Source organism: Corallincola luteus, from assembly GCF_004336975.1.
Lineage (GTDB): Bacteria > Pseudomonadota > Gammaproteobacteria > Enterobacterales > Neiellaceae > Corallincola > Corallincola holothuriorum.
Map to the genome: position 1 here is coordinate 57,672 of NZ_SJXE01000005.1, position 57,671 is coordinate 115,342.

Sequence of the window (57,671 nt, forward strand, 5' to 3'; positions counted from 1 at the left end):
AAAGTGTGCCTGAGTCAGATCGCCTGCGTTATCAATTAGCGGGGGGGGATGATTATGAGCTGCTGTTTGCGGTGCCAGAAGAGAATCGGGGCTCGGTCGAAACTGCTTTGAAGCACTTTGCGGTACCCTTTGCTTGTATTGGTCGTTTTAAACCTGGACGGGGCGAAGTGATAGTGACACGCGGCGGTGAACCTATGTCTGAGCTTTGGCAGGGCTGGGATCCGTTCCGGGATGCTACTCATGACTGAGCAACAGCCTGAAGGACGCTTTAATCTTAAAGATCCTGTGCATGTTCTTGCCTGTGGCTTTGGGTTGGGTTTAGCCAAAAAAGCGCCGGGTACTTGGGGCACTTTAGCTGCGTTTCCTTTTTACTTTGTGTTGTTGCAGTTCCCTGATTGGGTTTATCTTTTAGCCACAATGGTCATGGCGGTTGTTGGTATCTGGATCTGTGGCAAGACCAGTGAGGATATGGGCGTACATGATCACGGTGGGATCGTGTGGGACGAGGTGGTGGGTATGTTGATCACCTTGTTCTGGGTGCCGGTTGAATGGCCATGGATATTGGCTGCTTTTGTTGCTTTTCGCTTTTTCGATATTCTTAAACCTTGGCCTATTCGTTGGCTAGATAAGCAGGTCGATGGCGGCTTTGGCATCATGATTGATGATGTGATCGCGGGGCTATTTGGTCTTGCGGTGATGCATTTGGCTCTCTATTACTGGTATTGATATACCCATGTATGGGAACGGCAACAGATAAAAAAATAGAGGCGAAAGCGCCTCTATTTTTTTATCTGTTGCCGACAGCTTGATTTGGCACGTTACTTTGCCGAGAAAGACTCCAGTGCTGCAGCATAGGCTTCGTGTATTTCCTGTTCGAGAGAGCGCAGTGCTTCTCTAAGCTCGGGGATATCACGGGCTTGGGCGAAACGTTCTATCATCGCTGCCGTGAGGTGTGAATTCTTTTCACAGGCATCCGTAATGGCGTCTTCTATCCGCTTTTCAATAGCCGATTCTGGCGTGGGGCGGTCTATTACTTCCATACACATCTCCTACGTGACATCCTTAATGTATAGCATTGTTCGCTATTGAGGGAAGTCTAAATGCTGTGCTTGGGTGAGAAGTTTTTTAATTGTTGTTTATTCGGTCATAAAAAAACCGCAGACTAGCTGCGGTTTTTTTATGAATGGTAATGACGTTAGCGTTGCCAATAATCCCGGATGCTGGCTTCAATACCGGCACTATCTAAGCCTAAATCAGCAAGGATCTCTTCTTGGCCACCATGCCTTATAATTTCGTCCGGCAGACCGAGGTTTAGTACCGGCTTGCACTGCTTAGTCGCCATCAGGTATTCATTGACTGCAGAGCCTGCACCGCCCATCACCACATTGTCTTCAATGGTTACCAGCGTTGTATGATCCACGCATACCTGATCGATCACCGCGGTATCCAGTGGCTTCACGAAGCGCATATCAACTAGCGTGGCATCCAGCGCGTCAGCTACTGCTTTACAACGTTCAAGTAAGGTACCAAAACTAAGAATAGCGACTTTGTTTTCTGTAGCCTGGCTCGTTCTTATGGTGCGGGACTGGCCTACAGGTAGGGCCACCATATCCTCTTCCAGCGCAACTCCTGGTCCTTGACCCCGTGGGTAGCGCACTGCAGCAGGTTGTTGCAACTGATGGCCGGTATAGAGCATCTGGCGGCACTCATTTTCATCGGCTGGTACCATGATCACCATGTTGGGGATGCAGCGCATAAAGCTAATGTCATAAGCGCCCTGGTGCGTTGGGCCATCGGAGCCAACAACACCGGCACGATCGATGGCAAACAGTACTGGCAAGTCCTGGATCGCCACATCGTGGATCAGTTGGTCGTAACCCCGTTGCAGAAACGTAGAATAGATAGCGACCACAGGCTTATATTCTTCGCAGGCGAAACCCGCAGCGAGGGTGACAGCATGTTGCTCGGCGATAGCGACATCAAAATACTTATCGGGGTGTTCCTGACTGAAACGCACCATACCTGAACCTTCGCGCATGGCAGGAGTGATAGCCAGGAGTTTGTCGTCCTGTTTTGCCATATCACACAGCCAATCACCGAAAACTTTTGAATAGGTAGGGTGACTTGGTGTTGATTTGGGCAGCTGCGCCTCATCTGGATTAAATTTCGGCACCGCGTGATAACCGATAGGGTCATTTTCAGCTGGAGCGTACCCTTTACCCTTCTTGGTCATTACGTGCAGTAACTGCGGACCATTTAGCTGACGCATGTTATGCAGGGTTTCTACCAAAGCATCGACATCGTGGCCATCAATGGGGCCAATATAGTTAAAACCGAGCTCTTCAAAAAATGTGCCGGGTACGACCATACCTTTGAGGTGCTCTTCAGTGCGACGCGCTAACTCTTTAATGGGGGGAAGGCCGGACAGGACTTTCTTACCGCCTTCGCGAATACTGGTATAAAGACTACCTGACAGTACGCGGGCTAAATGGTTGTTTAGTGCGCCAACGTTTTCTGAAATCGACATCTCGTTGTCATTCAGAATAACCAACATGTTGGGATCAATATCGCCTGCATGGTTCATCGCTTCGAACGCCATGCCTGCGGTTACCGCGCCATCCCCGATCACCGCGACAACTTTACGCCCTTGTTGCTCTCGTTCAGCCGCTACCGCCATTGCCAGCGCGGCACTGATTGAAGTAGATGAATGACCGACACCCAAAGTGTCGTATTCGCTTTCCTCACGCCAAGGGAAGGGGTGCAATCCGTCCTTCTTCTTGATGGTTTCCATCTGATCGCGACGACCAGTGAGAATTTTGTGAGGATAGGCCTGATGACCCACATCCCAAAGGAGACGGTCAAAGGGAGTGTTATAGACATAATGCAGGGCGACGGTGAGTTCCACCGTCCCCAACCCAGAAGCCAGGTGTCCAGCACTTTGACTAACAGAAGCAAGTAAAAAACGACGCAGTTCGTCGCAAAGCTGCGGCAACTGATCTTGGGGAAGTTCTCTTAGGTTAGGCGGTAGTGGCGCCTTGGCCAGCAACGGATAGTCGTTTATATCCACACTCATCTTATTGTTCTTATTCGTTCTATTAGCGAGACCGTTGCACAACGAAGCGTGCAAACTCGGCCAGATTGTCTGAATTGTACGGTAATCCCTGCAAAGCGTGTAGTGCTTCGTCGAGTAAGCTTGAAGCATGCTGCTGTGCCCCTTCAAGCCCTAACAGTACAGGATAGGTACTTTTGTTTAATTCGCTATCGGAGCCCTGAGGTTTACCTAGGGTCTTGGTGTCACTAGTGACATCAAGGATATCGTCCTGAACCTGAAAAGCGAGACCAATGGCCTTGGCATAGTTGTCTAACTTGCCTGTTACTTCAGCTGATGCGTTGCCAATAATTGCTCCCATACGAACAGCTGCTCTGATCAAGGCGCCAGTCTTGGCACTATGGATCGCTTTCAGTTGCGGTAAGCTTATCTGCTGGTCGGTGGCGGCAATGTCCATCGCCTGCCCCCCACACATGCCCAGATAACCACTGGCTCGTGATAACTGCTGGATTAAGGCGATTCGGCATTCAGCGCTTAGCTGGTCAGCCTGGCTGAGTACTTCAAAAGCTAAGGTCTGCAGCGCATCACCAGCTAGGATAGCGGTTGCCTCATCAAAGGCGACGTGACAGGTGGGCTGGCCACGGCGCAATGCATCGTTGTCCATCGCTGGCAGATCATCGTGGGTTAGTGAGTATGCGTGGACATACTCAATCGCTGCTGCCGCTGGTGTTAATTGTTGATCTGTCGCACCCAGCATACGGCCTGTTTCATACACCAAAAACGGCCTTATACGCTTGCCGCCAAGCAGTGCTGCATGGTGCATCGCATCCCTTAATCGGGGCGCATCTTGGGGTAATGCCGCCAGCTGTTGCTGGATCACTTGGTCAACAGTTGCTTGCCGACTTATCAATTGTTGTTTGATAGTCACGACCGCTGTTCATCCTGAGACATATCGATCAGCTGTTCTTCACCTTGCTCTTGCAACAACACTTTTACTTGTTGCTCAGCTTGCTGCAATTTTTGTTGCCCTGCCCGTGACAGGCCAACACCGCGTTCAAACTGGCGTAGCGCGTCTTCCAGAGGAAGATCGCCCTGCTCTAAGGTTGTCACGATACTCTCGAGTTCGTCGAGGGTCGCTTCAAAGGTCATATTTTCCGGTTTTTTTGCTGCCATACCGGCTCCTGTCAAAGTGTCGCGGCAAAGGTACCCCAGTGCTGGAAAAGGGTCAATTTGTTAACAAACATTCAAGTGACGTTAATCATTATAGAGTTGCTATGATTTGAGTATCGCAGTAATCGAGTGATCTGACGCAGGCATTTCGAATAAAACAGCTAACGCTTACAGATTATCCGACGATAATGAAAATGTGGGTCAAAACAGATGCTTGCTGGAGCTCATTTTTGTCGAGTTGCGCTTTGCGATGGCGCAACGGCAAAGCTATGATAGCGAGCAATATGCGTAATACCAAATCGTTGATGACTTTGGTGCTGTATACGCAACTTAGAACAAACAGGAGTATTGAGTGGATCTGGCAACGCTAATAGGCCTGGTTGGCGCATTCGGTTTCGTCGTCATGGCAATGATACTGGGTGGCGACCTCACTATGTTTTTCGATGTGCCATCGGTGCTGATCGTACTGATTGGTTCAATGTTTGTGGTGATGATGCAGTTTTCTATTGGCCAGTTTTTCGCTGCGCTAAAGATCACGGCAAAAGCTTTTATGTTCAAACTTGAGCGCCCAGAAGACTTGATTGAGAAAGCGGTCGAGATGGCTGACGCTGCGCGTAAGGGCGGCTTCCTAGCATTGGAGGAGGCTGAGATTGGTAACTCCTTTATGCAGAAAGGCGTGGACATGCTGGTCGACGGCCATGATGCCGAAGTGGTTCGCGACACCTTGCAAAAAGATATTCAGATGACGGCAAGTCGTCACGAGTTTGGTGCCAGCTTCTTTAAAGCGCTAGGGGATGTGGCTCCTGCCATGGGGATGATTGGTACCCTGATCGGCTTGGTGGCTATGTTGTCGAACATGGATGATCCCAAATCGATTGGCCCGGCGATGGCGGTAGCGTTGCTGACAACATTGTATGGTGCCATTCTGGCAAACATGGTGGCGATCCCTATTACGGCTAAATTGAACCTGCGCGCAGAAGAGGAGAAGCTTAATCGCAAGTTAATTCTGGATTCTATTCTGGGTATTCAGGATGGTCAGAACCCTCGGGTGATCGAAGCATTGCTGAAAAATTATCTGGCCGAAAGTAAGCGCCAGGTTGATACCACCGGCGAATAGGCGAGTTGAACCATGGCTGAAGTCGATGAAGACCACAAATGTCCCCCCCCTGGGCTACCTGCCTACATGGGGACTTTTGCGGACTTGATGTCATTGCTGATGTGCTTTTTCGTGCTGTTGCTGGCATTTTCAGAAATGGATGTGATGAAGTTTAAGCAGATCGCTGGTTCTATGAAGTATGCCTTCGGTGTACAGAATCAGATTGAAGTGAAAGATATCCCCAAAGGCACCAGTGTCATTGCTCAGGAGTTTCGTCCCGGCCGCCCTGATCCTACACCGATTGAGAATATCCAACAGCAAACTGTCGAAGTTACCCAGCAGACCCTGGAGTTTCAGGCGGGTGATGAAGACTCTGCGGGGGGGCGCTTGAAGCAACGGGGCGATGCCCGTGGTGGTGCGGCAGACTCGACCTCTACCGATGCCACTCCAGCAACGCCGTCAGAAGCTGAAGCGGCTAACCAAGAGCAGCTTGAAGAGTTAATGAAACGGTTGGCTGAGCAGCTGGAAGAGCAGATTGAAGATGGTGCGTTGGAGCTTGAAGCGTTAGGTCAACAGATCACCATCCGTGTGCGTGAAAAAGGCTCTTTCCCCTCTGGTTCGGCTTTTTTGCAGCCGCAGTTTAAGCCTATTATTCAGAATATTGCCAAGTTACTGAACGAGGTGCCAGGGGTGATCACTGTGTCAGGTCATACTGATAACCAGCGTATCAGTTCCGAGTTGTACCGTTCGAACTGGGATTTGAGTGCCCAGCGTGCGGTGGCGGTAGCTCATGAGATGGTGAAAGTTTCAGGTTTCGATGAACATCGTTTGGCGGTGGAAGGGCGAGCGGATACGCAACCTTTGGAACCCAATAAAACAGTGGATAGCCGACGTCGCAATCGCCGTGTTGAGATCTCCATCATGCAAGGTAAGAGTATGCAGTCGGATGAAATAGGCGTGGCTGAATAGCGCCTGTTTTATCGTTGAAGGCGATTATCTTCTCCATGATTGGCGAGCCCTCCGGCTCGCCAATCATATCCCCCTTGCGCTATACTCCGCGCACTTAATCGCCGTTAACACAGGCTTGTCTTATCCATGCGTTTTATCGTTAAGTTGTTCCCTGAAATCACCATCAAAAGTCGTTCTGTTCGTCTGCGTTTTTCGAAGATCTTACAGTCCAATATTCGTAACGTGTTGAAGCGTATTTACGAAGATACGCGGGTGCGAATGGAATGGGACAAGCTCGAGGTTAAATGTGATGGCGCGACGCCTGAGCAGGCCGAACAACTTATCGAAGCGCTGAAATGCACTCCCGGTATTGCGCACTTTCTTGAAGTGCAAGAATCGAAATTTACCGATATTCACAATATCTACGAGCAGGTGCAGCCGATCTGGGGGCCACTGCTGGCGGGACAGACTTTCTGTGTGCGTGTGCGCCGTATTGGTGAACATGATTTCAGCTCGTTAGATGTTGAACGCTACGTAGGCGGAGGTCTTAACCAGCACAATGAGACCGCAGGGGTGAAACTAAAAAATCCCGATGTCACAGTGCGTATGGAGCTGGATAAGGACAAGCTGTTTATCGTTAAGGCCACGCACCCTGGTATGGGGGGATACCCCATTGCCACGCAAGAAGATCTTTTGTCCCTGATCTCTGGTGGATTCGATTCGGCAGTTTCCAGCTATATGATGATTAACCGAGGTAGCCGGGTTCATTATTGTTTCTTCAATCTGGGGGGCGCAGCCCATGAGATTGGTGTGAAGCAGATGGCTTATTACTTGTGGGACAAGTTCGGCTCTTCCCATCGCGTGAAGTTCGTTAGTATCCCATTTGAACCTGTGGTTGGCGAACTGCTAGAGCGGGTGGCTGATGGCATGATGGGCGTTATTTTAAAGCGCTTAATGATGCGTGCGGCCAGCCAGGTAGCGGGAAAAATGCGGATCCAGGCGTTGGTCACAGGTGAAGCGTTGGGACAAGTATCCAGCCAGACACTGACCAACCTGCGTGTCATTGATGGCTGTACCGATCACCTCATTGTTCGGCCTCTGACTGCTTTTGACAAGCAAACCATTATTGATATTGCGCGTAAAATAGGCACTGAGCAGATATCTATCACCATGCCGGAATACTGCGGCGTGATATCTAAAAGCCCGACAGTGAAAGCTGTACTGAGTAAGGTGGAAGCTGAAGAAGCTAAGTTGTCTCCGGATCTGATTGAACAGGTGCTGGCGGCCGCTAAAGTTGAAGATATTCGCGATATAGGTCGTGCTGCTTCTGAAGAGGTTGCCGAGGTTGAGCTTGCCGGTGAGTTAGATAGTCATGCTGTGATACTGGATATTCGCGCACCGGATGAAGAGGAAGAAGCACCATTAGAAGTCAAAGGTGTGGAAGTGAGCGTGATGCCTTTTTATAAGTTGGCTACACAGTTTGGTGATCTTGACCAATCAAAAACCTATCATCTGTATTGTGCCAAGGGCGTGATGAGCAAACTGCAGGCGCTCTATCTGCATGAGCAAGGTTTTGTTAATGTGAAAGTTTATCATCCGTAACAGCTCATTTAGGGCGTCGTGCACGCTCTCATCGTCGATATGGGGGTTTAAGCTTGGGGAATATGGTCTATGACCGAAGTCGATAGCTTTATTCTGGGATAACAGTCTGCCGATGTATGTTGAGAATCGTCAATTTCAATCGTTACCACAGCTGCTGGATAGCCTACCCGACTGGCATCCAGCAGGGGGCGATGAGCAGACCGGCTGTTTTCTTATCCAAGTTTTTGCTGCGCTAACGTTAGAGGAAGCGAAAGCGTTAGCGAAGCAGTTAAAGCTGCGTTTTCCTAACAGTGCTGTTATTGGCATGAGCCTCAATAATGGATTGATTGGCGGCCGTCATGTTGAAACGCCCATCATTGTTTCTTTGGCTCATCTGCAACAGAGTCACATAGAAACAAGCTGGCATACAGTAATCCCTGAAACCTGTGAACAGGATGGTCGCGCACTTTTCTCGCAGTTGGATGCCGCTGACAACCGAGCGTTTATCTGTTTTGCCCACGGCATTGACGCGTCCTGTCAGCAACTATTTGGTCAGGTTGGAAAGCTTAATAACGATGTGCCCATCGTGGGCGGGATCGTTGATCACTCCGCTGAGGCCAAAGGCCCATGGGTAATGGTTGATGAGCATTGTGCTCCTGGGATCATTGGCGCTGTTGCGTTACGTTCCCATCGCTTGAAAGTATGGCAATCAGCTTTTCTGGAATGGATGCCGGTAGGGCGACGAATGGTGGTGACTCGAGCAGAGGGACATCGTCTGTATGAAGTGGATGGTGAGACGATCGCTGACGCTTACGCTCGCTATTTTAGTATCAATGGCCAGTGTCAGTTCGAGGTGTGTCAGGATTTTCCGTTACTGTTTCGCCAAGGAAACCAAGAGTTCTACACTGCTGCTATTAAGGCTTTCGATGATGGCAGCATGGAGATGACAGAAGCAATACCTGAGGGCGTTCAGGTTCAGTTTAGTTATTTTCATCCTAAGCTTTCGCAAAGCCGTATTCGGCAAAAACTGCATGAGATCCAGACGGAAGCACCAGAGGCGGTATTTCTCTATAACTGCGCTTCGCGAATATTCAATGATGACGGTTGTATTGAGGAGGAGCTGGCAGTTTTTGAGGAGCTTGCTCCCAGCGTTGGAGGCTACTGTTTCGGTGAGTTTGCCGCTGTGCCTAGCCAGCGTATTGCGCATCATAGCGTGACCTATCTTTCCCTTTCTGAAAAGGGGGATGTCGTGGCACCGTCTCCAGACACCTTTGTAAAAAATGAGCGCGTCGATCGTACGCTTAGCCCAGTCTTTACTCTAATTAATCAAGCGTTTACCGATTTAGAGCAACTAAACGAATCTTTAGAAGATGAGGTTGCTCAGAAAACCAGTGCCTTACTGGCTTCAGCTCAACAACACCCGCTGACGAAACTACCGAACCGCGGTCAATTGGTAACCCGTTTACAGCAATATCAACGGCTATCAGGCATGGCAGTGATTAAGCTGTGTAACTTGGGTTGGATCAACCATGGGGTTGGTGATAAGCAAGGTGACCAAGCTGTCATTTGGCTGGCGGCGCAGTTGGCAGCACATACAGAGCAAGTGTGGCCGTCTGCTGCCGAGCTTTTTCAGCTCAGTGGTAGTGAGTGGTTGTTAGCTGTATGCACCGATGTCAGCGAAGTAAACCTGTTAAGGCAATTGGAGAAGATGCTTCGGGATATCGACGTGATTGAGTATCCGGTTTCTTCATTGCAATTAGATACACCACTTAACTTTGTGTTGAAAGCGGGTGTCGTGGCGCAGCCTGGTGGCAAGATGCCGGTATCAGATATCAAGCTTAATCGTATGGTGCATAGGGCGAAACAGGCTCGGCGAGAAGCGCTAGCGAATAATAAGTTGGTTTCGCTTTTTCAGCCCCATGAGCACTCGACGATTGATCCTGTCGATGCTATCGCGGCTATGGCCACGGTTAAATCTGCTTTGTCAGAGAATAGAGTGGTTGTTTTTGGCCATCCTATTTTGGCTTCAGGAGAGCGTCGACTGGCTTCAATCGAATGCCTGGTGCGCATTCGTCTTGGTAATGAATACATTTCACCGGCGCAGTTTTTACCTGCGGTCAGTCACAGTGAACTCTACAGCCAGCTGAGTCGAGAAGTGATCCGCCAAAGCATAGAAATGCTGGATGGCCAGGCTGTACGTTATAGTATCAATCTTGCTCCACAGGACTTTTTTAATCACACCACCTATGAGTGTTTGCTGCAGCATATTCGAGCGGCGCAGACACCGCAGCATATAGGCTTAGAGATCCTGGAAACGGAGCAGATAGTTGACTATGCCGCCTTTGCAGAGCGCTTGCAGCCATTGCGCGAAGCTGGGGCTAGGTTAATTATTGACGACTTTGGTTCCGGCTATTCCAATATGAATGAGATCCTTAAGCTCAGTCCAGAAGTGGTTAAGTTCGATGGCTCATTGGTTAGCGACATGGATACCAATCCACAACAGCGGTTGATGGTGGAGCATCTCAACAATTTGTGTCAGTCATTAGGTATTCAAACGACGGCGGAATTTGTTCGCAACCAGGCGATTTGTGAATTGGTTGAATCGATCGGTGTTGATTATCTGCAAGGGTTTTATCTTGCCCAGCCGCAACCACTGGACCTGTTGTTATCTGAGTATCTTTCTAGACATTAACTGTTAGGAGGGGAGCTCAATTTTGAAGTTGTATTGACGAGCGTTACCTTGTATTTGAGTTTGGGTATATTGTCTGCGGGATATCGGTCTTATCCTCAGAGCAATTGTACTGCAGGGGCATGCCTATGCCCATGGAATTTTCCGGCAACGACGATGTTACTGAATGGGCTGAACTTGAGCGGGTGAATGATTGTCACTAGCCAGATATCCATCACTTGTTTTATTCGAAAAAAGCTATGACTCAATAAGTAATTTGAAATATATGCTTTGGTTTCGTTAGTATAACGGTATGAGTTAACCTCTGGTTAACATGAGGAGCCGATTACACGGAAGTGTTGTATGAAATTCAGTTGTAGTTATTTGTTAAAAACCCTACTTTTTTCTTTTGTTATATCCACTCCAACACTAGCCTCAGCGACAGTTTATCAATGCTCTATTGATGGCAAAACTATCTTTCAGTCAACGCCTTGCGTTAAAGGAGAACAAAAGACACTGATGCAGGAAAAGCCAGTACATGGCATGCATGGGTCTTGGTTTACGCGCCCCAAATTTTCCTTGGAGTTAAGGTGTAACGAGAAAGGTTGCAGCTGCGATAAAGAGCGTCATCGTTACCCTGTTGGAAGTTATTCAAAAATAAATAGGCTCAACCAAGCGATGGACATACTGCAAAGCGCTTGGGCTGAAGATGATTACTTATTGAGTCAATACACTGGCGAGATGAAGGCTCGAGGCAAGGCACCTGAAGAATTAACACGAGAGCTGAAGCTCAATGGCTGCGAAATTAAGTATGCTCAACACACTTTAAAGACCTACTTTGGCGAAGTGAGCACTAAGATCTATAACGAGCGCGAGAACATACAGGCTCGGATCAATAAGGGGGATAAAGAGTGTGTCGAGCCAGCCCCAATCGACTGGGAAAATGCTCCTAACGATGGGATATTTGAAGAACATCGTTATGAAAACGAATCGCGTAGTTATCAGATGTGCATGATGGAAAATGAGGTCGCACGCCGTGATAACGAGTTCCAAAAAGAGCTCAACGAAGAACACTACCGTGAATTAAAGCGAAATCTGGCGACGTTGGAACGGCCTAGAATTAAGCAACGATAGTTAAGGCTTACTTAAAAGTAGAATCAAACAGATTAGTGATGGATAAACGGATGAATAGAGCTGTCGTAACTTGTCTAGCAGTGCTTATGGCCTTGACTGGAGGAGTGTCTTTACCGGTAAGTGCTGAGATATTTAAATGTGATATCGATGGCAAAATGGTGTTTCAACAAATGCCTTGTAAACAGGGGATTCAGGAGGTTCTAGATAAAACAGAAGGTGTTGATGGGCTGCATGGTAGCTGGTTTAAACGACCAGAAATGTTACGTTCGTCGGTCCGCTGTAACGATGTAGCCTGCACGTGCGGCGATAAGAACGTTGAGTACAATGAAGATGAGGCTATTAATTTACTGAATGCAATGAGTGGTCTTATTTCTGGTTGGAAATCTCATCGTTACGCCATGTCTACTTACCGAAAGCACTCAAGTAAGGGTAAACGCTACAGTGGTACCGTTGATAGCGTAAAGGGAGCAGCTTGCAGAATTGCTATATATCAAAAAATTGTTAAGGAAGATTATGCTTTAGTCAGTGAGACAATTATTGCAGCTCACGAACTCAACTCTTCAGGACTAAAGGCGATAAAGGAGACGTGTAAGAAACCTGATGAGACGGGTTGGACAAACAGTCAGGAAGCGAAGGACTATGTCCTATGCAAAGATAAAAATCGCAAAGCGAATAACTTAGCAGTGAAGATGAATCGTAAAACCCGTGGACTCTACAATATGTTAATGCAAGATACCGCAAAACTTCGCGCTCCGCGCAAAGCATACTAGCTGACTTCATGTCAAAGTAGAGCTCTGTGCGAGGCGTTCTACTTTGTTGATCTCACTTCGCTTGTTGGTCAGCCATCTTGGATATTGGTGTTAGATAGATGGTGGCTCGCAATATTTAGGCCTTCTCGGTGATAAAAACGGTGGGCGTCAAAGCGCTGCACCCCGGAGTCTAAATGAAGCTGGTCGCAGCCCTGTTGTTTCGCGTATTTTTTTAACCAATCAAGCAACACCTTTCCAGCGCCTTTGGAGCGTTCTTCAGGTAGTGCAATGACATCATCGACGTAGATGAACTTCCCCCAAGCCAATTTTAAACCGATGACAAAGCCGCCGACAGCAACGATCTTATCACCGTCATAGACACAGGCCAGTTGGTAACCTTCCTTGACCTGTTTTTTGACCTGCCGGAGCAGTGATGCAAAGGTAAATTGGGTGCGCAGGTGGCAAAGTACCACAGCTGCTTCTTCCAGTGCTTCACCATCTGTGACTATGCGAACATCCATGCTGTCTTCACTCTTTAAATGGGCAATATCTTTTTGGCGTGCAAGTTAAGTTGCTAACGCCGACCAGTGCCTCATACTCTTGACGTTTTCACTGCTATTTTCAAGTATTGAGTGACGATAAGCTGGATGAAATCGTGACTTAAGCCGTTCTAGCGTCTTAAATTCAAAGCAGATGATATTTTTGCATACATATTAGAAGCTGCTACGTACGTTGAAAGTTTTCTCCGTTGCGCAGGTTCTTATTAGTTAACTGTCGTTATTTGTAAGGGAAACGGGTGAAATCGATATTATTGATATTGTCGCATTGCACACTGCTTGTTTGCGGTGTGGTTCTAGGGATCTATTTACTACCGGTGTTAACAGCAAAGCCAGGGCCGTCGGAGAGCTTATTACAACAGCATGCACTTGATGCTGACTATCAGGCTGAGTTCGATCGAGAGAGATTAGACAGTGATTTTTTGCACTGGGGCGAGGGCAAAGTGCATATCAGTGGTGACTATGTAAGCCTAGATGGTGAGCTTGCCCCCGGGCCTGATTATCAGCTCTATTTGGTTTCCGAGTTTGTTGAAACTGAAGCTGATTTTTTAGCGCTAAAGCCGATGGCAAAGCATCTCGGGGATGTTGAAAGCTTTAACGATTTCATGCTGCCGGTGCCGGCAGATGTGGACGTTCATAGATACAATACGGTGGTGGTTTGGTGTGAAACTTTTGAGCAGTTTATTACGTCGGCGCAGTATCGCTTTTAGTTGAGCCTGCGCCTACTTCAGTGTGACCAGTTCCACGTTGGATAGCTGACCGTCAGTTAATACGCAGGTAGCCACTTTCTTAACACCGCGCTCTGTGCGGGTGTTGAACTCCAATTGATAAGTTACCTGCCAAAGTCTATCACTGGGCTGTGAGGTCTGCGCGTCGATATAGGTTATTTCGCCGGGCTCTGCATGGCCTTCAACGTCTGCTTTACACAACAGCATAGCGCGATCCCTTTCGCTGTTGTGAGCTGTTGCTGTATAGCCTTTAGTATAAACACCGCCAACCAGCAGGGTAGCAATGGTAGCAACAGAAGCTGCGATCATGGGAATATTTCGACCACGACGTTTAGTGGCTAACTCATAACGCACAAACCAGGTTCCATTTTCACAGTAGCCTTGTCGGGCACCTGACTGGATCTCAACAATAAGTCTCTTAGGATCTAACGCTCTTTCTGTAGCATAGAGCTCTGCTTGTTGGGTATACCAAACATACTCGATACCTTTGTGCGTTAACCATTTAGCATCGGCCTTGGGGGTCTTCTCTAATGGCGCGTCGCAACTAGGACACGTCATTGCGCGTTCAGCAAGTTTGCTGGTGCAGAAGGGGCAGGTGCTTGTTAGAGGTGCATCGTTCATTACTGGTTTACTTCTTACCTGTTATGTTCAGCACGTCCTTGTCGATAAAAAATGTTGGCGAAATATACAGCAATTCATGCGCGAGTTCACGTTTTTAAGGTGATTAGGCGATGACTTTTCAGAATAACCCTAATTGGTTATCTATTAATCGATCGAAATCAAGTTTTATGAAAGGAAGAATCGCGTCCGCGACAGGTTTTAACTGGCGATCAATGTAGTGATCGTAATCGATCGGGCTGGTGAGGTGTTCAACCGGCTCAGGACCGTTTAGTGTGATTAGGTAACTGATACTGCCTTTGTGTTGATATTGCTGTGGCTTGCCCTCTGCAAGATTTCTTTCATCTGCAATTCTTGCTGCGCGAACGTGGGGCGGCACATTCTTAACATAATGGCTTAGCTTACGGCGTAAGCGCTTTTTGTAAACCAACAGTGCATCGCGTTGACCGGCTAAGGTTTCATTGACTGTTTGCTGGATAAAATCGCTGGGGTCCTGATCGTGAAACACCATCTGATATAACTGGGTTTGAAACTGTTTAGCTAGCTCTGTCCAATCGGTACGAACGGTTTCGAGCCCTTTAAATATCAGCTTTTCGGATGCGCCTTCACCAATTAAACCGGCATAACGTTTTTTGCTGCCCGCCTCGGAACCGCGAATTGTGGGCATCAGGAAGCGTCGATAGTGGGTTTCGTATTCGATCTCTAGGTGGCAGTCGAGTTGTAACTCTTGCTGCAGCTTTTGTCGCCAGCGAAGATTAATATCTTCAGCCAGCTGTTGGCCGATGCTATCGGCTTGGTTACTGTTGAAATCACCGTTTAGCCAAACGAACGTCGAGTCAGTGTCACCATAAATCACTTCATAGCCATGTTCGGCTATCCAACGGGCTGTTTGCTGCATGATCTCGTGGCCACGCAGGGTGATCGAGCTGGCCAATCTAGGATCATAGAAGCGGCAGCCACCTGAGCCGAGTACGCCATAGAAACTGTTCATCAGGATCTTAATTGCTTGCGAGCGCGGCGCATCTTTGACTTTTTTGGCTTCGTCCCGCTGCAACCAAAGCTCATTAATGATGCTTGGCAGGAAGTGCTTGTCCCGAGAAAACAACGCTTCCCGAAAACCTGGGATCGCGCTTTGCGGGGTCTTTAGCCCTTCGATTAGTCCCATAGGATCAATTTTGAAGGTGCGGATAATCGATGGGTATAGGCTCTTAAAATCCAGCACCAACACATGCTTGTATAGGCCCGGACGTGAGTCCATGACATAGCCGCCGGGGCTGGCTAGGCCGCCATCAGCGGGAAGATTCGGTGCAACATATCCGGCGCGGTGTAACTTGGGCAGGTACACATTGGTGAATGCGGCCACAGAGCCACCAATACGGTCGAGCTCTAAGCCGGTTAGTTGGCTGCGGAGACGCAAGAAATCTAACAGCTGAGTATGTTCAAAAATTTCGCTGACTAAGCGGCAATCTTCCAAGTTATAGGCGGCCAGCGCGGGTTTATCGTGATGGAAGTTATGGTCGATCTCTGCCATTCGGTCAGCGACATTGTCAGCCAATTTGCCCTTGCCAAGTAGTGTTTGGGCCACAGCTTCCAAGCTAAAGCTGTCGAAGCTATAAGTTGCGGTCTTTAGGCCATCAATCCCATCAATAACGACTCGGCCGGGTAAGGTGATGAAGCCCTGATTGTTTTCCGTTCGCGAGTCACGCCAGCTAGCGTAGCTGTTACCGCGCCCCAGACGCAGCTTTAACTGATGTTTCTCGGCACGCTTTAGTAATAGGCGAAAATCAAAATTGACCACGTTCCAACCGATCACGATATCGGGGTCGAGCTGCTGCATCGCCTGCTCGAGTGCTTGTAGCAGCTCTCGCTCACTGTCTACCCAAGTGATAGCGGTTGAGGCTGGCTGCGGCTTTCCGCGCATAATGACAGTGGCGATCTCTGTTTGTTGCTCCGAGGCGGGTATATGCATACCAATAGAGTAAAGTTCACCTTGTAGAGAACACTCGATGTCTAGTGATAGAACCTTAAACTCTGGTAGATACTCCGCGGGTTTAATTTTCGCCTGTTGATACTCGATATAGCCTGGTCGTTGACTAGGCTGGCCAATGAACTGGAGCCCTCCTTTGGTAAAGCGTTCCATCAAATAGCGGTCATGCAGTCGAAAATCAACTTCGAACAGCTCAATCTGCTGCTCTCTTAGTAGGTCTTGGGCACGAAAATGGCTATTGATGGCAGTGAAATAGAACACCGAGACCGGGCTATGATCAAACAGCGAGAGGGGCAGGTCTTTACACTGGTATGTGAGTTTGGCTCTGGACAAGCTCGCTTCGGCCATCGCTCGGTATTGTGTGGCGATAAAAAACAGCGGCTGTTGGTTTTCGATGACTAGCTTTACCGGGCCCTGTTCGCTGGTTAGCCATAAGACTATTTGCGTACCCGATGCTGTGTCGCGGCTATGCCGGCTCAATAAGAAGCCAGTGTGGACAGTACTAGAATGAGTTAAAAGCAAAAGAAGAGGTCCAGACAGAAGGAACTACGGATACAGTCTACTATGTGACGATGGTGAAGTAGAATCCTACGTATCTTTGTTGACTACTCGCTTTGCCAACTAATGATTAACAGCCGTGATTATTTGTTTTCGTTTAGTTTTAATTAGAGCTGCATTTTGATTTTATGGAAGTGTTTATGCACCGATTTATTGTACCTTTCATTTTTTTAGGTTGGGCCTTACTAATGGCGCCTTGTGCTCGTTCTACGACCGCTACCGATGATGCTACCCACCAATTAAGTTATGGTCATGTCACGGCTGTCGAGATCACGACTGCACAATCGGCTTTTGCACGAAATGCAGTGATGGGTGGCTTAGCGGGGGCGGTGATCGGCGGTAAGTGGCATGTCGCGAGCGGGGCTTTGAGCGGTGTAAGCGCGGTGCTTATTGTTACCTCTATTGCTGAAGGTGATAGCCGAGTGTTTTTATATACAGTTAGTCAAATTGATGGCAGTCAAACCCAGATAGCCTTGGAACATGGAGGCATTGGCATTGGTCAATGTGTGGGTGTAGAGCAACAAGACAAATACGCAAACTTGCGTCTGGTTTCCCCGGTTTATTTCCAGATGACCAAGAGCTGTACACGCATATGCTGGATATTCGTCAACAATTGGCTGAGCGGTGCAAGCAAGCAAAGCAAGTGGTATTAACCAGTAAGGATAAGCAAGCGATAGATGATGCGCTGAAGCAGATGAGGGCCAGTTGTGAACATTAATGACTATATAGTTCTTGTACTTAGCTCATAACTTGGGAGGTCTTCAATGCGCCAGATTTTGATTTGTATACTCGTTGTCTGTATGACTGCATGTTCAGGAACCATTAGCACCATCAGTGGTGAAGATGGCGCACCAGCGAAAGCCTACATCTTATCAAATGAAGCCGCCGATCGACTGATACACAGTGCGATGACTTCTGAATTTGCCGACAAAGATATCAAGCCGGTGTCAGATCCTTATCCGGGTTATGCTGCTGAAGTGGCGTGGGGCGTATTGGACTCTGATACGGTGACCGCATATTACCGAAAAGTTAAAGCAGTGGACAGTGAAGGTAAATCCGTAACTGCGGTGGTTTTTCTAGTTAAGCATTACGGTACCGCACCAGCGAGTGGTATACCTACTTCTGAACGCTTGTTAAAACGGATCGTTTCTGATGCAGAACTCTTAGTCGAAGGTGTTGATTTTTCTCATTTTGTAGATTGAACCCCACCGAAGTCAGTGAGCTCTGGAATAGGTTATAACCGCTTACCTTTGCCTTTAAATGCCATTTTAGCTCGTTTTTTGAGAGGGGCTGCTGGCTTCGCGTTGTGATCGGCTTGCTGCTTGCTACGGGTTATCGTGGCATTGTTTTGTGCTGGCGTCGCGTCAGCGGTCTTTTTTGAATGGGCTACTGCACTGTTTATCTCAGCCATCTCTTTGCTGGTCAGTTCTCGCCACTGGCCAACTTTTAATGTGCCTAGCTCGACATTCATGATCCGTGTTCGTTTTAGCTTGGTCACCTTGTAGCCTAGATACTCGCACATGCGCCGGATCTGCCGATTTAACCCTTGCGTCAGAATAATCTTGAACACGAACTTGCTTTCAATACTGACTTTGCACGGTTTGGTGACGGTGTCGAGTATCGGGATACCGTTGGCCATACGTTGTACAAAGTGCGGGTTCACCGGTTTATCTACCGTGACGATATACTCTTTGTCATGTTCATTTCCCGCCCGCAGGATCTTATTGACTATATCGCCATCACTGGTGAGAAAAATCAGCCCTTCTGATGGCTTATCCAAGCGTCCGATAGGGAAAATACGCTGCTTGTGGCCGATAGCATCAATGATATTGCCGTGGACGTTGCGTTCTGTGGTGCAGGTGATGCCAACGGGTTTGTTATAAGCAATATAGACTCGGTCTGATTTGTTTTCTGGTACGGCACAGATAGGCTTGCCATCTACCTGTACTGTATCGTCAGCCTGCACTTTCGTCCCTAACTCTGGCAGTTGGCCATTGATCGTAACGCGGCGGTCTTCAATCAAGCGATCGGCCTCTCTTCTTGAACAAAAGCCTGAGTCACTGATGAATTTGTTAAGGCGCATGCCGACGCTTTTACTCACTAGGGCGATCCTGTGCTGAAGGTTTAAGATTTGAATCGTATTAATTTGAGACAGGCAGGCGTTTGTCAGGTAATGTCTGACGCGGGCTGGCGCATCCACCTGACCGTTGTTGGGTAAATCATACCATGTAGAACGAACCTGGCTAGTTTGGGCTCTTCTGTTCTAAAAGTGTCTTGCATAAACCAATTTAAAATCATGTGGTTAGCATGATTCGTGCGCCATGCTATATCGCTATGTTTACAGGCAGTGGAAAAAGCATCATTTTTCATTGGTTATTTATTAATAAAAAAATTGAAAATCCTGTATACTGACGCGCAATTTTGACCCATGAACGATTGAGTAACGCAATGTCAGACTTATCGCACTATAGAAACATTGGTATTTTCGCGCACGTTGACGCGGGTAAAACCACCACTACAGAACGTATTTTGAAACTTACCGGTAAGATCCATAAAACTGGTGAGGTACATGACGGTGCAGCAACGACTGACTTCATGGAACAGGAAGCTGAGCGTGGTATTACCATTCAGTCAGCGGCGACTACCTGTTTCTGGAAAGATCACCGCATGAACATCATCGATACTCCAGGACACGTTGACTTCACCGTTGAAGTTTACCGTTCACTGAAAGTTCTCGATGGCGGTGTTGGTGTCTTCTGTGGTTCAGGTGGTGTAGAGCCTCAGTCAGAAACTAACTGGCGCTATGCAAACGAATCTGAAGTAGCACGTATCATTTTCGTCAACAAACTTGACCGTATCGGTGCCGACTTCCTGCGTGTTGTTGGTCAGGTAGAGAAAGTACTTGCTGCTAACCCACTGGTTATGACGCTGCCTATCGGCCGTGAAGATGACTTTAAAGGTGTTGTCGACATCTTAACTAAAACAGCTTACGTATGGGACGACTCTGGCCTGCCAGAGAACTTCGAAATCGTAGATATCCCTGCTGATATGGTTGACCAGGTTGACGAATATCACGAGAAGCTGATCGAAACTGCGGTTGAGCAGGACGACGAATTGATGATGGCTTACATGGAAGGTGAAGAGCCTTCAATGGAAGACGTTAAGCGTTGTATCCGTGCCGGTACTCGTACTATGGCGTTCTTCCCAACTTACTGTGGTTCTGCGTTTAAGAACAAAGGTGTTCAGTTGATTCTGGATGCAGTTGTTGATTACCTGCCTTCACCAACAGAAGTTGATCCTCAGCCACTGACTGACGAAGAAACTGGTGAGCCTACTGGTGAGCACGCTCTGGTTACCGTTGACGAACCATTCCGCGCATTGGCATTTAAGATCATGGACGACCGTTTTGGCGCCTTGACCTTTATCCGTATCTACTCAGGTAAGTTGAACAAGGGTGACACCATCCTGAACTCAGCTACTGGTAAGACTGAGCGTATCGGCCGTATGGTTGAGATGCATGCGGATGAGCGTAACGAATTAAGCTCTGCACAAGCCGGTGACATCATCGCTGTTGTTGGTATGAAGAACGTGAAGACAGGTCACACACTGTGTGATCCTAAGCATCCATGTACTCTGGAGCCAATGATCTTCCCTGAGCCAGTGATCTCAATCGCTGTTGCGCCTAAAGATAAGGGCGGTTCTGAGAAGATGGGTATCGCTATCGGTAAGATGGTTGCTGAAGATCCTTCATTCCAGGTTGAAACTGATGATGATTCAGGTGAAACCATCCTTAAGGGTATGGGTGAACTGCACCTAGACATTAAGGTTGATATCCTGAAGCGTACATATGGTGTTGAGCTGGTTGTTGGTCAGCCTCAGGTGGCTTACCGTGAAACTATCACCACACCGATCGAAGACAGCTACACACACAAGAAGCAGTCTGGTGGTTCTGGTCAGTTTGGTAAGATCGATTACCGTATCAAGCCTGGCGAGCCAAACTCAGGTTTCACGTTCGCATCAACCGTTGTTGGTGGTAACGTTCCTAAGGAATTCTTCCCTGCGATTGAAAAAGGCTTCAAGAGCATGATGGAAGAAGGCCCATTGGCTGGCTTCCCTGTGCTGGACGTAGAAGTTGAACTGTTTGATGGTGGTTTCCACGCAGTTGACTCATCAGCTATCGCGTTTGAAATTGCAGCGAAAGGTGCTTTCCGTCAATCTATGCCTAAAGCTGGTCCTCAGTTGCTTGAGCCAGTGATGAAGGTTGACGTATTCACTCCTGAAGATCACGTTGGTGATGTTATCGGTGACTTGAACCGTCGTCGTGGCATGATCAAAGATCAGGAAGCTGGCGCAACTGGCGTTCGCATTAAGGCTGATGTACCTCTGGCAGAGATGTTCGGTTACATCGGTAGCCTGCGTACCATGACTTCTGGTCGTGGTCAGTTCTCTATGGAGTTCGCACACTATGCACCGTGCCCGAACTCTGTAGCTGAGACTGTTATCGCAGAAGAGAAAGCGAAGAAAGCTGCTAAGTAATTTCATTTAGTTAGCACTGCTTAAAGAAAGCCCCGATAGCGAAAGCTATCGGGGCTTTTTGTTGCCTTCAAATCAGGCAATAACAAGCTTTTTTAATATCTGCTGCCAGCGGTAGGCTGAAACGGCCAGTATTGTTATGGCTAAGACAACCAGAGTGGTACGAGCCTGTGAATCGTGAGCAAGTTGTAGTTCATGCTTGCTGAAACCATCGGCTAAAAAGGCAACAAGCCAGTAGATACCGATAAAAATCAGGTGGGGGAGTGCACTAACATCTGAATGGCTGCTCGTTTGGGGATGTTCATTTGTCGCTATCAGGTGCCAAATCATCGCGGCGACGTGCCATGTTGAGATCGTGATTAGAATAGGAAACCACTCAGGTGTCACTTGAAAGCTATTGACCAGTAATAGGTAGAGAAGAAAAGCCATCACTAAGTCAAGGAAGAACCGACTAAAGCCTAGGAAACTCATCCGGTATGGATATTTGTTGGCGAGTGCATGATATACCGCGATGTCATAGACGACAAAGAAGCCAATACAGCTGGCGACAACCAGAGAAGTGACGAATGTGGCGAGCCCTAGCTCCCACGCTTGCTTAACGACGGGCTCGTATTTTTGGATCCCTAGGGCTACGATGGCTCCGAACACCACATCTAGAAACCAGATCCAGCGGCCAGCTTGCTGGTTATCAGGAGAGTATGAAATCGGTTCCACCAGTGTATGTCCCCGTTCGTATGATTGCTTTTCTGATACTGTGCAGCTTAGTTGCTAGGGGGAGATTTGCTAAGCCGAAGAGTGGTGGCGACGGAGGAGTAAAGGGAGCTTTTCTAAATCCTTAATGACTGCCCGCGCTCTATTTTTCTGTGAGCTATTGTTTATTACTTTGGCGGCTATTTTTTAGTTTAAATCTCTGTATCGCTGCTTGAAGTAAGAAGAGCAGCACTAACAGTACAAGTGCGTAGCTGAAAGCTGGCAGGAACCAGCTAATGGCCGTATCGAACAAAGGCTGCCAGTGGGTGCCTCGCTCGTTGCGAAATATCTGCCCAGGGTTCTCTAGCCACTCCCACAGCGTAACCACTGTCGTCAGCAGCACTGCGAAGAGTAGGCTGGAAGCAAAGATATGTTTTATCGCTTTCAACATGTCTAATCTCTTTTGCTTCGCTTGTTTATTCCGGCTGTTTCCAGATTGACTCTATCCAAGGTATAGCTTGATAAAGCGCATCAGTAAACGCCGCGAAATCATAGTGATTAGCCTGCTCTAATGTCACCAGCGTGGCGTCGCTGCCGCTGGCCTGAAGTAGCATGATGTAGTCACGGGTTGCTGTCACGGAGCTCACCTGATCGGTGAGTGAATGGATCGCATAGATGGGGATCTGCCACTTTTGTTGCGCTGGCGTCGCTTGTTCTGGTGCCGGAGGCATGCCAGAAATAGGTAGTATCGCTGAGAATAGTGCTTGGTGCCTCTGGCCAAGGTACCAAGCGCCAGTGCCGCCCAGGCTGTAGCCTGTCAGCAGTATTCTGTTTGTATCGATCTGATAAGCTGCTTGGATACTCGCTATCAGCTGTAACAGTGCCGCTTCGTTAGCTGGCGTTGTCCAGTCGTTACTTAGTGCGTCGGGAAGTATGACTAGCGCGTTTAGATCCGCAAGGGCTGGGTCGATTAGGTCATAGAACATATCTTCGGCAAAGAACGGAGTGATATTACCGCTGTAATGCAGCGCGACGACGAGAGGTGTGGCTGCGTTGGCTAAGTCATTTTCTGGTACCGATAGTACAAAGCGTAAAGATTCGGCGGAGCTGCCGTCAGCATGTTGCCGCAGTAATTGCTCATCGTATACCCCAGGCGAACGTCTCACTAATGGCCGCGCTAGGGGTAATTTCTGCGCCGATGAAGAAACTTGTGACGAGGGAAGGGCGTTGGCGTGGCCATAGGCAGAAAACAGGGCACTACAACTTAGAAGTAAGACTAAAGGTAGAACGATCCGTTTCATCTTTGCGTCCTTAATGCTGCACGGGATACTGTTACAGCATCGCGAGCATCTTGGTCACACTATTGCGGTTTCTTGCGGTAACAGAGACGCCTAGGCTTTTTTCGATATGCGCTGCCAATTTTGAACGACCAATGCCGTCCGGTGCGAATAGATAGAATATCTTTTCATCTAATTCAAATGATTCATTTTCAGACTTCAGCGTGTCAAGCGTATCAAAGTCTGGGGCTGTTGGAGTCCCAGATAAAAAGTAGAAATGCTGTGATTTGGGCTCGGTGTTTTTGAACGGGCTTTTATCGACGGCGGCTTGCAGATCGTCAGGGGTAACTAGCATCACTTCAGGCTTGAAACCAAACTGATTTTCTACTGCCGAACTTATCTTTTCTGCTAAATCGTCTTGCTCTGTTTGGCTGGATTGAAAAAGTACGTTGCCGCTTTGAATATAGGTTTGTACGTTCTGCAGCCCAAGCTCTTCAATAAGTGGCTTAAGCTCTGCCATTGGTATTAGATTCTTGCCACCAACATTGATACCACGAAATAGCGCAATTTGAGTATTCACGTTTTATCCTTAAACAGTGCTGCCTAGCTGAGCGTTTTCGCTGACTTTGCCATAACAATCGAATCGTTATTCGTTCGTAAGTGGCAAGCGATTATCAGCTTCCTAATAATTAACCATACCAGAGCTAACCAGCTGTTGTTATGACTATTTTTAATTTCTGCTGGCGGCACTTCACTTGGCTCACACTGCCGAGTGTATAAGGCGGGATAAAACTGCAGACTAAAGTACTGATAGAGGATTGACGAAAAAGGAGAGAGCCCATAAGTATGCGCTCTCTCTGTTTGAGGAGATAAGCTAAAGCGTCAGTTTAAAGCTTGACTAACGTGCGTCCCGTCACCTGTCCCAGCGTGATCTTTTCTGCGTATTCTGTCACTTGCTCTAATGATATCTCGGTGCAGGCTTGAGCATAATAGCTAGCAGGTAAAAGCTCTGACAGACGTTGCCACGCCGCTTTGCGCTTCTCATAGGGACACATTACTGAGTCGACGCCTAGTAGTGCTACGTTGCGCAGAATAAAAGGCATCACTGTGGTCGGCAGATCAAATCCTCCGGCCAAGCCGCAAGCGGCGACGGCACCGTTGTAATCTATTTTTGATAACACATTAGCGAGCAGTTGACTGCCAACCGTGTCGATAGCGCCTGCCCATAACTGCTTGTCTAATGGACGACCTTTGCCTTCCAGTTCGCTCCGGGGCACGATGCGCGTTGCACCGAGTGCTGTTAGTAGTTCGGCGTTTTCTGGACGTCCAGTCACGGCTGCAACGCGATAGCCTAGTTGCTTCAATAGTGTGACAGCAACGGAGCCGACACCGCCGCTGGCGCCGGTGACTAATATCTCACCTTTATCCGGCGTGACACCATAGCTTTCTAGTGCCATGACACAGAGCATGGCGGTAAATCCCGCGGTGCCGACCATCATCGCTTGTTTACCTGTCAGCCCCTCGGGCTTTGGTACCAACCATTCAGCTTTTAGGCTGGCCTTTTCGGCGAGGCCACCCCAATGGTTCTCGCCAACGCCCCAGCCGGTGAGAACCACTTGGTCACCTGCTTGATAGCAGGGGTGTTTTGAAGAGATCACGCTGCCAGCCAGATCGATGCCGGGCACCATGGGGAAGTTACGGATGATCTTTCCTTTACCTGTGATTGCCAGGCCATCTTTGTAATTGATGGATGAATAATCCACCGCAATGACCACCTCTTCTTCTGGTAGTGCTGAGTCATCCAGTTGGCGGATCTCTACCACCTGCTTTTCGTCTTGTTTATCAATGACCAGAGCATTAAACACGGCATATCCTTCATTTATTGGCGGAGCGTAATAATGTACGCAAAGTCTAGACGGAATTTAGGGCTTACGTGGCAAGTAAGATCAATCATGCCAGCGTGTTTGGCTAGAATGCGTTTCAAAGGGCGCTATGGAACAGAGCGCAAACATTACTTATTTAGATTAAAGAGTTGTGTGGTTGCACACGATAACCAAGGGAGAGCTATGTGAGTATTTAGAGTGAAAGTAGGGGAGGTCGATATGTTTGCTAGTCATGGTAGTTATGAAATATCACTTCTTCAGAATAACAGTATTGTGAAAGTGAAGTTTATTGGGGCGTGGAACAAAGAGGCTGTGTTTGATTTCTTCGACGACCTGAAAAAATGTCCGCTTGCTGAGCGCTGGGTAGCCATTGCCGATCTGACCGAGTGGGAAGGTGCCACACCTGAATTGACGGAAGCCTATCTGCCCGTGGTGGATTGGTGTTTGGCTCATGGCGAATGTGCTACGGGTCATATCTATGCAAAGAACTGGCAATACCTGTTTGTGGAAAAGTTGCGCCTTTATCGCAGCCAATCGATACCTCAAATGAGTTTTACCGATGAGAGCAGCGCGATTGTATGGGCGAATAGCCAATTGCATGCTGTAGCTGTGTAGAAATCTACTCTGTTGGTGGCGAAATGGCTGTTTTTTCGCCCTGGAACTGTGTAGATTGCGCGAGTTACCATTTGAATGAGAGAACCCCATGACTGATACAGCGAAGAATACAACAGCCTTATTCGGTGAAAAATCCGAGACACGCTATGAAGCTTTTTTAGAGATGGCGTTAGCCGCTGAGCAAGTCTGGGTTCTGAAAGACGATGAAGGTTGCTTGATCGTTACCTCTGGCGATGAAGAGTGCTTACCCGTATGGCCTTCTGAAGATGCCGCTGCCGCTTGCGCTATCGCGGACTGGAAAGGCTTAGAGCCACTGGCTGTTAGCTTGGTGGATTGGATGGAAAAATGGCTCCCAGGTATGGAAAAAGATGGCCGTGTCGTGGCCGTCTTTCCTAACTTGGCAGGTGAATCCTTAGTCGTTGCTGCCAGTGAACTTTATGCAGAGTTAGACGCATAGTCTAACTTCTGCAGCCCCATGCCACCTTTAGCCTTGATAGATAGCTATGGTGGCTACGGGGATATTGGGGCTAGAAAGTAACTTGTAACGAAACGCTGTTAAACCCAGGGACAATGCGCCAGTTGAACGCGCTTTTTTCCGCTTCATTAAACTGTTGCTGATAACCGTCCCAGCCTTCCCGTGCAGCATCCGGTTGTGTCCAAATAGCTGCTTCGCTAATTGCTATCCCCAACGCAGCAGAGCCTAGGGCATCGCCACTATCACCCCATGCTGCAATGGCTGCGGCACCGAGTAAATTAACGCCAACGCCAATCAAATGCGGCTTTAAGGTGTAGCGTTCATCTGCACGCCATGCACTCTGTTCCAGCATCTTTTCTGCTTCCGCCAGTCTGGCGAGTTTCTCTGCGCGGTTATTGCCCGGTAGCATCTGATATTCGTCCCAGCCAGCAACCACGGGTAGCGGCTTTAGCATCATCATGGCAAAGCCACCCGTTGACTTCACTGCGCCAACCCACAGCTTGGTTGATTCATCAGAATCATCTTCGTCGTTTGCTTTGTATGCCTGTGCTAACGCGCTGGCACCATAGAATCCGGTCCAGCCATATTGCCAATAGGTAGATGGTGTTTGGATCTCATTCAGACGTGCTTCCAGATAGCTGAGGCGCTCGTCAATTTCGCTCTCTTCCATTAACTGAAAATCTTGTGCCATTAAAGAGGTGCTGAAGATTAGAGCGCATCCGCAAAGGGTGGTTTTGACGAGAGGGATGTTGATGAAGTGGGAAAGCAGCATTGGGGCATCCTTATTCATGACTTATTACTTGTTGTTGTTTTAAGCATAGAGCAAAGCGAAGCAAGACAACATGCTAACAACTAAAGAGTTTATGCTAACTATATAAATTCACTATGAGTAGTGGTGTCGTCAAGCAGCAGCATTGCTGAAGGGGTGGGCTATCAGGTGAATACCTACCAGATATCCCTTGTATATTTGGCGGGGCTGGTGAAAAGAGAACTGACGCTAGTGGTGGTGTTCGTGACCTGCCAAAGCGTTGCCTTGAGTATCGTAGAATCCAGAGGCACCGCCTTCAATAAACCCTTGGGTGACCATTTGAGTGAGAAACGGATCGGTATGGTCGTCACCAATATCGGCATAATCTGTTGCCTGGTAATTTTGGCGTACTGCGAAGAATGTGTTGATCGTCTTTCTATCGTGAGCAAGGGTCACCAACTGCCACTGCTCTTGCTTATTACCATAATGGCGTTGAAGGGAATGGATCAGCTGTAGCTGCGGCAACCAAACCAGGGTGGTTTTTTCATTGTTGCTATTGAGCTCCAGCGTTTGGCGCTTGTCGCAGCCCTCTCCTTGCTCCGACTTCAGAGTGAATTTTTCCAGTTGCTGAGCGGAGATCAGTTGATAGCGGTGGGGCCAGTCCTGTTCCTGCTTACCATGTACTTTTCCCCCAGGTTGATATTCGATAGCGCGTTGGTAGTGATCAAAAAAGCGGGTGGGCTTTATCCAGTTATTGCCGAGTAGATCCCATTGTTCGGTGATCTGGGTGGCAGGGTATTGGTGGGCTACTTTATTGCCATCGCGCCAAAGCCAGAACGCTGTGGTCTGTTTCTTTCCGTGTTCAGTCATGTCGATTTGATAATGAGCAGAAAGCTGCTGCGACAAGATTGAGCACTGCGATGCGGGCGTGGCGAAAGCCACTTGAGAGAGCAGTGCGAGTAAGGAGAGAGCGAACAGTGAGGCAGTTTGTAAATTCTTAATAGGCATAATGTCAGATCCAGAAAAGGGAGGTGTGAACCTCCCTTTTTTTGTTATGAATAATTAAAGCTTGGCGTTAGCTTGTTCGGCCAAATTGCCACTGAGATTCATGATGTGAAAAATCATATTCTGCTCGTTGGTACCATTCACCAGAAACGCACCAGGGCCTTGTGCATAGATCCCCACGTCTTCTCCCGCATGGGTTTCAGAACTCATAGGTACCAGAGCTTCTTGGTGGAAGCCCGGACTGGTGGTGTCGACGTCGCCCAAGTCCTGACGTCCAGCGGCTGGATCCAAGCCATAAGTGGCATCAGCATTAGTTTCAGCGCCGAGGTTACGGAAGCCCCGGCCGTTGGTATAACCCAAGGTTGTATAAGGCATACCATCGCTGGCAGTGGCAGGCTCATCGCTACCAATTCCAACAACCTTGCCAAGGATCGGATTACCACGCTTTGGATAGCCAGCAATAGTAAACACATGGCTATGATCCGCCGTCACAATGATCAGTGTTTCTTCATCGTTGGTCAGTGCCAAAGCCGCTTCAACGGCTTTAGCAAATTCGATGGTATCGGTCAGGGCATTGTAGGCACTTCCGGCATGATGAGCGTGGTCTATGCGGCCAGACTCAACCATCAAGAAGAAGCCATCGTCGTTGTTGTCGAGCACCTGAATCGCTTTGCTGGTCATCTCAGATAACGATGGTTCACCTGCAACATCATTGGCTCTGTCCGCTTCATACTGCATATGAGATTCGTTGAACAAGCCAAACAGGTGAGCAGTCGTTTCTGTGTCCACCGCGTCGAAACCGCTCTGGTCGTAAATATAAACACCATCCATGTAATTAGCTTGCCATTCAGCAGTCAGATCTCGGCCATCGGTACGGTCACCTTCAACCGAACTCACTGCGTCGGGACTGTTATACATAGCGTCTTTAGGCAAGAAGTGCCGACGACCACCGCCCATTACCACCTCTAAACCATCAACATCCAAACCGGCATAACGGCTTTCCAGCAGAGACTCGAAGTTCACCAGCTGTGCTGCAATGTCTTCACAACCTGCAACAACCGCAGCTTCTGGCATGTCGGACACATCTTCCCAGTTACGATCGGCAGACTTAGCATAAGTGGCCGCGGGTGTAGCATGAGTGATCCGTGCGGTAGAGATCACTCCGGTTGACTTGCCTGCTATCTCTGCCAGCTCCAGTGCTGTTACCAACTCGTTTCCTGCGACCGTTGCGCAGTCGCCGCGCTCGATATCTTCATCGACACCGATGACACCGACATCGGTCTTCACACCACTCATCATCGCCGTCATGGTACCCGCTGAATCAGGGGTCTGGGCATCAACGTTATAAGTCTTCGCTAAACCTGCAAAAGGCATCATGTCAAAGCTCAACATATGCTCTTCGCCGTTGCCACCTTGCATCTGGCCTTCAAGAATGCGGGCTGCGGTGACGGTGGAAATACCCATGCCGTCACCGACAAACAGAATGACATTTTTTGCTTTGCCTGCGACTTTGGTCGTGACCACACCACCATTGGCACTGCGTGGTTGCGTGCCGATCACTTGCTGCCACACAGATTTGGCTTCAGCGATTTTGTTTTGCGCCGCGCCAAACCAGGGGTTGTTGAGAGTGGTTAACAGTTCTGCGGTCGCTACACTGGTATTGCCGGCGGAGCAGACATAACTGGTGTCCAGTACCTCATCAGCGTCCAGTGTACCGTTGGTATTATTGTCTAGTCCGCTTTGTACTTGAGTACCGCCATTCGGGCAGTTTGTATCGCCCACTTCCAGTTGGGTTTGGGCGATCAGGCTCGTCAGGCCGTTATCGCCATCGTCACCATCATCACAACCGGCTATCGCCAACAGTGCGGTACCTATAACCAAGCTTAATTTAGTCAGTTTCATTGTCTTGTTCCTTATTCCGCGACTAGGCCAAGGGATTGGTTGATGATGTGGAAAATGATGTTCTGCTCAACCACGCCCTGAAGCAATTGCGCACCAGGCCCTTTGCCGTGGATGGCAACATCTTCACCAGCATGGGTTTCTGAACCGAGTGGGATAAGGGCTTCCTGGTGGTAACCTGTACTTGTGGTATCAACAGTCGTCAGATCCTGGCGGCCGTTGCTGTTGTCCAAGCTGTAAGTCGCATCGGCATTGGTTTCTGTACCTAAATCTCGGAACCCTTTACCATTGGTATAGCCAAGGGTTGTATACGGCATACCATCTGCAGCTTCTGCAGGCTCATCGTTGCCGACCCCCACCACTTTGCCCAAAATTGGGTTGCCGCGCTTAGGGTAGCCGGCGATGGTGAATACATGACTATGGTCAGCTGTCACTAAGATTAATGTTTCATTGGGATCGGTCATTTCGACAGCTTGCTGAACTGCTTTCGCCATTTCGATGGTATCGGTCAATGCGTTGTAGGCGCTGCCAGCATGATGGCCATGGTCAATACGGCCAGATTCCACCATCAGGAAGAACCCTTTATCGTTATTGCCGAGTACGTCGATGGCTTTCTCTGTCATCTGCGACAACGAAGGCTCACCGGCAATATCGTTGTCTCGGTCTGCTTCATACTGCATATGAGATTCGTTGAATAAGCCAAATAGGCGAGTTGTTTCTGCTGGATCTATGGCATCGAAGCCTGCTTGATCGAAAACATAGTGGCCATCGCTGTACATTGCTTGCCACTCAGCGATCAGATTGCGCTCGTCAGTACGATCGCCTTCGATTTCACTGGCCGCGTCGGCGCTATTAGCTGTCGCATCCTTTGGCAGAAAGTGGCGCCGACCACCACCCATCACAACATCGATGCCATCGACGTCGATACCGGTAAAGCGGGCTTCTAATCTTGGTTCAAAGTTAACTAGCTGCGAAGCGATATCTTCACAGCCACCTGTTACCGCGTCTTCGGGCATATCTGATATATCTTCCCAATTACGGTCTGCTGATTTGGCGTAGGTGGCGGCGGGGGTCGCATGGGTGATACGAGCGGTAGAGATCACGCCGGTGGACAAGCCGCGGATCTCAGCCAGTTCCAGCGCAGTCACCACTTCGTTGCCTGCAGCGGTTGAACAATCGCCGCGAACGACATCTTCATCTAAACCGATCACGCCAGCGTCTGTTTTTAAACCCGACATCATGGCGGTCATGGTGCCTGCTGAATCGGGCGTCTGCGCATCAACATTGTAGGTTTTGGCCAGTGCTGTATGGGGAAATGTTTCGAAGCTAAGATAGTGCTCCTCACCCATAGCGCCAGCGAGCTGACCTTCCAAAATGCGCGCGGCGGTTAGGGTCGAAACTCCCATGCCATCGCCGACAAAAAGGATCACGTTCTTCGCTTTGAATTGAGTACTGGCTTGCAGTTTGGCATTGAGTAATGCGCTGGCTTCTGTGTACCAAGCGTTGTCCATTTGGCTCGTAGGTACAACCTGGGCTTGAGCCTGGGCAACAATGGCCGCGGCCAAGGCGCCGGATAGGGCTATCCTGTTTAGTTTCATCTCACTGTCCTAAATACCGTTGAATGTTCGGAAATTGAACGACTGTTGTGATAAGAGTCACGGCGTAAGGTTAGAGAGGTCGGATGACAGAAATGGGACGTTTTTGTTGCGGGAAGATTGCTTGTTTGTGACATTTGGGTGTCTATGCTCGCAGGACGTAAGGCGAGCAGGTAGGGCATTGAAACTTTTTTAGCTTGATAAAACTAAAAACGCCCCCGATCAACGGAGGCGTTTATTTACGAGTAGTAACCTTGCGGTGTTAACCTACTATTTGTTACGGCGGCGCAAGCCTAATCCAGCTAAACTGAGTCCGAGCAGCAGCGCGGTTGCTGGTGCAGGAACCGCTACAGCGTTAGCGACTAAGATTACTTTTTCCCAATCAGTGCTGTTGTTAAGTCCCAAATAGCTGCCCGCACGATAACCGCCAACACCATTTAACGTGTGCCAGCAAAGACGATCTCTTTCCGATGCCGCTGCTGTATCGCATTCGAACTTGTTGACGTCGTCACCCAAGCCTGCGAAACCCCAAGACCAACCATCTGCATAATACCATTCTGCGCCATTGGCGGTCGTGGTGACGTCGTTATTGGCTGCACCTGTGTCAGTCAACACATCATCCCAGCCTGCTGCTGCAAGTACTTCAAAAACATCGGAGCCTGTGCGGCGCGCAGCCAGCATCAGGTAGTCACCTGAACAATTGGCTAACTCATCGTCAACAGTTGTACCCATAGGCGTAGCATAGGTAGCTGAATAACACTCGCTCCAACCCCAATCGTTAGTAACGGTGGAAACAGCAACATCATTCTGTGGGCCGTAAGGGATCACTGCAGCACTGGCAAAAGCACTTGCGGCGAGCAGAGAGGCTCCCAATGTGGTTTTTACTAAGTTATTCAACATGAACGTCATCCTACTATGTTGGTATTGTTAATGGTTATTACGCAAACACAAGCAGGTATTGTGCCGTTATTTTTATTGTTTCATATCAGTGTGTTAGCGGTGTCAGCTTCGGCGGGGATAGTTTCTTGTAAACTCGTCTGACACTGATAGGCGTTAATGTCAGGTTGTTAGTAGCCACAAAGTGAAAACGCCTTCGTCAATCGAAAGCGTTTTTCATTGAATGATGGATTATCACACGTGGTTCACTTGTTGCGCCGACGCAGACTTAAACCGACTAACCCCAGTCCAAGTAGGAGAGCGCTCGCCGGTGCAGGAATGGACGCAAACGTTAGGTTAATATGCACGGAATCAACACCCGTGATGTTGCCTCCTTGCCAATTGACAAACAATGTATCGTCAACCCAACTTAGCATTGAATCGACATAGTCATCAGTGTTGGCCGAGAAGCTCACGGCGGCAAGATCCGCTAGTACGCCACTATCAAATATAAATTCAAAGCCATTGTAAGAGGTGTTTACCCAACGGCAACAGGCGTCATCTTTGTAGTCGAAATGAATGTAGTCATCGCCGATGTCTATGTAGTCAAAAGCGTCCCAATCACCTGGAAATCCGGTGGGATTAACCCATTCATTGCCTGCGGCAACCGTGCTGGCTTCTGTGTGTAAGATGGAACCGTATGTGGCATAGTGGTAATTCGCTGTGACACCGCTACCCATCAATCCAGCGTTTGCTGATGATGTTCCTATGATTAGCATTGCGATGGCTAGTAATGATTTCTTCATAATACTCATCCTTACTCTGCGTGCTAAATGATTGCTCAAGTAGGATCAAGCATATAGTGTGCCGCGATATATTTCGCTTAATAAACAAAAGATAAGCAACTCATATCGATGAGAGGTCGATGGATTTGTAAAATCTTCTGACGCTGGATCACTCGATAATGTTAAGTGCCTCATTGAGGGGAAGTTAAGCCGGTTGTGCTTCTCCGCCATCCAAGATCCGGATCGAGATCGCTGCGGCGGCCGTGCGATTATCCACATCAATCTTTTTAAACAGCTGCTCTAGGTGTTTGTTCACGGTGCGTGGGCTCATCGATAATATTTGTGCGATCTCCCAATTGGTTTTTCCAAATGATACCCAGTACAGCACTTCTGATTCCCGTTTGGTGATGGGGAGTTTTTGCTGCAGTGTTTCCGGTGATTTTTCTGATTCAGCCGCCACTAATCGGATTAAGCTATGGCCCGCTTGATGCTCGCCACCAAACTGAGCGTGCATCGGCATCTCAAATAGCGAAATGGTCAACGGCAGTGCCGGATCGTCCTGCAACCAAGTGATTAACTGTGCACTGATGCTATGCCAGATCTCGGCTTCCTCACCCTTCGCCGATGCGACCAATTGATGGACATGGGGTGTCGCCCACTCAATCTCGCCCTGATGGTCGACGCAGATGACGTATTGCCCTGCATGATCCAATGCCGTTTGCGCACTGATCGCTAAACGGGCGTTTTGCGTGTGTACCTTGATCCGTGCCATTACCTCTTCGGCGACGATCGGCTTGGTGACATAATCAACACCACCAACTTCGAAACCGCGCACCACGTGCTCTACATCGGTGAGGCCAGTCATAAAGATCACCGGGGTCATGGGTAACTGTTGCTTGATCTTTTCACAGGTTTCAAACCCATCCATGCCCGGCATCATCGCATCCATCAGGATCACATCCGGCGTGATACGCTCAGATATGGATAACGCCTGTTGGCCTGATAGAGCCACCAGTACCGTCAGGCCTGCGTTGTTCAGCGCGGCATTGAGCATCCCCAAAGATTCTGGTGAATCATCGACGACTAAGACAATTGAGCTGACATTGGGTGTATTACTCATCGATTAACGCTTCCAGATAGGTGACGATCTTTTCAAAATCACAACGTTGAGACTCTTGTCGCATGCGGTGAATAAAATCACTACCGGCGATCTGTTGTTGTTCCAGCTTACCCAAGCTGTCGGAGAATGCACTCAGGTAGCCAATCTCTGCCCAATTTTTTAGTTCTTTGAGGTATTTGCTTGCAGGGATAAGGTCTGGCGTATTGAGCGTTTTTGCCGTGTTACTCTGCTCGTCATCTACCTTCTCGGTATCTTGTATCTGCCAGTTCAGGTTCAGCAGTCGGCCAATTTTCCCTAACAAGGTGTTTAGCTCCACCGGTTTGGTGAGGTAATCATTATGATATTGGCCAAGTAGATTGTCGTGCTCACTCTCTAAGGTGTTGGCGGACACCATCATGATGGGTTGGGTGAAGCCCTGTTTTCTTAGTTGAATAGCCAGCTGCCAGCCGCTGATCTCAGGCATGGCAACGTCTAACAGGAATAGATCAACCGGGCAATGCTGGCAAAGCGCCAGGGCTTCCGTGGCATTGGCTGCCTGATAAAGAACAAATCCAAGTGGTTCTAGGATATCTTTCATTAGCTGACGCTGTGAGCTTTCATCATCTACGACCAAGAGGGTCTTTTCATCCCCCTGATAGCCAATCACATTGGCATCAGGCAGCTTGACCCGGTTAGGTCGTGCGACTTGCGGTAACATGAGGCTCAAGGTGAACTCACTGCCCACCCCTAGGGTGCTTTTAAAATCGATATTGCCGCCCATCAGTTCAGCTAACGAGCGCGAAATAGTCAGGCCTAAGCCTGTACCGCTGATGGCTTGCGTCGATAGGTTTCTGACCCGTTCAAAGGGGCGAAAGATTAATTCGCGATCCGCTTCATCAATGCCGATACCAGAATCTTTGACATGGAAGTGTGCGACCTCGTTGCGATAATTGACGATAAAGCTTACAGAGCCCTCTTTGGTAAACTTGATCGCATTGGAGAGCAGGTTCATCAGGATCTGACGTAAGCGCTGTTTATCCGCGGCGATAAATTCTGGCAGATACCTGCAGGGCTGATAGTCAAACTGGATCCCTTTGTTGACCGCTTGCAGTTGGAACATATCTACCAACTGATTAAGAAATTCGGTGATCTGAACATCGTCTCGTTGCAGTTCGAGACGACCCGCCTCAATCTTTGATATCTCTAACAGGCCTTCAATTAAGTCCGATAGATGCTCACCGTTGCGACGTAAAATCGCTGCGTACTCTCGCTTCTGTGTACTTAGTTCATTATCTTTACTGAGCAGCTGGGCGTAGCCGAGCAATACATTGAGCGGTGTCCGCAATTCATGGCTGATACCTGCTAAATAACGACTCTTTGCTTGGTTTGCCGTTTCCGCCGTTTCTTTGGCTCGCTGCAGGGCGCGATAAGTTTCCTCATGGGCATCAATCTCCTGGCTTAGCAGTTCAGATTGTGACTGTACCTCCTGCATTGCGACCCGACTGCTGCTACGGGCAAGGATAAACAGCCAGCTCACTACGCCGATTAGGATCAGAAGTAAGAAGAACGCTTTGATAAAGGCGGTAGCGACGCTGCCATCGGCGGCAAGTGCCTCCGGTACTTGCGCATAGGCAAGGGTCAGTATGGCTGACATCACAGAGGAGATGGCGAGCATCACCAGCACAAACTGGCCCATGGAGCCACCAAGTTTTTCTACCCAGGCAGGGGACAAAAAACGCCCCGCAAACTGTCGTGACTGCGCAGTTAAGGTTGCGTGGGGACGACACTTGTTGCCACAGCGTACATCCAGGCTGCAGCATAGCGAACAGATGGGACTATTATACGCTGGACAATGGGTCATATCCTCGCGTTCAAACCGCAGTTCGCAAACGCTGCAGGTCTCCAGCTCGGCGGCAAACAGTTCCGCAGGACGGGCCAGGTAGAACTTGCTTTTCGTCAGCCAAGCGAATAGCGGTACGGTGATAAAGGGCAATAAAAATGCGACAAAGGAGGCCATCGCTTTGAATAGCTCGCCGAACAGGCTCAGATGGCCCATGATGCCAATGATCGAGGCCAGGAGCATGGAGCCAACACCGACCGGGTTGATGTCATAGAGTTGTGAGCGTTTAAATTCAATATGCTTGGGGCTGAGTCCGAGGGGCTTGTTGATGATCAGATCGGCAACGATCGCGCCGATCCAGCCCAACACCAATACCGAATAGATCTGTAGCATCTCTTCTAATGCCTGATAGACGCCGAGGACCATCAATAGCAGGGCGATGACGACATTAAATACCACCCAAACTACCCGTCCAGGATGGCTGTGGGTAATACGGGAGAAGTAGTTTGACCACGCCAAAGATCCAGCATAGGCATTAGCCACATTGATTTTTAACTGCGAAACAATAACGAAGCTGGCAGCCAGAAACAGTGCCAAGCCTTTATTGTCGGTGACATAGTTAAATACCACCATATACATATGCGCTGGGTCGTCGGCCACCAGCGCGGGCAACCCGTGAGCCAGTGCTAAGTAGGCGAGAAATGAACCCAGAATCATTTTCGGCGCGCCGACCAGGATCCAGCCCGGGCCGCCTAGTAGCAATGCCGTCCACCAACGTAAGCGGCTCTTTTTTGTTGGCTCGGGCATAAAGCGGAGAAAGTCCACCTGCTCGCCAATCTGCGCAACCACCGAAAGCAGTACCGCACAGGCGGCGCCAAACATTACAAAGTTGAAGCTGTTGTCGTTGCTTTCATCGAGGCCTGCGTAGTTAATCCACTCATTGAACTGGCTGTCTGGGTGGGTAAATACGAAATATAGTGGTACCAGCTGCATCGCCAGCCAGATCGGTTGTGACCATTGCTGGAAGCGGCCGATATTGGTAATACCATGGGTAACAAGAGGGATCACTATTAGCGCACTAACCACGTAACCCACTAATAGGGGAACTCCGATCAATAGCTGCAAAGCCATCGCCATAATGGCTGCTTCAAGGGCAAAGAAGATAAAGGTAAAAGAGGCATAAATAAGCGAAGCGATGGTGGAGCCGATATAACCAAAACCGGCACCGCGACTGAGTAGATCGATATCAACACCGTACTTGGCCGCGTAGTAACTGATTGGGATACCGCTGAACAGGATCACGAGGCTGACAACACCGATCGCCCATAACGCATTGATCACGCCATAGTTAAGTGTGATCGCCCCGCCTAAGGCTTCTAACACCAGGAACGATACCGTGCCTAGTGCTGTGTTCGCGATCCACGCCATATTCCAACGTCTTGCCCGCTTAGCGGTAAAACGCAAAGCAAAATCCTCCAACATCTCGTTGGCAACCAGCTTGTTGTAGGTGCGTCGGGTCGCAAGGATCTTATTGGAATGCATCGGTGGCGTGCGCCTTTCCTTCATGTTTTTACTGGAGAACGAACAAAGTATGCCGACTGCTGGTCGCAGCCGCATGCGTCATTTGACGTATATCGCTACTGCGTTATGCGCATAGGCTTTGTTGCCTCTTCCCTGAATACTGCAATGGTCACCACCGATGATACGACAGAGCGGCAATAAGAATAAGCCCCGTAGAGGGATGTCCTTGTATCGACTTCCGGTGCCAAAGAGATCCAATCCAATATCTTGAACAGGGAGTGCGCAAATGAGAACCCATAAATTGACCACGGTCGCCGCCGCAACATTGCTAGCTATTAGCTTGGCTCCGGTTGCCCATGCAGGTGCCAAATTAGAGATCACCGAAGACAGCTTCATCAATCTGGGAGCGGGGATTCGAACTACCGCTTCAGGTACTGAGGACGGTTCACCCAATGGCGACAGTTGGTCGACAGATTTTAATGTCGACAATATTCGTCTGTACTTGTCTGGGCAGTTGATGCCTGCGGTGAAGTTTACCTTTAATACCGAAAAAATCGATGGCGATATCGATGTGCTTGACGCCATCGTGCAGTACGAACCAAGTAAAGAGTTCAATATCTGGGCGGGTAAGATGCTCACCCCCGCCGATCGGATTGAAATGAATGGCCCGTTCTACGCATTAACCTGGAACCAGTACACGGTGCCACTTTACCCCTCAGATCAAGGTGGCGAAGCCGGACGTATTGGTCGTGATGATGGTGTCACTGTGTGGGGTGCGTTTGACAAATTCCAATATGCCGTGGGTGTCTTTGATGGTTTAGAGGGCTACTCCAACCAAGATGACAATCTGTTATTTGCCACACGTCTCTCATATAGCTTCTGGAATATGGAAGGTAACCCGGCTTATTACACTAGTTCCACCTACTACGGTGAAGCTGGTGATGTACTGACCTTAGGTGTTTCTGCTCAGTATCAAGAAGACGGCACGGGTACCGCGACTGATGGTGAAGATTTCACCGGATATACCGCAGACGTGTTAATGGAAAAAGTGCTTTCCGGTGGTGGTGTGGTGACCCTTGAGGGCGAATACAAAGTATTTGACGCCGATTTGAGTGCGGCGACACGCGCCTCAGCCGATTGTTTTTGCCTGTTTGATGGCGATGCCTATTTTGCTACGGCGGCTTACCTATTCGCGGATCCTGTGGGGATCGGCAAGGTACAACCTTATGTGCGTTACACCTCCAACAGCCCTGATGATTACGACGACTCGGATCTCACCGAAGTTGGCGTGAACTACATCATCAAAGGTCACAACTTGCGTTTGAATGCCAACTACACCACGGGTGATGCCAACGCCAGTGGCTATGCGGCAGCAGATGATGCCGACAGCTTTAGCTTAGGTGTGCAGTTCCAGATCTAACGACCATCTCATTCGATAATGATGAAATAGAGACAACAAGGGAAGCGGAAGATGAAGATGAAAAAACTACTATTAGCTGGCTCTATTATGACCAGCATGCTCCTCGCCGGTCAGGCGATGGCAGCAAAGAAAGAAGAGACCATCAAGGTCGGTGTTCTGCACTCTCTGTCAGGCACCATGGCGATCAGTGAAACGACGCTGAAAGACACCATGTTGATGCTGATCGAAGAGCAGAACAAAAAAGGCGGCGTACTGGGTAAAAAGCTTGAAGCCGTGGTGGTTGACCCGGCGTCCAACTGGCCGCTGTTTGCAGAAAAAGCCCGTGAGCTGATCCAAAAGCATGAAGTGTCTGCTGTATTCGGTTGCTGGACGTCAGTGTCTCGTAAGTCAGTACTGCCAGTGTTTGAAGAGCTGGATAACCTGCTGTTCTACCCGGTGCAGTATGAAGGTGAAGAGTCCTCTAAGAACGTGTTTTATACCGGTGCCGCGCCAAACCAACAGGCGATCCCTGCGGTTGATTACTTGATGAATGATCTAGGTGTTAAGCGTTGGGTACTGGCGGGGACTGACTATGTTTATCCACGTACTACCAACAAGATCCTGGAAGCCTATCTCAAGGCGAAAGGGGTCGATGCCAAAGATATCACTATCAACTACACGCCGTTTGGTCACTCTGATTGGCAGTCTATCGTTGCCGATATCAAGAAGTTTGGCTCTACCGGTAAGAAAACTGCCGTCGTTTCCACCATTAACGGCGATGCTAATGTGCCTTTCTACAAAGAGCTAGCTAACCAAGGCATTTCAGCGGAAGACATTCCCGTGGTTGCCTTCTCTGTTGGTGAAGAAGAGCTTTCAGGTATCGACACTGCACCTTTGGTTGGGCACCTGGCAGCATGGAACTACTTCATGAGCGTTGAGGCGGATGAAAATGACGATTTCATTGAAGCATGGCAGGCGTTTGTTGGCAGCGACAAGCGAGTGACCAACGATCCAATGGAAGCGCATTACATTGGCTTCAACATGTGGATTAAAGCGATTGAGAAAGCCGGAACAGCCGATCCAGCCGCCGTCCGTGAAGCGATGATCGGTATCTCTGTGCCAAACCTGACGGGTGGCTACTCAGCCATGATGCCTAACCATCACATCACCAAGCCAGTACTGATCGGTGAGATCCAAGACGATGGCCAATTTGAAACCGTATGGCAGACCTCAGGTCTGGTTCCGGGCGATGCATGGTCTGATTTCCTTGAAGGTTCAAAGAGTATTGCCGCTGATTGGCAAGCGCCTTTGATGTGCGGTAACTACAACGTTAAAACCGCTAAGTGTTCTGGACAAAACTACTAAAGCAAGTGTGAAGCGCGGCCTCTTCCTGGTGAGGCCGCTCTTTTTCTCCCTCTGTCGCAGATGGAGATTTTTTTTGATGTTTAGCTTCAGTCAGCCACCGCTTTGGTATGCCGATTGAAAGTAGGGAAGGAGTCACCGCCCTTGAAATGGTTATCGTTTTTTTTATGTTGGATGGCGTTGGCGCTGACCTCATCCGCCCACGGGACTGTTGTTGAAGAACCCCTGGCGGCCGATCAATTCAACCAAGGGCTGACATTACTCGGCTCTAAAAAGTATCCGCAAAAAGAGCAGGCCGTGCGTTTGCTATTGGCCAGTAAAGATCCTCGTACACAAACGATCTTACAGCTGTTGCTGGATGGGCAGCTTTACCGTCAGAAAAAGACCAACGCGGTCGTGTTTATGCAGAAGGCGGAAGATGGCGCGACCCATGTCGCGCCGTTGCTGGTTGACGGTGAGATTAATCGATCATATGCCGGCCTTCTTGCTGTCAAAAAGCGCAGCGTAAAACGAGTGGGTTTGAACAACGCCCTGCGCAAACAGATTAAACAGGGATTAGCGACCTTGGGGTTGGCAGCGGAAGATCCTGCCAATCGCGCCGCAGCTATCGAAGCGCTAATAGGTGAACTTACGCCTGAAACAAATGGATTACTGGTCGAGCGGTTGGCGTTAGAAACCGATGACGACGTGCGTGAACTTATCACTATTGCTTTGGCCGTCGATAACCTCAATAAAGAGAGTACGGATCTGGCCGCTGATATTGCTGTATTGGCTGACAGCCTGCAGCCTACCGCCCGCAATGCCTTGGTCAGTTTTGCTGATGCCACAGAGAATCCTGAGTTAAAGCAGCAAGCAGAGAAAGCGCTGGCGCGTATTGACCAAAAAGTAAAATATTCCGGCTTTGCTGAAACGCTGTTTTTTGGTTTAAGCCTGGGGTCGGTATTAGTACTAGCGGCCATTGGTCTTGCCATCACCTTTGGCGTGATGGGCGTGATCAATATGGCCCACGGTGAGTTAATCATGCTGGGTGCTTACACCACTTATGTGGTTCAGCTATTGATGCCCAACCACATTGGTTTGTCGATCCTGGTAGCGATACCTGCTGCGTTCATTGTTTCCGGCGTAGTCGGTATTGCCATTGAACGTTTTGTTATCCGCTTTTTGTATGGTCGTCCGTTAGAAACATTGTTGGCGACCTTTGGCCTCAGTTTGATTTTGCAGCAGGCGGTGAGAAGCGTTTTCTCCCCCCTCAACCGTTCTGTTGCAACCCCTGATTGGATGAGTGGCTCACTGATGATTAATCCTGTGTTGTCACTCACCCTTAATCGCCTCTATATCGTGCTGTTTTGTCTCATCGTGTTTGCGCTGCTGTTCGCACTGTTGCGTTATACCCGCTTAGGCTTGCAGGTGCGTGCCGTATCGCAAAATCGGGCGATGGCCCGCGCGATGGGCGTGCGTTCATCTCGGGTTGATGCCTTGACCTTTGGCTTGGGCTCGGGTGTAGCAGGGGTGGCTGGTGTGGCACTGAGTCAACTCACCAACGTCGGGCCTAACTTGGGGCAGGCTTACATCATTGACTCGTTCATGGTGGTGGTGTTTGGCGGCGTCGGTAACTTGTGGGGCACCTTAGTGGCTGGGCTGTCACTTGGTGTGGCCAATAAGATCATGGAGCCGATGGCGGGCGCAGTACTGGCGAAGATCCTAGTGCTGATCTTTATCATTCTATTTATTCAAAAACGACCTAAGGGCTTGTTCCCGCAGAAAGGTCGTTCGGCGGAGGATTAAGCATGAGTGTGCAGTCGCAAAACGTGTTTAATCGCGCGACCGTGGTATTTCTCGGAACCCTGTTTGTGGTGGCGGTGTTAGTGCCCGTGCTAAATATGCTGGTGTCGCCAGACAGCAGTTTCCACCTCAACACCTATACCGTGACCTTATTGGGCAAATATCTGACCTATGCGCTGCTTGCTGTGGCCGTGGATCTGGTGTGGGGCTATCTCGGTATTCTTAGTTTGGGGCATGGTGCCTTTTTCGCTCTTGGTGGCTATGCCATGGGCATGTATCTGATGCGTCAGATCGGTGACCGTGGCGTTTATGGGCATCCGCTATTACCAGACTTTATGGTGTTCCTCGATTGGCAGGAGTTACCTTGGTATTGGCTGGGCTTTGATCAGTTTTGGTTTGCCGCGTTAATGATTGTTCTCGTGCCGGGTTCGCTGGCGTTTGCCTTTGGTTGGTTGGCGTTTCGCTCACGGGTGACCGGGGTTTATCTGTCGATCATGACCCAGGCACTGACCTTCGCGCTGCTGTTAGCCTTCTTCCGTAACGAGATGGGTTTTGGTGGTAACAATGGCTTGACCGACTTTAAGGAGTTGCTTGGTTTTAACCTGCAATCAGATGGTACTCGCATTGGCCTATTCCTTTGCTCGGCATTGGCGCTGGGGCTGGGGTATCTGGCCTGTAGGTTTATTATCGCCAGCAAGTTGGGACGGGTATCGATGGCGGTGCGCGATGCGGAATCCCGTACCCGCTTTATCGGTTTTAAAGTGGAATATATCAAGCTCGCGGTTTTTACCTTTTCCGCCGTTTTGGCAGGGATAGCCGGTGCTCTGTATGTGCCGCAAGTGGGTATTATTAACCCGTCAGAATTTTCGCCGCTGAACTCCATTGAACTGGTGGTATGGGTCGCTATTGGCGGTCGAGCCACGCTATATGGTGCGGTGATCGGTGCCATATTGGTGAACTACGCAAAAAGTTATCTGACCGTCGCTATGCCTGAAGTGTGGCTGTTCGCTCTTGGCGCACTGTTTGTGGTGGTGACGCTGTTCCTACCTAATGGCCTGGTGGGGTTATTTAACAATCTTAAGCGTAAACAGAAGGCGACTGCCGAGGAGGCAAACGCATGAATATGACCGATGCGTTTTATGAGTACGGTCGCCGTGATCAGGTGTTCGAATTTCTTAAGCCTGTGCAATCGCCGATGCTGGATGTAGCCAAAGGTTACATCCTCTATCTGGAAGATATCAGCGTCAGTTTTGATGGCTTTAAAGCGATTAACGACCTGAACCTCTACATCAAAGAGGGTGAACTGCGTTGCATCATCGGCCCCAATGGCGCAGGTAAAACCACTATGATGGACATCATTACCGGTAAAACCCGTCCTGATAGTGGCAGTGCCTGGTTTGGCCAAAGCATCAACCTGTTGAATATGAGTGAGCCTGAGATCGCCCAAGCAGGGATCGGCCGTAAGTTCCAGAAACCCACGGTATTTGAGCAACTGAGTGTGTTTTCAAATCTGGAACTGTCGATGTCTGGTGCCAAAGGGGTGTTTGCCACGCTGACCGCTCGTTTAACTGGTGAGCAGAAAGATCAGATCGATCAGGTCCTCACTCAGATCGGTCTGCTGGATCAGCGCTGGTTAGATGCGGGGAGTTTGTCCCATGGCCAGAAACAGTGGTTAGAAATTGGCATGTTGCTGATGCAGAACCCGAAACTGTTGTTGGTGGATGAGCCTGTGGCGGGGATGACCCATCAGGAGATGGATCGTACGGGTGAGTTACTGACCTCATTGGCGGGGCAACACTCCATCGTACTGGTGGAGCATGACATGGACTTCGTGCGCTCGCTCGCTAAGCAGGTCACCGTGTTGCACCAAGGTAGCGTGTTGGCAGAAGGCAGCATGGAACAAGTGCAGCAAGACCCGCGCGTGGTCGAAGTTTATCTGGGAGAGTAACCATGCTGAGTATTAAAGGACTCAATCAGTTTTACGGCCAAAGCCATACTTTGTGGGATCTTGACCTGGAAGTGGTGGAGGGCGCCTGCACCTGTTTAATGGGGCGCAATGGCGTCGGCAAAACTACTTTGCTGCAATGCATCATGGGGCTGTTGCCGGTGAAGTCCGGCAGTATTGAATTTAACGGTGCGCCGATTGAGAAGCTCATTAGTGAAAAACGAGCCCCCATGGGGATCGGTTACGTCCCGCAAGGCAGGCAGATATTCCCACTGCTAACGGTGGAAGAAAATCTGCAGGTAGGCTTGCCCGCCCGTCCGGATCGCAGCAACAAAATTCCTGAGTTTATATTCGAACTGTTTCCCGTTTTAGCTGAGATGATGAATCGTCGTGGTGGCGACCTTTCAGGGGGGCAGCAGCAACAGTTGGCGATCGGTCGTGCCTTGGCAATCGACCCTAAACTATTAATCCTCGATGAACCCACCGAAGGGATCCAGCCTAATGTGGTGGCTGAAATCGGTGACATTATCCGTCGCTTGAACGAAGAGATCGGCCTGACCGTCTTGCTGGTGGAACAGAAGCTACCGTTCGCCCGTAAAGTGGCGGATAACTTCTGCATTCTTGATCGTGGTCGGCAAGTGGCGACGGGCGAGATGACGGCGTTGGATGACACCTTAATCAAAAGGTACCTGACCGTATGAGTGAGCGCCCTTTGCCCTCTGAGCTGGATACGTCAATGTTGCTGCCTGAAGAGGGGGCAACGGCGGTGACGGGACAGTTAACTTTTGGCTCGCAGCGGCATTGGGCGGCGTCGTTAGCGCTAGGGTTTGACGCACCGGCGGGTAAGACCCGCATGCATAAGATGGATTTTTATGGGCCGTTAAGAGTGCAGCGGCCGTTTTATCCGGAAGGGGATGTGTGCCATGTGTATCTGCTGCACCCGCCGGGTGGTTTGGTCTCTGGGGATGATCTGTCTATTCAGATCGAGTGTGGTGATAACGCCCATGCGCTGTTAACGACGCCATCGGCAGGAAAGATCTACCACGCCGATAGCTGCGATGTGATCCAGAAGCAGCAGGTGAACCTGTGTATCGATAATGCCCGCTGTGAATGGTTGCCTATGGAAACCTTGGTGTTTGATGGTGCCCATGGCGTGTTAGACACCTGCATTAACCTTCACGGCAACGCAAAGTTTATTGGGATGGACGTGATCTGTTTAGGCCGACCCGCCTCAGACCTGCCATTTTCCCAAGGCAAAATCGAGCAACGACTGTCTCTTTATCACGATGGCCGTCCCTTGCTGCTGGAGCGACAAAAATTGGCTGGTAACGATCCGCTGATGCTTGCGATGCCTGCATTTCAAGGGGCAACGGTCTCCGGCACCTTGGTCGCTTACGGCACTGATGCTCGAGAAACGCTCGTTGAGCAATTACGCGCGGCACTGCCTGAACGCGAGGGCAGGGACTGGTTTAGTGTGACTGAGCGGTTGGATCTGATCATTGTGCGTTACTTGGGACATGACAGCGAGCAAGCACAGCGCGGATTACGCTTGGCGTGGCAGATCTTGCGGCCTGAGGTGATTGGGCTGCCGCCCTGTCCGCCTAGGATCTGGGCCACTTAGGTCGAGTGTTGACGCCATTAAATTGATAGTTAGAAGAACAATATAGATAACGAGGTAGCCATGGAACTGTCACCCAGAGAGAAAGATAAGCTGCTGCTGTTTTCTGCAGCCATGCTGGCAGAGCGCCGGTTAGCACGAGGGTTGAAACTGAATTATCCGGAAGCGATTGCGCTGATCTCATTTGAAGTGATGGAAGGGGCACGAGATGGACGCAGTGTGGCAGAGCTGATGAGCAGTGGTCGTCATATCCTGACGCGTGAGCAAGTGATGGATGGCATCGCCGAGATGATCCATGACGTTCAGGTGGAAGCCACCTTTCCAGATGGTACCAAGCTGGTGACCATCCATGAACCGATCCAGTAAGGAGTGAGTCATGAGTCAATCCGTTAGCGGCAAAATGATCCCAGGTGAATATCAACTGAGTGACCAGCCTATCCAGCTGAATGTTGGTCGCAAGACCGTTCAGCTAAAGGTAGTGAATCATGGGGATCGTCCGGTACAGATCGGATCCCACTATCACTTTTATGAAGCCAACCCAGCCCTTGAGTTTGATCGTGAGGCGGCAAAAGGGATGCGTTTGAATATCGCCGCAGGCACAGCAGTGCGTTTTGAGCCAGGGCAGACCCGCACCATTGAGCTGGTTGATATTGCTGGTAAACGAGAGATTTATGGCTTTCGTGGTGATGTGATGGGAGCGCTGTGAAGATGAAGAGATATGCATTGCAGAGGCAAACGGCAGCAAAAGGAGTCGGTCATGAGTGAGATCTCTCGTCAGGCTTACGTCGATATGTATGGCCCCACGGTTGGAGATCGCGTGCGTTTGGCTGATACCGACCTGTTTATTCAAGTAGAAAAAGATTTCACCGTGTACGGCGATGAAGTGAAATTTGGTGGCGGTAAGGTGATCCGTGACGGCATGGGGCAGGGGCAGTTGTGCCGTGATCAGGTGATGGACTTGGTGATCACCAATGCGTTGATCCTTGACCATTGGGGCATCGTTAAAGCCGATGTGGGTGTTAAGGATGGTTGCATTGCCGCCATTGGTAAGGCGGGTAATGCCGATACTCAGGAAGGCGTGACTATTCATATCGGTGCCAGCACCGAAGTGATTGCGGGTGAGGGGCAGATCCTCACCGCAGGCGCGATTGACGCCCATATTCATTTTATCTGTCCTCAACAGATCGAAGAAGCGATGATGTCGGGCACCACCACCATGATTGGTGGCGGCACTGGCCCCGCGACCGGCACCAATGCCACCACCTGCACACCGGGGGCCTGGAACATCGCCCGCATGTTGCAAAGCACCGATGACTTTCCGATGAATTTTGGTTTTCTAGGCAAGGGTAACGCCAGCTTGCCAGAGCCTTTAGCTGAGCAGATAGAAGCGGGCGTATGTGGCCTAAAACTGCATGAAGATTGGGGCACCACACCGGCGGCTATCGACAACTGTTTAAGTGTCGCAGAGCAGTATGATGTGCAGGTGGCTATCCATACTGACACGCTGAATGAGTCGGGTTTTGTCGAAGATACGTTGGCTGCATTTAAAGATCGTACCATCCACACTTATCACACCGAAGGTGCCGGTGGCGGCCATGCGCCAGATATTATCCGTGCCTGTAGTCAGCAAAATGTGCTGCCTTCATCAACCAATCCGACCCGGCCATACACGGTGAATACCGTCGATGAACACTTGGATATGCTGATGGTGTGCCACCATCTGGATCCAAATATTCCAGAAGATGTGGCCTTTGCTGACTCCCGTATTCGTAAAGAGACCATCGCCGCCGAAGATATTTTGCATGACATGGGTGTGTTTTCGATGATCGCATCGGATTCGCAAGCGATGGGCCGTATCGGCGAGGTGATCTGTCGGACCTGGCAGACCGCCCATAAGATGCGCCAGCAACGCGGTTTGCTGCCAGAAGATGAAGCGATTGGCTGTGATAATTTCCGGGCTCGTCGCTATATCGCTAAATACACCATTAACCCGGCGTTGGCCCACGGTATTGCCGATCACGTCGGTTCCATTGAAGTGGGAAAAATGGCGGATCTGGTGCTGTGGAAACCGATGTTTTTTGGCATTAAACCGGCCTTGATTTTGAAGTCAGGCTTTATTGCTGCCGCCCCAATGGGGGATCCCAATGCATCCATTCCGACGCCACAGCCGGTGCATTATCGCTATATGTTTGGCGGCCATGGCAGCGCTGCGGCGAAAACCTCAGTGACTTTTGTCAGTCAGCATGCTGCTGATAACGGTTTAGGTGAGCAGTTAGGCTTGAGACGCCAGTTACTGCCAGTATCGGGAACCCGAACAGTCACCAAAGCCGATATGAAGTTGAACAATGCCTGTCCGAAAGTCGAGGTTGATCCACAAAATTATGAAGTACGCGCCGACGGCGTGCTGCTGACCTGTGAGCCAGCGGCAGAACTGCCATTGGCACAGCGCTACTGTTTGTTTTAGAAGACGGCCTGTTTTATAGAAGGTTTTGGAGAGAGATATGTTGAGAATTATCGCCAAGCATAGTCATCCGGTGGGCGAGTTGTTTGACCAATTGACGCTGCCTTTCTCATTGCGCCAGAAAGGACGTTTCCGTGCCAGCTCTGATGCTGGTCATGACGTGGGTGTGTTTCTGCCCCGTGGTGAGGTGTTGATGGAAGGCGACTACTTGGTGACTGAGTGTGGCAAATGTTTCGCCGTGAAAGCGGAAGCGGAACAGGTGGTGGTTGCCAGAACTGATTGTTGGCACACCTTTGCCCGTGCCTGTTATCACTTGGGTAATCGCCATGTACCGCTACAAGTGGGTGAGCGTTGGATCCGCTTTCAACCTGACCATGTCTTGGAGCAGATGGTTGAGTTACTGGGACTGACTGTGACCGCTGAAAAAGCCGGTTTTACGCCAGAAAATGGCGCGTATGCCCAGGGGCTGGGAGGGCACTCCCATGGTCATTCCCACGATGATGATCATAGCCACGACCATAGCCATGAACATCCGGCAGAAACACTGCCAGTGACAGGTCATAGCCACTGATGGCCAGCGCAAACCTACTGTCGTTACTGCATCTCAGCAGTCCCAGTTTGCCGATCGGTGCGTTTGCCTACAGTCAAGGGCTGGAGTCAGCGGTAGAACTGGGCTGGGTGAAGGATCCTGATAGCCTGCAACAATGGCTGGAGCAGATGATGACTCACGGTCTATCCCATGTGGATATACCTCTGCTGAAGCGCTTGTATATCAGCTGGCAACAGCAAGACCTTAATGCCGTTAGCTACTGGCAGGATGTAGTGATGGCCAATCGAGAAAGCGCTGAACTGCTGAAAGAGGAAACGCAGTTAGGCACTACCTTCTCCCGTTTGATCCATAGCTTGGAACTGGCACCCGAGGGGGGCTTTGCGATACCGGGGGAGCGACTGCCCGGTTACCTGTCGATGTATGCCTATGCCGCGCAGAAGTTGCAGATCCCTTTGGCTGATGCCTTAGCTGGCTGGCTGTGGAGCTGGCTGGAGAATCAAGTGGTGGTGGCATGTAAAACGGTGCCATTGGGGCAGACGGCAGCGCAGAAGATCCTTTTAAAGTTGCATGGCGCGATCCAAACCTGTGTCAGTGACGGGGAGGCGGTCGCAGATGACGAGATCGGCATGACCCTGCCGGCCTTTGCCATGGTCAGCGCCTGGCACGAACAACAATATTCACGATTATTTAGGAGTTGATATGAGCCAACAATGTTTACGAGTCGGCGTCGGTGGCCCAGTCGGTTCTGGAAAAACCGCGCTGTTGCGCCAACTGTGTAAGGCGATGCGGCAGCACTATGACTTAGCTGTCGTGACCAACGATATCTACACCAAAGAGGATGCCGAGTTTCTGTTACGCCATGAAGCGCTGGAAGCCGATCGCATTCTGGGTGTGGAAACGGGCGGTTGTCCCCACACTGCCATTCGTGAAGACGCGTCTATGAATCTGGCCGCCATTGATGAGTTACTGGTGCGTCATCCGAAGTTGGAATTCGTACTGGTGGAAAGTGGTGGCGATAACCTCAGCGCCACGTTTAGCCCGGAGTTGTCAGATCTAACCTTGTACGTGATTGACGTCTGCGCTGGTGACAAGATCCCCCGTAAAGGAGGCCCCGGTATTACTAAGTCTGATCTGCTGATTATCAACAAAACCGATCTCGCCCCCATGGTGAACGCGTCTTTGGATGTAATGGATCGCGATGCGAAAAAAATGCGTGGCGAACGGCCGTTTGTGTTTACCAACTTAATGCGCGGTGACGGTGTGCAAACCATCATAGATTTTATTATTGAGCAGGGCATGTTGACCCCAAAACCGGTGACAGTGGCTGAAACCAAAGCTGAAACAAGTAGTGAAGGAGAGTGTGTATGAAAAGTTTAATCACAAAATATGGTGCGCCTGCCGCAGTGCTATTGTCGGCTTTCTCTTCCGCTCAGGTATTTGCCCATGCGGGTCATGAGCATGTCGCCCACGGCGCGGGTGCCGAATTCAGTGCGGGTTTAATGCATACCATCACCGGCTGGGATCATTTGATCGCGATGGTAGGTTTTGGTCTCTTAATCGCTACGTTTGTCGGCTCTCAGCGTGTTGGCGCGCTGGTGATGTCCGGCGTGGCGCTGCTATCAGGCTTAGTGGCTGGTAGCCTTGTTTCTGGTATGTTGGCATCGGCATCATTGTTCGAGCAATTGGTCTTGGCGTCAGTATTCGCGCTACCTGTGTTGGCGTTGGTGAGTTGGCGGCAAGCTAAATTTCAACTGTTAGTGTTGTCCGCTATCGTGTTGTTTAGTGCTTGTCATGGCGTGGTGCAGGGGATTGAAGCGCAAATGGTTAGTGCTGGCTTGATGTTTAATCTGGGTTTGCTGGTATCAAGTATGTTGCTGCTTTCGTTATCTGCATGGGCCGCGGTTGTGCTCCGCTCTCTCTCGAATGCAGAAGCTGATGAACAGAAGCAATTTACAAATTGATCCCCAATAGGGGGAAGCAGTGCTTTTGACACGAGAGAATAAAAAGCTGATCTAAACGATCAGCTTTTTTGTGTATATAACAATCAAATTAGTGTCGAGATAGTTGTCATTCTATCCGCAGGTTTTAGAGATGGAGGTCCCATCATTTTGAGTATTATAGCTTTTTAATGATTGGCTCGTTTTTTGCCGACTATATGGTTCATTATTCTTATAAAGAAATACAAAGCTGGGAGTAGAAGTAATGAAGTTAGCTAAAATATTTGGTGTATTGGCATTAAGTGCGGCAGCACACTCGGCGCAGGCTGATGTTATTTGGGATTGGTCTTTTGGTGGCGAAGCCGGCCAATTTGTTACTGACGGTGTCGCTGCAGGCGCAGGTACATTTACCTTGATCGACTTTACCGTCACTAGCAGTGCCGCAGGCGGTACCTTGGGTAGTCTGGTGGGCGGAGATTATCAAGATGGCCAGTTCAGTACGCTACTGGACTACTCTTTTGATTATGATGGTGCAGCTGTTACTACTTGGAATCATTCGGGTGCTAATACCTTTGATTGGTGGACCTTCGATAGTCTTTCTTCAAATATCAGCTATTTCTTTGGTTGGGATTCAGGGAATATCAATGATGCTGGCAAGGCTGCTTGGTGGACGAGTAATATTGTTGGTAATCACGGTGTGTCGGATGTCACCGTGACGGCCGCTCAATCTGCTGTTCCTGCCCCAGCTGCGCTGACTTTGATGGGATTGGCTGTGGCAGGTTTTGCTGCGGCACGTCGTTACAACAAATAACGTTGCGTTGGCTTAGTTAAATATAAAGGCGGAGACAGTTCTCCGCTTTTTGCTTTTTATGGGGATAGAAATCAAAAAACCTGCCGGGGATCAGGCCATTGCTTTGAATCGCTCCTGATAGTCGATAAATCCCTTTGTTGATCAAATCTTTGCCTCATCAAGATGGCATTCGCTGAAATTCGCGCTATTTATTATTACTAGTAAATCAAACACTTTACGGACATCTTGCGCATAGCTACCAGTTAAAAGCGGGTGATAAGGGGAAACCATGGATTCGATCGTCACCGAAGGCGTGGCTTGGCAGGCGACTTTGTCCTACCTGCTTATCGCCGTTGGGTTGGCTACCGTTGTGCTTTTTATACTGGCTCACCGTTACCTGTTGCGCTTATCTATTCGGCAGAATCTGCTCGTCGTTTTTCTTAGTTTCTCTTTTCTGACCATCACCGCAGGCATGCTGGTCGGCTTGTTGCTCGCTGGTATCGAGGAACACAAACTGGTTGAAGCTCGGAAGTACTCGTCTCTGGCGTTAGCGTTGGAGGTAAAACAATCTTCAGATGATTTAACCAGAATGGCGCGTCTTTATGCGGTGACTGGTGACTCGATTTATCGCGACTATTTTCAGGAGATCATAGAGATCCGTGATGGTAAAAATCCGCACCCGCAAGGGTTTCAGCAATCCTATTGGGATCAGGTGATCGCCGGTACGCTCAGCCAAAACCAAGATGGCGAAACCTACAGTATTGAGCAAAGAATGGAGGCTTTGGGATTTTCTTTGCAAGAGACTGAAAAACTTGAACAAGCTAAATCTGATTCGGATCGACTCATCGCCATCGAATCAAGGGCGATGAATGCTGCTGTTGGTCTGTTTTTCTATGATGATGGTAAAGAGATGATGCAGGGGGAGCCCGATCTTGAGCTGGCGCGGCAGCTGGTTCATGGCCAAGCATATAACGAAGCCAAAGCTCAGATCATGCGTCGTATCGATGAGTTTTTCTTTCTGGTAGGTAAACGTACGGCCTATGAGTTGCAGCAGATAAATGCCAACAATACGCGGATTGTATGGTTCATCGGGATATTAATTGTTTGCTGTATCGGGCTCTGTATCAGTGCATTTTTCACCCTGAAAAGTAGGGTCGTGAAGCCGCTGACTCAACTTGCGCTAGGTAGCTCGGCGATCAAGCTGGGGGATTACAGTAAGCGCATTGAAGTCAGTAACAGGGATGAAATTGGTACCGTGGCCAACATCTATAATGCCATGGCTGAGAGCATTGAAATCCGCACTCTGGAGCTGAAGAAACTGGAGCAAGCGATCAAGTACAGTCCCTTAAGTATTGTGATCACCGACAGTCATGGGGTGATTGAATATGTTAACCCTAACTTCACTAAATTAACCGGTTACAGTCCGGAAGAGGCGATCGGTCAAACGCCTCAACTATTAAAAAGTGGTCAAACATCGAAAGCACTGTATCAAACCATGTGGCAGACCATCGTTGAGGGTCAGGTATGGCATGGTGAACTTGTTAATAAGAAGAAAGGGGGAGAGCTATTTTGGGCATCGTTGGCGATCGCGCCTGTGGTTAACGACGCTCAGGAGATAACCCACTTTGTTGCGACGACTGATGATATCAGTCAGGAGAAAGAGACCGCACTGACCCTGGAAGAGAACCGGCTGCTGCTAAAAGGGATCCTGGATTATTCACCTGCGGTGGTAAACATCAAAGGGCTTGATGGTCGTTATCTGCTGGTCAATCCCGGCTGGTGTGAGGCGACGGGTATCAGTGAAGAGCAAGCGATCAACCATTCACCTTATGACTATTTGCCGAAAGAGGTCGTTGGACCGCTGTTAGCCCATGACAAGGAGGTAATACGCAAGGGAGACGATGTCGCCTTTGAAGAGGAGTTTCCCCATCCCGACGGTACTAAGCATATCTACTTTTCCTATCGCTTTCCGATCCGCAATAGTGAGGGAGAGGTCTTTGCGTTAGGCAGTATCTCTACCGATATTACTGAACTGACCAAGGCGAGAGAGGTGGCTGAAGCTGCGACTAAAGCTAAGTCGGATTTCTTGGCCAATATGTCCCATGAGATCCGCACACCGATGAACGCCATTATTGGTATGTCCCATCTGGCGCTACAAACGGAGCTGAACGTTAAACAGCGCAACTATGTTGAGAAGGTACATCGCTCGGCGGAAGCATTACTTGGCATCATCAATGACATCCTCGATTTCTCAAAAATTGAAGCGGGTAAGATGTCATTGGAAGCTATCGATTTCCAGCTCGAAGATGTGTTGGATACGTTGGCTAACTTAGTGGGGCTGCGCATTGAAGATAAGGGCTTAGAGCTGCTGTTTGATATTCCGGCTGAGATGCCCACGGCGCTGATCGGCGATCCGCTGCGGCTGGGGCAGATATTGGTCAATCTAGGTAACAATGCCGTGAAGTTCACCGAGCACGGAGAGGTGGTGATCTGCGCAGAGTTGCTCAATGAAACCGATGATGAGGTAGAGATTAAGTTTACCGTACGTGATACCGGTATCGGTATGTCGCAGGCGCAGCAACAACGCCTGTTCAAATCTTTTAGTCAGGCAGACAGCTCCACTACGCGTAAATTTGGCGGTACCGGTTTGGGCTTGGCTATCTCTAAAAATCTCACCGAACTGATGCAGGGTGATATCTGGGTTGAAAGCGAGCAGGGCGAGGGCAGCCGTTTTATCTTTACCGCTCGTTTTGGCAAGCAGAGCGAAGCGACGACCGGCAGAGAGCGTGCGCAAACAGTGCTGGGTGATACCCGGGTCTTGGTGGTTGATGACAACGGCTCTGCGCGCCATATTCTTTGCAACATGTTGTCTAGTTTTGGTCTTCGCAATGAAGCGGTTAGCTCTGGCACCGCGTCGTTGCAAGCGTTGAAAGAGGCACCTGCCGACGATCCTTTCCACGTGGTGATCATGGACTGGAAGATGCCTGGCATGGATGGTTTTGCTGCGATAGCGGCCATTCAGAACGAGCTGATGCTGACGATACAGCCGCGCATTATTATGGCGACAGCGTATGGCCGTGATGAAGCTCGGGAGCATGCCGACACCACGCATATCAGTAGCGTGATGAGCAAGCCGGTTACCCCATCCTCGCTGCTGGATGCCATTATGGTTGCTATCGGCAAAGAGGTGATCAAGGAGAGCCGCACGGGTTCCCGCCAAGAGGAACTGGAAGCTGCGCTATCAGTATTGCGCGGTGCGCATATCTTGTTGGTTGAAGACAATGAGATGAATCAGGAGTTGGCAGTGGAGTTGTTGCTCTCTAATGGTTTGTCAGTAGAGGTGGCCGATGATGGTCAACAAGCGTTGGATAAACTGGCAAAAGGTCAATTTGACGGCGTATTGATGGATTGTCAGATGCCTGTCATGGATGGCTATGCGGCAACACGAAAATTGCGTGAAAACTCCGCGTGGAAGGAGCTGCCAGTACTTGCTATGACAGCTAATGCGATGGCAGGTGACCGTGAAAAAGTATTGGCCGCGGGGATGAATGATCATATCGCGAAGCCTATCAATGTCCGCGAGATGTTTGCCATCATGGCGAAATGGATCAAACCCTCAGCAAACATCGCTCCGTTGACTGACACGCCTAAGGCGGTTGCTGCACCGGTATCCGCAGAGTTGCCTGACTTTCCCGGTATCGATAAACAAGCTGGGTTGGCTGTGACTCAGGGAAATCAGCAGCTGTATCTGAAACTGCTGAATAAATTTCTTCGTGGCCAACAAGGGTTTGAGCAACAGTTCCTGCTTGCCCGACAAGACAGTGACGCTGATGCGCCAGAGCGTGCTGCTCATACCTTGAAAGGTACGGCGGCCAGTATTGGGGCGTTGGCGGTGGCAGAGCAAGCGCGGCTGTTAGAGCAGGCCTGTCAGGAGCAGCAAAGTGATGAGATCGTCGTTGAGTTGCTTGCTGCCGTGATAGCGGAGTTGGCGCCGGTGATCGCTGGTTTGAGCTTGCATTTGGTTAAGCCTGAGACAGAGGTGGCGGTCAGCGAACCGTTAGATATGGCGCAGCTTACCCCACTGATCGCGCAGATGCGTATATTGTTGGATGAGTGCAATACCGATGCCGCTGAACTGTTGACGGCAGTGGAACGCGTGCCAGGGATTGCTGCGCATAAGGGGGCGTTAGAAAGGCTTAGTCAGGCGATATCAGACTACGAATTTGATGATGCTATTGAGGCACTTGCTATGTTGGAAGAGCAACCTTGATCTTCCTTGCCCGTTAGTGGAGGGAGCATGCTAGGATAGCTGCAGGGCTGGAGCGCCTGCGTGTCACTGCTACTTGAGTGACCAAGAATTTAAGGGACACTGTCTGTTGATGTGGTTGTAAACGCGAAGAGGTTGTTCTTGTTGTATCGTGTGCTGTTTTTTGCGTTGTTTTCTCTGTTTTTATCCGTTCAAGCTCTGGCCGATGAGTACAGTTTTTCTCAGGCGAAACGCCAATTAAAGTCCCTCTATGCTGGCCAGCTAGAGCCTACTTCCTTTTATTGTGGCTGTCGTTTTCAAACGCAGGGTAAGAAGCTCATTCCTGATCTCGCGAGCTGCGGCTATCAAGTGCGTAAAGAGAAAAAACGCGCTAGTCGTATCGAGTGGGAGCATGTCGTGCCAGCGTGGGAATATGGTCATCAAAAGCAATGTTGGCAAAATGGTGGTCGTAAAAAGTGTGGCAAGCACAGTACTGCGTTTAAGGCGTTTGAAGGGGATATGCATAACCTGGTGCCCGCCATTGGCGAAGTTAATGGCAACCGCAGTAATTTCCGCTTTGGGATGGTCACATCATCAAAATATGGCAGCTATGGCCAATGTCCGATGAAGGTCGATTTTAAGCAGCGGGTTGCTGAGCCACCACAGCGCGCGCGAGGCTGGATCGCGCGTATCTACTTTTATATGGCTGACAAGCATGGGGTGAAGCTCAGCAGTAAGCAGCGTAAGCTATTTCAAGCCTGGGATAAGCAGTATCCCCCTACAGACAGTGAATGTCAGCATCAACAGGCTGTGGCGGCGTTACAGGGAGATATAAACCGGTATACGGCAGATAAATGTTAGGTGTTAGCCTGATTTAGGGTGGTGGGACTCTTTTAGCTGGTTGTCGGCCGGGCAAGCAACATTTCCTGGCAGCGCGTTTGATCTTCTGCAGGGTTTACCTGTTAGTTTTTCTACTGTGTTGAAAATACGCGCTAAAATTAAGCAAAAGATGGTTCCAAGCGAAGGGAGTCGGATGCCTAAACGCGCTCAACAACTGAGCCAAACCCACACCTCTAAACGATTACGCAGAGCGGCTCGATTTGAGCTCGCCATCGGTGTCGTTGTCGTTGTTGCCCTGACTTTTACAACGACCTATTTTGAATTCGAATTGGTAGAGGCGTTGTATGAATTTACCCGATCGCATGAGTCCTGGGATCTTGATGAGCTCCTACTGGCACTGCTGTGGATCGGTATGGTTGCTGTTGTCTATGGCGTTCGCCGGATGGCTGATATTAAGCGTTTGAATCGCGAAATATCCATTAATGCTTATTACGATCCCATCACTGATTTACCCAATCGCGCGTTAGCCATTGAGCGTTTGAACCAGATGCTATCCAGCGCTAAACGCCGTCAGCACTCTGTGGGCGTCTTGTTTCTTGATTTCGACAATTTCAAAGTGGTGAATGATACCTATGGTCACGCGCAAGGCGATATGCTGATCAAAAGCGTGGGGGATCGTTTGCTATCGCAAATGCGTCAAGAGGATACGGTAGCTAGGTTAGGTGGTGATGAATTTGTGATACTACTCGACTTGAGTGACTCTGATTACAACATCCTGCATACCGTCAGACGGATCATTGATTCACAACGGATCCCTCACATCGTTGCAGAGCATGAAATTATGCTCAATTATAGTATTGGCATAGCGGTATATCCGGAGGATGGCGATGCCCCAGATGCATTGCTAAGAGCTGCGGATGCTGCCATGTATAAGGCCAAGGATGAGGGCAAAGGCCAGTTTCATCTCTATTCTGACGATATTGGTGAAGCGCTAGAGCAGCGCTATCGTTTGGAGAGTGGCTTAAAGCAAGCAATCGTCGCTAACGAGTTCTATTTG

Annotated in this window: 54 protein-coding genes (2 of these 54 cut by a window edge); 33 read left to right on the forward strand and 21 right to left on the reverse strand. The window is 49.5% G+C overall.

Features of this window, described 5'->3' with window-relative positions:
* Both thiL and EZV61_RS11345 read left to right on the forward strand, forming a co-directional pair.
* Positions 1–248, forward strand: partial view of a thiamine-phosphate kinase gene (gene thiL / locus EZV61_RS11340; protein WP_131415694.1) — the final stretch only. The gene continues 739 nt to the left of window position 1, outside the view; only the last 248 of its 987 coding nucleotides appear in the window; its start codon lies beyond the left edge, outside the window; its stop codon occupies positions 246–248.
* Positions 232–726 carry a phosphatidylglycerophosphatase A family protein gene (locus EZV61_RS11345; RefSeq protein WP_131415696.1) on the forward strand — a complete coding sequence of 165 codons (495 nt, stop codon included), beginning with the start codon at positions 232–234 and terminating at the stop codon, positions 724–726. The genes thiL and EZV61_RS11345 overlap by 17 nt, the downstream gene beginning before the upstream one ends.
* A gap of 92 nt (positions 727–818) precedes the next feature.
* Here EZV61_RS11345 and EZV61_RS11350 read toward each other — a convergent pair whose 3' ends face one another.
* From EZV61_RS11350 to xseB, 4 genes are all read right to left on the reverse strand, one after another.
* Complete coding sequence (locus EZV61_RS11350; protein WP_114339465.1) at positions 819–1,040, reverse strand: hypothetical protein; 222 nt, start codon at positions 1,038–1,040, stop codon at positions 819–821.
* Between the two features lie 155 nt (positions 1,041–1,195).
* Complete coding sequence (dxs, locus tag EZV61_RS11355) at positions 1,196–3,073, reverse strand: 1-deoxy-D-xylulose-5-phosphate synthase (protein WP_131415698.1); 1,878 nt, start codon at positions 3,071–3,073, stop codon at positions 1,196–1,198.
* A gap of 22 nt (positions 3,074–3,095) precedes the next feature.
* Complete coding sequence (gene ispA / locus EZV61_RS11360; protein WP_131415924.1) at positions 3,096–3,971, reverse strand: (2E,6E)-farnesyl diphosphate synthase; 876 nt, start codon at positions 3,969–3,971, stop codon at positions 3,096–3,098.
* 2 nt (positions 3,972–3,973) lie between these two features.
* A complete protein-coding gene (xseB, locus tag EZV61_RS11365; RefSeq protein WP_114339468.1) occupies positions 3,974–4,222 on the reverse strand; it encodes an exodeoxyribonuclease VII small subunit in 249 nt (82 codons plus the stop codon).
* A gap of 349 nt (positions 4,223–4,571) precedes the next feature.
* Here xseB and pomA point away from each other — a divergent pair, with 349 nt between their 5' ends.
* The 6 genes from pomA to EZV61_RS11395 all read left to right on the forward strand — a co-directional run bounded on the left by pomA (position 4,572) and on the right by EZV61_RS11395 (position 12,416).
* Positions 4,572–5,336: a flagellar motor protein PomA gene (pomA, locus tag EZV61_RS11370; protein ID WP_114339469.1), complete on the forward strand. Its 765-nt coding sequence runs from the start codon at positions 4,572–4,574 to the stop codon at positions 5,334–5,336.
* 12 nt (positions 5,337–5,348) lie between these two features.
* Positions 5,349–6,284: a flagellar motor protein MotB gene (locus tag EZV61_RS11375; RefSeq protein WP_114339470.1), complete on the forward strand. Its 936-nt coding sequence runs from the start codon at positions 5,349–5,351 to the stop codon at positions 6,282–6,284.
* A 126-nt stretch (positions 6,285–6,410) separates the two neighbouring features.
* A complete protein-coding gene (gene thiI / locus EZV61_RS11380) occupies positions 6,411–7,865 on the forward strand; it encodes a tRNA uracil 4-sulfurtransferase ThiI (protein WP_131415700.1) in 1,455 nt (484 codons plus the stop codon).
* 112 nt (positions 7,866–7,977) lie between these two features.
* The gene (locus EZV61_RS11385; RefSeq protein WP_131415703.1) at positions 7,978–10,536 is read left to right on the forward strand and encodes a bifunctional diguanylate cyclase/phosphodiesterase; all 2,559 of its coding nucleotides are present in this window, start codon (positions 7,978–7,980) and stop codon (positions 10,534–10,536) included.
* A gap of 495 nt (positions 10,537–11,031) precedes the next feature.
* Complete coding sequence (locus EZV61_RS11390) at positions 11,032–11,646, forward strand: hypothetical protein (RefSeq protein WP_131415705.1); 615 nt, start codon at positions 11,032–11,034, stop codon at positions 11,644–11,646.
* Between the two features lie 38 nt (positions 11,647–11,684).
* The gene (locus EZV61_RS11395; RefSeq protein ID WP_131415707.1) at positions 11,685–12,416 is read left to right on the forward strand and encodes a hypothetical protein; all 732 of its coding nucleotides are present in this window, start codon (positions 11,685–11,687) and stop codon (positions 12,414–12,416) included.
* 68 nt (positions 12,417–12,484) lie between these two features.
* On the opposite strand, the gene EZV61_RS11400 is transcribed toward EZV61_RS11395, so the two are convergent.
* The gene (locus EZV61_RS11400; RefSeq protein WP_114339571.1) at positions 12,485–12,916 is read right to left on the reverse strand and encodes a GNAT family N-acetyltransferase; all 432 of its coding nucleotides are present in this window, start codon (positions 12,914–12,916) and stop codon (positions 12,485–12,487) included.
* Between the two features lie 275 nt (positions 12,917–13,191).
* Here EZV61_RS11400 and EZV61_RS11405 point away from each other — a divergent pair, with 275 nt between their 5' ends.
* On the forward strand, positions 13,192–13,662 hold the full coding sequence (locus tag EZV61_RS11405) for a DM13 domain-containing protein (protein WP_130567223.1): 471 nt from the start codon (positions 13,192–13,194) through the stop codon (positions 13,660–13,662).
* A gap of 12 nt (positions 13,663–13,674) precedes the next feature.
* Here EZV61_RS11405 and EZV61_RS11410 read toward each other — a convergent pair whose 3' ends face one another.
* Together EZV61_RS11410 and EZV61_RS11415 are read right to left on the reverse strand one after the other, a co-directional pair.
* Positions 13,675–14,301 carry a hypothetical protein gene (locus tag EZV61_RS11410; protein WP_114339474.1) on the reverse strand — a complete coding sequence of 209 codons (627 nt, stop codon included), beginning with the start codon at positions 14,299–14,301 and terminating at the stop codon, positions 13,675–13,677.
* Between the two features lie 118 nt (positions 14,302–14,419).
* Entirely contained in the window at positions 14,420–16,807 is a 2,388-nt protein-coding gene (locus EZV61_RS11415) for a DNA polymerase II (protein WP_131415710.1), read from the reverse strand.
* Positions 16,808–16,983: 176 nt separating this feature from the next.
* On the opposite strand from EZV61_RS11415, the gene EZV61_RS11420 reads away from it, so the two are divergent.
* Both EZV61_RS11420 and EZV61_RS11425 read left to right on the forward strand, forming a co-directional pair.
* Positions 16,984–17,496 carry a hypothetical protein gene (locus EZV61_RS11420; protein ID WP_131415712.1) on the forward strand — a complete coding sequence of 171 codons (513 nt, stop codon included), beginning with the start codon at positions 16,984–16,986 and terminating at the stop codon, positions 17,494–17,496.
* A gap of 111 nt (positions 17,497–17,607) precedes the next feature.
* Positions 17,608–18,045 (forward strand): hypothetical protein, encoded by a 438-nt coding sequence (locus tag EZV61_RS11425; protein ID WP_131415714.1) that lies wholly within the window; start codon positions 17,608–17,610, stop codon positions 18,043–18,045.
* A 32-nt stretch (positions 18,046–18,077) separates the two neighbouring features.
* Here the strand turns inward: EZV61_RS11425 and rluF are convergent, their stop codons facing one another.
* A complete protein-coding gene (gene rluF / locus EZV61_RS11430) occupies positions 18,078–18,989 on the reverse strand; it encodes a 23S rRNA pseudouridine(2604) synthase RluF (protein ID WP_420810811.1) in 912 nt (303 codons plus the stop codon).
* A 302-nt stretch (positions 18,990–19,291) separates the two neighbouring features.
* Here rluF and fusA point away from each other — a divergent pair, with 302 nt between their 5' ends.
* Positions 19,292–21,379, forward strand: coding sequence for an elongation factor G (gene fusA / locus EZV61_RS11435; protein WP_131415716.1), 2,088 nt, complete (start codon positions 19,292–19,294; stop codon positions 21,377–21,379).
* 72 nt (positions 21,380–21,451) lie between these two features.
* On the opposite strand, the gene EZV61_RS11440 is transcribed toward fusA, so the two are convergent.
* The 5 genes from EZV61_RS11440 to acuI form a co-directional block, all read right to left on the reverse strand.
* Entirely contained in the window at positions 21,452–22,090 is a 639-nt protein-coding gene (locus tag EZV61_RS11440) for a hypothetical protein (protein ID WP_131415718.1), read from the reverse strand.
* Positions 22,091–22,244: 154 nt separating this feature from the next.
* Positions 22,245–22,517 (reverse strand): hypothetical protein, encoded by a 273-nt coding sequence (locus EZV61_RS11445; RefSeq protein WP_131415720.1) that lies wholly within the window; start codon positions 22,515–22,517, stop codon positions 22,245–22,247.
* A 25-nt stretch (positions 22,518–22,542) separates the two neighbouring features.
* Entirely contained in the window at positions 22,543–23,367 is an 825-nt protein-coding gene (locus tag EZV61_RS11450; RefSeq protein WP_131415722.1) for a carboxylesterase family protein, read from the reverse strand.
* A 31-nt stretch (positions 23,368–23,398) separates the two neighbouring features.
* Positions 23,399–23,923 carry a DUF1697 domain-containing protein gene (locus EZV61_RS11455; RefSeq protein WP_131415724.1) on the reverse strand — a complete coding sequence of 175 codons (525 nt, stop codon included), beginning with the start codon at positions 23,921–23,923 and terminating at the stop codon, positions 23,399–23,401.
* 307 nt (positions 23,924–24,230) lie between these two features.
* Positions 24,231–25,208 carry an acrylyl-CoA reductase (NADPH) gene (gene acuI, locus EZV61_RS11460; RefSeq protein ID WP_131415726.1) on the reverse strand — a complete coding sequence of 326 codons (978 nt, stop codon included), beginning with the start codon at positions 25,206–25,208 and terminating at the stop codon, positions 24,231–24,233.
* Positions 25,209–25,445: 237 nt separating this feature from the next.
* Here acuI and EZV61_RS11465 point away from each other — a divergent pair, with 237 nt between their 5' ends.
* Positions 25,446–25,841 carry a hypothetical protein gene (locus EZV61_RS11465; RefSeq protein WP_131415728.1) on the forward strand — a complete coding sequence of 132 codons (396 nt, stop codon included), beginning with the start codon at positions 25,446–25,448 and terminating at the stop codon, positions 25,839–25,841.
* Between the two features lie 88 nt (positions 25,842–25,929).
* Entirely contained in the window at positions 25,930–26,298 is a 369-nt protein-coding gene (locus EZV61_RS11470; RefSeq protein ID WP_131415730.1) for a DUF2750 domain-containing protein, read from the forward strand.
* A gap of 70 nt (positions 26,299–26,368) precedes the next feature.
* On the opposite strand, the gene EZV61_RS11475 is transcribed toward EZV61_RS11470, so the two are convergent.
* From EZV61_RS11475 to EZV61_RS11510, 8 genes are all read right to left on the reverse strand, one after another.
* Complete coding sequence (locus tag EZV61_RS11475) at positions 26,369–27,106, reverse strand: hypothetical protein (protein WP_131415732.1); 738 nt, start codon at positions 27,104–27,106, stop codon at positions 26,369–26,371.
* Between the two features lie 207 nt (positions 27,107–27,313).
* A complete protein-coding gene (locus EZV61_RS11480; RefSeq protein WP_240695194.1) occupies positions 27,314–28,072 on the reverse strand; it encodes a hypothetical protein in 759 nt (252 codons plus the stop codon).
* Positions 28,073–28,126: 54 nt separating this feature from the next.
* On the reverse strand, positions 28,127–29,971 hold the full coding sequence (locus EZV61_RS11485; RefSeq protein WP_131415735.1) for an alkaline phosphatase: 1,845 nt from the start codon (positions 29,969–29,971) through the stop codon (positions 28,127–28,129).
* Positions 29,972–29,982: 11 nt separating this feature from the next.
* Positions 29,983–31,566 carry an alkaline phosphatase family protein gene (locus EZV61_RS11490; protein ID WP_131415737.1) on the reverse strand — a complete coding sequence of 528 codons (1,584 nt, stop codon included), beginning with the start codon at positions 31,564–31,566 and terminating at the stop codon, positions 29,983–29,985.
* A 267-nt stretch (positions 31,567–31,833) separates the two neighbouring features.
* Entirely contained in the window at positions 31,834–32,463 is a 630-nt protein-coding gene (locus EZV61_RS11495) for a PEP-CTERM sorting domain-containing protein (protein WP_165569588.1), read from the reverse strand.
* 242 nt (positions 32,464–32,705) lie between these two features.
* The gene (locus EZV61_RS11500; protein ID WP_165569589.1) at positions 32,706–33,245 is read right to left on the reverse strand and encodes a PEP-CTERM sorting domain-containing protein; all 540 of its coding nucleotides are present in this window, start codon (positions 33,243–33,245) and stop codon (positions 32,706–32,708) included.
* A gap of 184 nt (positions 33,246–33,429) precedes the next feature.
* The gene (locus EZV61_RS11505; protein ID WP_130567241.1) at positions 33,430–34,344 is read right to left on the reverse strand and encodes a response regulator transcription factor; all 915 of its coding nucleotides are present in this window, start codon (positions 34,342–34,344) and stop codon (positions 33,430–33,432) included.
* Complete coding sequence (locus EZV61_RS11510; protein WP_114339489.1) at positions 34,337–37,705, reverse strand: hybrid sensor histidine kinase/response regulator; 3,369 nt, start codon at positions 37,703–37,705, stop codon at positions 34,337–34,339. The genes EZV61_RS11505 and EZV61_RS11510 overlap by 8 nt, the downstream gene beginning before the upstream one ends.
* On the opposite strand from EZV61_RS11510, the gene EZV61_RS11515 reads away from it, so the two are divergent.
* The 19 genes from EZV61_RS11515 to EZV61_RS11605 all read left to right on the forward strand — a co-directional run.
* Positions 37,700–37,885: a hypothetical protein gene (locus EZV61_RS11515; RefSeq protein ID WP_131415750.1), complete on the forward strand. Its 186-nt coding sequence runs from the start codon at positions 37,700–37,702 to the stop codon at positions 37,883–37,885. The genes EZV61_RS11510 and EZV61_RS11515 overlap by 6 nt on opposite strands.
* A gap of 85 nt (positions 37,886–37,970) precedes the next feature.
* Positions 37,971–39,104, forward strand: a complete 1,134-nt coding sequence (locus EZV61_RS11520; protein ID WP_131415752.1) for a porin family protein — start codon at positions 37,971–37,973, stop codon at positions 39,102–39,104.
* A gap of 51 nt (positions 39,105–39,155) precedes the next feature.
* On the forward strand, positions 39,156–40,448 hold the full coding sequence (gene urtA / locus EZV61_RS11525; RefSeq protein WP_199405263.1) for an urea ABC transporter substrate-binding protein: 1,293 nt from the start codon (positions 39,156–39,158) through the stop codon (positions 40,446–40,448).
* A 141-nt stretch (positions 40,449–40,589) separates the two neighbouring features.
* Entirely contained in the window at positions 40,590–42,230 is a 1,641-nt protein-coding gene (gene urtB, locus EZV61_RS11530; protein ID WP_240695195.1) for an urea ABC transporter permease subunit UrtB, read from the forward strand.
* A 2-nt stretch (positions 42,231–42,232) separates the two neighbouring features.
* A complete protein-coding gene (gene urtC / locus EZV61_RS11535; protein WP_114339491.1) occupies positions 42,233–43,348 on the forward strand; it encodes an urea ABC transporter permease subunit UrtC in 1,116 nt (371 codons plus the stop codon).
* Positions 43,349–43,422: 74 nt separating this feature from the next.
* On the forward strand, positions 43,423–44,175 hold the full coding sequence (urtD, locus tag EZV61_RS11540; protein ID WP_233496529.1) for an urea ABC transporter ATP-binding protein UrtD: 753 nt from the start codon (positions 43,423–43,425) through the stop codon (positions 44,173–44,175).
* A 2-nt stretch (positions 44,176–44,177) separates the two neighbouring features.
* On the forward strand, positions 44,178–44,873 hold the full coding sequence (gene urtE, locus EZV61_RS11545; protein WP_131415754.1) for an urea ABC transporter ATP-binding subunit UrtE: 696 nt from the start codon (positions 44,178–44,180) through the stop codon (positions 44,871–44,873).
* Positions 44,870–45,793 (forward strand): urease accessory protein UreD, encoded by a 924-nt coding sequence (locus EZV61_RS11550; protein WP_240695196.1) that lies wholly within the window; start codon positions 44,870–44,872, stop codon positions 45,791–45,793. Before urtE ends, EZV61_RS11550 begins: the two co-directional genes overlap by 4 nt.
* 60 nt (positions 45,794–45,853) lie before the next feature.
* Positions 45,854–46,156: an urease subunit gamma gene (locus tag EZV61_RS11555; RefSeq protein WP_114339494.1), complete on the forward strand. Its 303-nt coding sequence runs from the start codon at positions 45,854–45,856 to the stop codon at positions 46,154–46,156.
* 34 nt (positions 46,157–46,190) lie between these two features.
* A complete protein-coding gene (locus tag EZV61_RS11560; protein ID WP_114339577.1) occupies positions 46,191–46,496 on the forward strand; it encodes an urease subunit beta in 306 nt (101 codons plus the stop codon).
* Positions 46,497–46,547: 51 nt separating this feature from the next.
* Entirely contained in the window at positions 46,548–48,254 is a 1,707-nt protein-coding gene (gene ureC, locus EZV61_RS11565; protein ID WP_130567247.1) for an urease subunit alpha, read from the forward strand.
* 37 nt (positions 48,255–48,291) lie between these two features.
* Positions 48,292–48,822 carry an urease accessory protein UreE gene (gene ureE, locus EZV61_RS11570; protein ID WP_131415756.1) on the forward strand — a complete coding sequence of 177 codons (531 nt, stop codon included), beginning with the start codon at positions 48,292–48,294 and terminating at the stop codon, positions 48,820–48,822.
* Positions 48,822–49,499, forward strand: a complete 678-nt coding sequence (locus tag EZV61_RS11575; RefSeq protein WP_114339497.1) for an urease accessory protein UreF — start codon at positions 48,822–48,824, stop codon at positions 49,497–49,499. The genes ureE and EZV61_RS11575 overlap by 1 nt, the downstream gene beginning before the upstream one ends.
* A 1-nt stretch (position 49,500) precedes the next feature.
* The gene (gene ureG / locus EZV61_RS11580) at positions 49,501–50,169 is read left to right on the forward strand and encodes an urease accessory protein UreG (protein WP_130567250.1); all 669 of its coding nucleotides are present in this window, start codon (positions 49,501–49,503) and stop codon (positions 50,167–50,169) included.
* Positions 50,166–50,762 (forward strand): HupE/UreJ family protein, encoded by a 597-nt coding sequence (locus EZV61_RS11585; RefSeq protein ID WP_131415759.1) that lies wholly within the window; start codon positions 50,166–50,168, stop codon positions 50,760–50,762. The genes ureG and EZV61_RS11585 overlap by 4 nt, the downstream gene beginning before the upstream one ends.
* A gap of 241 nt (positions 50,763–51,003) precedes the next feature.
* Positions 51,004–51,549 carry a PEP-CTERM sorting domain-containing protein gene (locus tag EZV61_RS11590; RefSeq protein WP_114339500.1) on the forward strand — a complete coding sequence of 182 codons (546 nt, stop codon included), beginning with the start codon at positions 51,004–51,006 and terminating at the stop codon, positions 51,547–51,549.
* 268 nt (positions 51,550–51,817) lie between these two features.
* Positions 51,818–55,798 carry a response regulator gene (locus EZV61_RS11595; RefSeq protein ID WP_131415761.1) on the forward strand — a complete coding sequence of 1,327 codons (3,981 nt, stop codon included), beginning with the start codon at positions 51,818–51,820 and terminating at the stop codon, positions 55,796–55,798.
* Positions 55,799–55,936: 138 nt separating this feature from the next.
* A complete protein-coding gene (locus tag EZV61_RS11600) occupies positions 55,937–56,635 on the forward strand; it encodes an endonuclease (protein WP_131415763.1) in 699 nt (232 codons plus the stop codon).
* A 172-nt stretch (positions 56,636–56,807) separates the two neighbouring features.
* Positions 56,808–57,671 carry the 5' portion of a putative bifunctional diguanylate cyclase/phosphodiesterase gene (locus EZV61_RS11605; protein WP_165569590.1) on the forward strand. 726 nt of this gene lie beyond the right edge of the window, so the window shows 864 of its 1,590 coding nt (coding positions 1–864); the start codon lies at positions 56,808–56,810; its stop codon lies off the right edge, out of view.

Coding starts and splice junctions, on each gene's coding strand:
- EZV61_RS11400 (WP_114339571.1), bottom strand. CDS start 12,916: ATGGATGTTCGCATAGTCACAGATGGTGAAGCACTGGAAGAAGCAGCT.
- EZV61_RS11490 (WP_131415737.1), bottom strand. CDS start 31,566: ATGAAACTAAACAGGATAGCCCTATCCGGCGCCTTGGCCGCGGCCATT.
- EZV61_RS11420 (WP_131415712.1), top strand. CDS start 16,984: ATGCACCGATTTATTGTACCTTTCATTTTTTTAGGTTGGGCCTTACTA.
- EZV61_RS11515 (WP_131415750.1), top strand. CDS start 37,700: ATGCATCGGTGGCGTGCGCCTTTCCTTCATGTTTTTACTGGAGAACGA.
- EZV61_RS11590 (WP_114339500.1), top strand. CDS start 51,004: ATGAAGTTAGCTAAAATATTTGGTGTATTGGCATTAAGTGCGGCAGCA.
- EZV61_RS11385 (WP_131415703.1), top strand. CDS start 7,978: ATGTATGTTGAGAATCGTCAATTTCAATCGTTACCACAGCTGCTGGAT.
- urtA (WP_199405263.1), top strand. CDS start 39,156: ATGAAGATGAAAAAACTACTATTAGCTGGCTCTATTATGACCAGCATG.
- EZV61_RS11475 (WP_131415732.1), bottom strand. CDS start 27,106: ATGAATAAGGATGCCCCAATGCTGCTTTCCCACTTCATCAACATCCCT.
- EZV61_RS11410 (WP_114339474.1), bottom strand. CDS start 14,301: ATGAACGATGCACCTCTAACAAGCACCTGCCCCTTCTGCACCAGCAAA.
- EZV61_RS11505 (WP_130567241.1), bottom strand. CDS start 34,344: ATGAGTAATACACCCAATGTCAGCTCAATTGTCTTAGTCGTCGATGAT.
- EZV61_RS11450 (WP_131415722.1), bottom strand. CDS start 23,367: ATGAAACGGATCGTTCTACCTTTAGTCTTACTTCTAAGTTGTAGTGCC.
- EZV61_RS11345 (WP_131415696.1), top strand. CDS start 232: ATGCTACTCATGACTGAGCAACAGCCTGAAGGACGCTTTAATCTTAAA.
- EZV61_RS11350 (WP_114339465.1), bottom strand. CDS start 1,040: ATGGAAGTAATAGACCGCCCCACGCCAGAATCGGCTATTGAAAAGCGG.
- dxs (WP_131415698.1), bottom strand. CDS start 3,073: ATGAGTGTGGATATAAACGACTATCCGTTGCTGGCCAAGGCGCCACTA.
- EZV61_RS11510 (WP_114339489.1), bottom strand. CDS start 37,705: ATGCATTCCAATAAGATCCTTGCGACCCGACGCACCTACAACAAGCTG.
- urtC (WP_114339491.1), top strand. CDS start 42,233: ATGAGTGTGCAGTCGCAAAACGTGTTTAATCGCGCGACCGTGGTATTT.
- EZV61_RS11470 (WP_131415730.1), top strand. CDS start 25,930: ATGACTGATACAGCGAAGAATACAACAGCCTTATTCGGTGAAAAATCC.
- EZV61_RS11585 (WP_131415759.1), top strand. CDS start 50,166: ATGAAAAGTTTAATCACAAAATATGGTGCGCCTGCCGCAGTGCTATTG.
- ureC (WP_130567247.1), top strand. CDS start 46,548: ATGAGTGAGATCTCTCGTCAGGCTTACGTCGATATGTATGGCCCCACG.
- urtD (WP_233496529.1), top strand. CDS start 43,423: ATGCTGGATGTAGCCAAAGGTTACATCCTCTATCTGGAAGATATCAGC.
- ureG (WP_130567250.1), top strand. CDS start 49,501: ATGAGCCAACAATGTTTACGAGTCGGCGTCGGTGGCCCAGTCGGTTCT.
- EZV61_RS11425 (WP_131415714.1), top strand. CDS start 17,608: ATGCGCCAGATTTTGATTTGTATACTCGTTGTCTGTATGACTGCATGT.
- EZV61_RS11395 (WP_131415707.1), top strand. CDS start 11,685: ATGGATAAACGGATGAATAGAGCTGTCGTAACTTGTCTAGCAGTGCTT.
- EZV61_RS11560 (WP_114339577.1), top strand. CDS start 46,191: ATGATCCCAGGTGAATATCAACTGAGTGACCAGCCTATCCAGCTGAAT.
- EZV61_RS11485 (WP_131415735.1), bottom strand. CDS start 29,971: ATGAAACTGACTAAATTAAGCTTGGTTATAGGTACCGCACTGTTGGCG.
- EZV61_RS11555 (WP_114339494.1), top strand. CDS start 45,854: ATGGAACTGTCACCCAGAGAGAAAGATAAGCTGCTGCTGTTTTCTGCA.
- EZV61_RS11390 (WP_131415705.1), top strand. CDS start 11,032: ATGCAGGAAAAGCCAGTACATGGCATGCATGGGTCTTGGTTTACGCGC.
- EZV61_RS11480 (WP_240695194.1), bottom strand. CDS start 28,072: ATGCCTATTAAGAATTTACAAACTGCCTCACTGTTCGCTCTCTCCTTA.
- xseB (WP_114339468.1), bottom strand. CDS start 4,222: ATGGCAGCAAAAAAACCGGAAAATATGACCTTTGAAGCGACCCTCGAC.
- thiI (WP_131415700.1), top strand. CDS start 6,411: ATGCGTTTTATCGTTAAGTTGTTCCCTGAAATCACCATCAAAAGTCGT.
- fusA (WP_131415716.1), top strand. CDS start 19,292: ATGTCAGACTTATCGCACTATAGAAACATTGGTATTTTCGCGCACGTT.
- EZV61_RS11465 (WP_131415728.1), top strand. CDS start 25,446: ATGTTTGCTAGTCATGGTAGTTATGAAATATCACTTCTTCAGAATAAC.
- EZV61_RS11520 (WP_131415752.1), top strand. CDS start 37,971: ATGAGAACCCATAAATTGACCACGGTCGCCGCCGCAACATTGCTAGCT.
- ureE (WP_131415756.1), top strand. CDS start 48,292: ATGTTGAGAATTATCGCCAAGCATAGTCATCCGGTGGGCGAGTTGTTT.
- urtE (WP_131415754.1), top strand. CDS start 44,178: ATGCTGAGTATTAAAGGACTCAATCAGTTTTACGGCCAAAGCCATACT.
- EZV61_RS11595 (WP_131415761.1), top strand. CDS start 51,818: ATGGATTCGATCGTCACCGAAGGCGTGGCTTGGCAGGCGACTTTGTCC.
- EZV61_RS11445 (WP_131415720.1), bottom strand. CDS start 22,517: ATGTTGAAAGCGATAAAACATATCTTTGCTTCCAGCCTACTCTTCGCA.
- EZV61_RS11495 (WP_165569588.1), bottom strand. CDS start 32,463: ATGTTGAATAACTTAGTAAAAACCACATTGGGAGCCTCTCTGCTCGCC.
- EZV61_RS11500 (WP_165569589.1), bottom strand. CDS start 33,245: ATGAAGAAATCATTACTAGCCATCGCAATGCTAATCATAGGAACATCA.
- EZV61_RS11575 (WP_114339497.1), top strand. CDS start 48,822: ATGGCCAGCGCAAACCTACTGTCGTTACTGCATCTCAGCAGTCCCAGT.
- EZV61_RS11375 (WP_114339470.1), top strand. CDS start 5,349: ATGGCTGAAGTCGATGAAGACCACAAATGTCCCCCCCCTGGGCTACCT.
- EZV61_RS11550 (WP_240695196.1), top strand. CDS start 44,870: ATGAGTGAGCGCCCTTTGCCCTCTGAGCTGGATACGTCAATGTTGCTG.